We start from the raw sequence: 51,038 nt of genomic DNA on the forward strand, positions 1-51,038 counted from the left end.
AACAATCGTTGGAATAATCATTGCAAGATGATTAGTTGTGTATGAAAAACATGTATTGAAGGAGGAACTTCAAGATGAAATTAACTAAAATAGCCAGTATGGTAATGACAAGTGCCACAGTTTTATCGACTGTAGCTGCCGCTACCCCGGCCATTATTCAAGCTAAAACCCAAGAAGGCCTGAATGGCGCATCTAGAAACCAGGGTAGAGTCTTACCAGATACCAATCATAGTAAAGTAGGGATTACCTTTGGAAGCGGCAGTACCGGTGGCGGCGGTAATAATCCTGGCGGCGGCGGTAATAATCCTGGCGGCGGCGGTAATAATCCCGGCGGCGGTAATGAAAATAAACCAGATGATGGCAAGGGCTATTTACGTTTGCAACATGTACCAGAAGTACTCGACTTTGGTAGTCATGGTAAGTTTGACTCTACCTACCCTATCTTTGACGCAACTGGTACAAATGTAAATGATCTCAGCAATGATGCATATCCTGGATATGACGGGGGAGCTAATAAGACCCCGAAGCTTTCTACCACTGAGCCTGAGTTAATTAATGTTATTGGTAAGACTTGGGTGACAGTGGTTGATAAGCAACAGAACCGTTCAGGCGTAGAACCTGGTGACAAGAATGATGATCATGCAGGAGATTGGCAGTTAAGTGTTAAAGCCGATGGTCCGCTGACTACTGGCAGTGGTGCTAGTGCCAAAACAATTAGTGGCGCCACGCTAGGTTTTAACAATACTGTAGTTGGCCAAACACGAGATGCTATGCGATTAACAGGAAATATAGATGATGGAAATTATAATTCTCCCGCTGATCTGGTTGATCTCAATAGTGTGAATAAAAGTTTTACGGTTAATTTAGATACCAATAGTACTGCAGTTCAGGTTGGGAACGCACCATCAACTGCTACTGGTGTTGGAGCAGCCGTTTTTGCTTGGGATCCAAGTGATATCAAGTTGACTTTACCAACCACTGCCAGTGTTGATGCAGGAACTTATACGACTTCATTAACTTGGACTTTATCCACAGGACTTCAATAAACTTAAGATTTTGTCAAGATACTTACTAACTAACAATTAAGTGATATTTTTTCACTTATACCTGCAAGTTTTGCCTAATTTTCTTAAATTAAAGTTTAAGGAAATTCTGGTAGAAGTTTGTTGTTAGGCAACAATAATAATGATTTTATAAAAGGTGCTCAAGCATAAAGCTTGAGCACCTTTTTTGTTTAATTAGGATTATAAAAAGGCAGTAGACAACTCTAAGGTCTACTACCCGTTACTTATTGTTGCTAAAATAATTATCTCGCCAAGGCGCCCATTGGATCCCATGGCAAAAGTTGAATAGGATCTTTAGCCCCCTCAGCAAACTCGGTCTTTAAAGTATCAGAGAGAAACTTTTTGTTAATCACCGCTTGGTATACAAAAGCATCAAACCAAGCATCACTCATTACAAAGTAACCTTTAAAGCCCGGCTTTTCACCCCAAGAGTTTTCAATTTTCCATTTAGTTGGTTTTCCTTCAACTAAATCAACTCCAGTAATCACCATGGCATGATCCATCATGCTTTCGCCAGAATCAAGTTTGTCGCCCTTTGACATTGACATATCAATATCAAATAATTCATCGCGCTGGTAAATCTTGGTATCAAGCAAGCCTAGTTGTCTTTCGGAATCTTTGCCCACATTTGAGCCAAACCAAACAACTTCGCCACCCTTTAACTGTTGGATGATTAAATCTTTCATTTCAGAAATTTCTAAGTTCATGTGCCTTACTTGGCGACCGCCGACAATATTGCCAAGGTATTCAACAGAAAAGACTTTATGATATGGCTTATCAGCAGTTGGCGAATTAATAATTGATACGTGGTCTTCAAGATTCATACCGACATACTTATCGAAGAATTCTTTTGGTGTAAGATCTGCTTCGCGGTGATAGTTGCCATCATCATCTTTGTATTCAAAGTCAAATTTCTTTGGTGGTATTCCTAATGAAATAACAAGAACTCTGAAAATATCATTCAAAAATTCATTCTTGCGAGCAGTAACTTCATTTTCGGTTTTACCACTATTAATCATCGCGCGCAAAGCTAACCCATCTTTACGTAAAAGAGTATTCAAAGTGTCATTCAAGGCACTTGAACTAGTGGCATTAGCTGTTTCGGGATAAACTGCTTTAGGTACAATACCGTACTTTTCGATTAAACCGCATAGCATATCCCATTGCCCACCATCTTGTTGTGGAGTTGCAAACAAGAAGCTAACTTTCCGGTCTCCTAAAGGTTTATCGGCAGTAGCAATTACGTTTTCAAAGAACCAGTTAGACTTTTCGAATTTGTCCCAGAAGTTAGTGTAATTTTGGGATAATTCAAAGTCTTTAACTTTGTATTCTTTTTGTAAAGGGTGACGCATGGTATTTAAAGCTGAAAACATCCAGCAGCGACCTGATTGTTTTTGGTCAGCGGGTTTACCTGTGTCAATTTCGATAGAAAAAGTTGGCTCGAGGTCAATCTTTGATTGCAAATTTTGACTAGCCTTGTAAATGCCATTTTGTTGGGCAGCCCGGCTAGCAATGTTAATGCCAGGGTGCTTGTTTAAATCAGCAGCAAAATTAGCAATGGCTTCATTTGTGATTTCTTTTGTCATAAAATGTTTCCTCCTTAAAGTTAATTACTTCTATTTTAGCCTAATGCACGAGAGTAGTCTAATATAGAAAGTTTGATAATTATTTGCTATAAGGCTTGTGATACCAAATTTTGTCAAATTCTGAATGTTGGCTAAAATAGGCGATGACTTGCGGGTCAAGTGGCCACACTGGTATTTGGGACTTTTGAGCAATTTTCATTACTACTTTCATCTGATCGTGTAAAATTTGCTTACTATTTACATCGGGGTTAATAAATAAGTGATTCATTACCCAGATTGGTCCAGTTTGTCGGTTAATTTTGTCCATTGACCACCGGCAGATTAGGCGATTATTATCGTCGTTAACTTGAAAGGCTTGATGGGAATTATTAATATCGAACATAGTTTTTTCCTTTTAAAATAACTTATTTTTACGTATTTAATCATATAGAAGATTTCTGAATCTTCGTAATCTATTGTAAAATAAATATTAATGTTTTAAAGGAGATAAAATGAAGAAAAATCGTGGCTTTGAAGTCGTATCTAAATATCAAGATCAAAAAATCATGTTACCAAGACGGCAAACACTTGCAAGTGCAGGCTATGATTTAGAGGCGGCTAAAGATATGGTAGTTCCGAGTATTTGGCGTCTTAATTTTGTACGCATTTTTCGTTTATTGCGTAATGGTCATCAACTTTATGAATCTGATTATGAGCTTGCTGATGAAATTTTACGACCAATATTAATACCAACTGGAATCAAGGCGTATATGCCTGAAGATGAAGTTCTGATTTTGGCAAATCGCTCATCTAATACTTTTAAACGTAGCTTAAGTTTACCCAATGGAATTGGAGTCATTGACGCAGATTACTATAATAATGAGAAAAATGAGGGTGAAATTTTCGTTCAAATGCTTAATTACGGTATCAGACCGATTAAAATTCACAAGGGAGATCGCATTGCCCAAGGTATTTTTATTAAATACAACAAAGTTGATAATGATTTGCCAGTCGATCGTCAAAGATGTAATGGCTTTGGTTCAACAAATGAGAAGGAGGACTAATGGGAAAGATTAAAACTAAGTATAAATGTCGTTCATGTGGCTATATTTCTGCTAGTTATTTAGGGCGTTGTCCTAATTGTGGGGCATGGAATCAGTTTGAAAAAGAAACTGAAACATTGCAGACACGATCAAGTAAAGGAAGTCCCAGTAGACTCATTAAGCAAGCTGGTGGCAGTGAACCGATTAAAATGGATCAGGTAAAAGCAGAAAAAGAAGAACGTATTCAAACTAGCATGGGTGAATTAAATCGTGTCCTTGGAGGCGGGATTGTACCTGGATCACTTGTTTTGATCGGTGGAGATCCAGGGATTGGTAAATCAACATTAATGTTGCAAATCATGAGCGAACTATCGCATCAGCATAAAGTGCTTTATGTTTCAGGAGAAGAGTCTGCAAATCAGATTAAGTTGCGTGCTGATCGTTTAGGGTTAAAATCTAGCGAAATGTTACTATATCCTGAAACCGATATGGAGGATATTAGACGACAAATTGATACCATTCATCCCGATTTCGTAGTTATAGATTCAATTCAGACAATGAATGAGCCAAGTCTTGATTCAATGACGGGTTCAGCTTCACAAGTGCGAGAAGTAACAAGTGAATTAATGAAGGTTGCTAAAGTTGATGCAATTACGGTTTTTGTGATTGGTCATGTCACTAAAGAAGGCGCAATTGCTGGACCAAAAATTTTGGAGCACATGGTTGACACCGTTCTTTATTTTGAGGGTGATGAACACCATGCCTACCGCATTTTACATTCAGTAAAAAATCGTTTTGGCGCCGCAAATGAAATTGGAATGTTTGAAATGGTAAATAGGGGTCTCAAAGAGGTAACCAATCCGTCAGCAATATTTTTGGATGAGCGTTTACCTGAATCAACGGGCTCAGCAATTGTGGTTTCCTTAGAAGGAACAAGACCAATTCTGGCAGAGATTCAGGCACTAGTTACGCCAACGGCATTTGGTTATGCTAAGAGAACGACTTCAGGGGTTGATTTTAATCGAGCGGCTCTTTTATTAGCAGTCTTAGAGAAGCGGGGCAACTTAATGTTGCAAAATCAAGATGTCTACTTAACTGCAACGGGTGGTATTCGTTTGAATGAACCTGCCATTGATTTAGCAGTTGTAATGGCGATTGCGTCTAGTTATAAAAATCAGGAGATACTGCCGACCGATTGTTTTGTGGGTGAAGTTGGTTTAACGGGCGAGGTGCGCCGTGTTAATCAAATTGATGCCCGGATTAAGGAAGCCGCTAAGACTGGTTTTAAGCGTATCTTTATTCCAAAACATAATATGAGGAATAGCTTGAAGCAATTAGGAATTGAAGTAATTCCTGTTGCAAGTATTCCACAAGCATTAAAATTGGTTTTAGGATAAGGAAAGATTGAACTTTTAGCTTATTACGGGTAAACTAAAATTGTTTGAATTTACTATATTGAAAGAGGCATAATTTTGGCAAAACAAAAAATTCGAGTAAGATATGCCCCCAGTCCAACGGGGCATTTACACATCGGTAATGCACGTACCGCGCTTTTTAATTACTTATTTGCTCGGCACAATAAGGGCACTTTTGTTTTAAGAATTGAAGATACTGACACCAAGCGTAATGTCGAAGGTGGCTCTAAGTCACAAATGGAGAATCTTCATTGGCTCGGAATAGATTGGGATGAAGGTCCTGATAAAGGGGGAGACTTTGGTCCCTATCGTCAATCCGAACGTAAAGAAATTTACAATAAGTATATTCAGCAGCTACTTGATGAAGGTAAAGCTTACTATTCTTATAAAACTCAAGAAGAACTTGAAGAGCAACGAGAAGAGCAACGTGCTATGGGAATTGCGCCGCACTACACCTATGAGTATGAAGGCATGACTGCTGATGAAATTGCGCAGAGTCAGGCCAAAGCCCGAGCTCAAGGCTTAACCCCAGTTGTTCGTATTCATATTCCAGAAATGGAAACTTATGAGTGGGAAGATTTGGTTAAAGGGCATTTGAGCTTTGAATCGGATACCATTGGTGGTGATTTTGTTATTCAAAAACGTGATGGCATGCCAACTTATAACTTTGCGGTTGTGGTTGATGATCACCTAATGGAAATTACTCATGTTCTTCGCGGTGATGACCATGTTTCTAATACACCTAAGCAGTTAGCAGTGTATGAAGCATTAGGCTGGGAACCACCTAAATTTGGTCACATGACGTTAATCATTAACGCTGAAACTGGGAAAAAGCTATCTAAGCGTGATGAATCAGTTTTACAGTTTATTGAACAGTACCGTGATTTAGGGTATCTTCCTGATGCAATGTTTAATTTTATTACGCTACTTGGATGGTCGCCAGTTGGTGAAAGCGAAATTTATAATCAACGAGAACTGATCAAGCAGTTTGATCCTGAGCGTTTATCTAAATCTCCGGCTGCTTTTGACCAGAAAAAGCTGGAATGGATTAATAATCAGTACATTAAACAGGCAAATCGTGATACCTTACTTGATTTAGCTTTAAACAACTTACAAGAGGCTGGATTAGTTGAAGAAACCCCATCACCAGAAAAGCTAGAGTGGGTTCGACAATTAGTAAATATTTATTCTGTACAAATGTCTTACACTAAACAAATTGTTGATTTAGCTAAAATATTCTTTGCTGCACCAAAAAATTTGGATGACGAAGAAATTGCTGAAATTCGTAAGGATGAGGCACGACCGGTAATTGAAGAATTTAAGAAACAGCTTGAATTGATTCCTCGCTTTACTGCTACCCAAATAATGAAGGCAGTTCAAGCAACACGTAACGAAACAGGAATTAAGGGTAGGCGACTCTTTATGCCAATTAGAATAGCGACAACTAGATCAATGGTTGGTCCTGGAATTGGAGAAGCTATGGAGCTTTTGGGTAAAGAACGAGTATTGCAACACTTAGACTTAACTTTAAAACAAATGAGTGAAAACGGCTTATAATTGCTTATCAAAATAGCGTATAACGTTCTTAAAGCGTGATACGCTATTTTGTTTTGAAAATTGGTGTTGAATGTGTTCTTTCTGTTAAAATAAAAAGAAAAGTTTAAAGAAAGGCAAGTTAGCCGCTGTGAAAATTTATAATACTTTAACTAAGACTAAAGAAGAATTTCGACCGATTACGCCTGGACAAATTACGATGTATGTTTGTGGCCCGACTGTATATAATTATATTCATATTGGTAACGCACGCAGTGTGATCGCTTTTGATACAATTAGGCGCTATTTTGAATATAAGGGTTACCAAGTTAACTATGTCTCTAATTTTACTGATGTCGATGACAAGATGATTGATGAGGCACGAGCGGAAGAGATTACAGTTCCTGAACTAGCTGAACGCTATATTCAAGCTTATTGTGAAGATATTCAAGCATTAAACGTTGAAAAAGCGACCATGAATCCACGGGCAACAAATGAAATCCCAGCAATTATTGACTTTATTAAGAGATTAATTAAACGGGGTTATGCTTATGAATCTGGTGGAGATGTTTATTATCGAACACGCAAATTTAAGCATTACGGAGAATTGAGCAATCAAAATATTGCTGAACTTGAAGCTGGTGCTTCTGAACATGTGAATCAAGAAGAACAACAACGTAAGGAAGATCCAATTGATTTTGCTTTATGGAAAAAGCAAAAACTACCAGATGAAATTGCGTGGGAATCTCCTTGGGGCAAGGGACGTCCAGGGTGGCATATTGAGTGCTCAGTAATGTCAACTAAGTATTTAGGTGAAACAATTGATATTCATGGTGGAGGACAGGACTTAGAGTTTCCACACCATGAAAATGAGATTGCTCAGAGCGAAGCAGCCACGGGTAAGAAGTTTGTACACTATTGGATGCATAACGGTTTTGTCACAGTTGGGGCTGATCAAGAAAAAATGTCTAAATCTTTGCATAATTTTGTGACTGTGCATGATTTGTTAAAGACGACTAATCCGCAAGTTTTACGCTTTTTTATGGCTAGTGTACATTATCGCCGGCCAATTAATTATTCTGATAACAATTTAGCTCAGGCGAAAAATATTTTAAACCGGTTTAAAAATACACTAATTAACATTGCTTATCGTCTTAATGACCAGACTGACAGTATGGCTTCACCAATATTAGTGGCTAAAATAGCTCAGACTGAGGATCAATTTACTGAGGCAATGGACGATGATCTAAATGTCCAAAATGCCCTTGCAGCTATTTATGATTTACTACCAGAAATCAACGCTAATGTTGCATCTGCTTTTGCTGATAAGGATGCACTTAATAGGGCTCAACAATTGTTGATTACATGGTTAGGAATTTTCGGAATTGACGCTCAAAAATTGACTACTTCGGTTAGAAGAAAATCGGATGACGAAATCAGTAATTTGATTCAAGAGCGAGAAAAGGCACGAGCAAGTAAAGATTGGGCAAAAAGTGATGCTATCCGTGCACAATTAAAGAAAATGGGTGTTACGTTAGAAGATACCCCTCAAGGGACAAGGTGGATACGTGATTAAAAGAAAAATGACAGAAAGAAAAATCAATCCTGATACGTTAAATGGACAAACTTTAGCTTATTTGGGAGATGCAGTATACGAAATTGCTATTCGTGAACATTTAATTAAATGTCAGATTGTTAAACCGCAGGTTTTACAGCGTCAAGCTACGTACTATGTTTCGGCTAAGGCACAGGCAGCTTTGATTACAAAATTGCAAGCTGATAACCTTTTAACTGCTGATGAAGTAACAATCTTTCATCGTGGTCGTAACGCTAAGACACACACTAAAGCGAAGAATACAAGTCTGTCAACTTATCAATTGTCAACAGGTTTTGAAGCAGTATGGGGGTATTTGGAATTGTTAGGAGAAAAAGACCGTATTTTTGAACTAACCTCATGGTGCATAAAAGCAGTAGAAAATGGTGGGATAGATGAATATGAGTTCAATTAATAGTGATTTTATTTTCGGTAAGCATGCTGGACTAGATTTTTTAAAAACGCAGGATGCTGAACGGATTAATAAAGTTTTTCTTCAACAAGGCGTACAAGAAAATTTTGCCAACGAAGTTTTTGAATTAGCAAGAAATAAAGGTGTGATTGTTCAGACCGTACCTAAAAATAAGCTGGATCGGTTGGTAGCAGGCGAAAATCATCAGGGTCTAGTTTTAACGATTGCAAGTTTCGAATATGCAGATTTAGCTCGGTTATTAGACCAGTTAGATCAAGCAAAAGAAGATCCTTTTTTGTTAATGTTGGATTCAATTGAAGATCCGCACAATTTGGGTTCAATTCTGCGAACAGCTGATGCAACTGGAGTAGACGGAATAATAATTCCTAAACGTCATGCAACAGGGCTGACATCGGTTGTTGCTAAAACTTCTACCGGTGCAATTGACCATGTCCCAGTTGCCCGTGTTAATAATCTGGTTCAAACTAGTAAAATTTTAAAAAATAAAGGTTATTGGTTATTTGGAACAGATATGAATGGTATTGATTATCGTCGCTGGAACAGTAAAGGTAAGGCCGTGTTGGTAATTGGTAACGAAGGCAAAGGTATTTCACGGTTACTTAAAGAACAAATGGACCAAATGTTAACTTTGCCAATGGTTGGACACGTTCAATCGCTCAATGCAAGCGTGGCAACGGGTATAATGCTTTATCAGATGCTCAATAGTCGTAATCCGTTAAACTAAAGAATAAAAATACCCTGAAACTAAGTAATTAACAGTTTAATTATTTAGTTTCAGGGTATTTTTTGTTGATTAAGATTATTTTGGCAATTATATTAACGTTGAAAATAATGTGTTTTAATGTTTTGTTGCACCAAAAATAAATTGTAGTATATAAACGTTTGTTCGATATTTTAGTAAGAAAAAGTTGCGTATTCTTCACCTCAAATACTAAGAAAGTTTGAGGATAAGAAGAATGGTCAAAGAAAAATTATTTGATGTAAACGCAGATGAAACGAATTTAATCTCACAGATTAAGGAAGGAAAAGACGATGCACTTGTAAAACTTTATCAACTATATTATCCGTTAGTATATAGTGTGAAGCAAAAATATTACGTTCGATATTATGATGACCAAGATTGGAATCAGGACGCATTAATTATTTGTCATGCCTCGGCTATGAATTTTGATCAAAGTAAGGGAAGATTTGGCAGTTATTATAAAACTCGGCTCACTAATCATGCTAAAACATTGGTCAGATATGATTCTGCTTACAGAAGAAAGGCAATGAATCAATCAGTTTCATTAGACGCGGCAAAAGAAAAGGGATTAGACCCGATAGCAAAATCAGTTATAAGTCCAAGTGAAATTCCATTAAGTGAGTCATTAGCTAGTTTAATTGCCAGCTTATCTGATTTAGAAATTAGTGCCCTACTAATTGAGTTAGGGATCATTGATCTAGAAGATGCCCTGCAAAAGTTTAAAGTGGAGCGGGTTACAATTTTGCGTGCACGCTCACGCGTGTCACGAAAAATGCGCCATGTACTTTTAGATTAGTTATTTTAGTAGTCGGCACTAAAAAGGGGTATAATAAATAATTGTAGAATAATATTTAGGAGGTAATTAAGATGGCAGAAGAAGTTATAAAGACAGCATTGCTAGATCGTCACATGAAAGAAGTATTTGACTGGAGTGACTCTGATATTCCTGTTAGAGATGTACTTTGGGACTATTTTATGGAAAAAAATGGGAGAGATACTATCAAGACAGAAGAAGATATGCTTCCGTTTCTTGATGATGCTGACGACAAAATCGAATCCTTCGTAAATGAAAATCTTAAGAAGTAAGTCCGACTAATAAGATATTCTACGCTCAGTGGTCACGCTATATGTTGATCACCAATGGCCGCCCGCGATAGAGTGGCTATTTTTATTGAGACCATTTTACTAATTAAAGTGGCAAACTGTAATTAATTGCTTATAGAGATTTTTTTTGCTAAAATACAATAGTTTGGAAGTGAGATTATGGCAGTGAAAAAAGCATCCTTAGCCTGTAGCATTTGTGGCTCACGTAACTACTCGATCACCGCAAGTAAGAATCGCACTCAGCGGCTTGAGTTGAATAAATTTTGCAAGTATTGTGGTAAGATGACTTTACATAAAGAAACGAGGTAAGAGGATAATGATTAAATTTTTTAAGAGCGTTGTTGAAGAAATGCGATTAGTAACTTGGCCAAGTGCTAAGCAGAACCGTCATGACACGGGAATTGTTATCGGCTCCTCGATTTTGTTTGCATTATATTTGGGACTACTTGACTGGGCATTTAGCAGTCTAACTCAAATTGTTATGTGATAGCAAAACAAATTTATTTGTGTTACAATATATAATCATTTATAACCTCTGACCTAGAGGTTTTTTGTTTGCCTTAAAAAGGAGAATCTGTAGTAATGGTTGAAACAATAAAAAAGCAATGGTATGTACTTCATACATATTCTGGATATGAAGATAAAGTCAAGTCTGACTTGCTATCACGTGCACAAAGTATGGGAATGCAGGATTATATTTTCCGCGTGATGGTTCCTGAACAAGAAAAAATTGAAAAAGTCAACGATAAGAAAAAAGAGATTGAAGAAAAAATATTCCCTGGTTATGTGCTAGTTGAAATGGTAATGACAGACGAAAGCTGGTTTGTAGTTAGAAATACACCTAATGTTACCGGATTTGTTGGCTCCCATGGTGGTGGATCCAAGCCTTCACCTCTTCTTGATGAGGAGGTTAATCGGTTATTGCGTCAACAAGGTGAGCCAGTTAAGCGTCCACAAATTGATTATGAAATTGGCGAAACAGTCACAATCATTGATGGTGCATTTAACGGTGTTGAAGGTAAGATCACAGAAATTCAACCTGATAAATACAAATTATTTGTTTCAGTCGAAATGTTTGGTCGAGCAACAACAACCGAGCTTGACTATGATCAAGTAAAGAAAATTAATTAAATTTTCAAATATTGCAAATTTATTCAAACGATGGTACGCTATTAACGTAGTTTTATTATTGTGGGAGGAAGGGCAAGTTGTTTTTCCATTTTAACCACACACGGAATCAAGGAGGTTTTGACCGTGGCAAAGAAAGTTATTAACGTTGTCAAATTACAAATCCCAGCTGGTGCTGCAACACCTGCACCTCCAGTTGGTCCAGCTTTAGGTCAAGCCGGGATTAACATTGTTGGCTTTACCAAGGACTTCAATGCTAGAACAGCTGACCAAAAAGGCATGATTATTCCTGTAGTCATCACTGTTTACGAAGATCGTTCATTTGAATTCGTAACTAAGACTCCACCAGCTCCAGTGCTATTGAAGCAAGCTGCTAAGATTGACAAAGCATCTGGCGAACCTAACACCAAGAAAGTTGGTAAGGTTACCAAGGCTCAAGTTAAGGAAATTGCTGAAACAAAGATGCAAGACCTTAATGCTGCTGATGTCGAAGCTGCTATGCGGATGATCGAGGGTACTGCTAGAAGTATGGGCATCGAAGTCGAAGACTAATCCTGTTATTTATAACATTTTAGGTGGGAGAGCTTAACGCTTGTTTGACCACATATTAAGGAGGAAATCACATGCCAAAGCATGGTAAAAAATATTTAGAAGCTGCTAAAAAAGTAGATTCAAAGAAAATGTATTCGGTTGCCGAAGCAATTAAACTAGTTAAGGAAACCTCATATGCAGGTTTCGATGCTTCAGTTGAAGTTTCATACAACTTAAGTGTTGACCCTAAGCAAGCAGACCAACAAATTCGTGGTTCAATTGTTTTGCCAAATGGTACAGGTAAGACTCAAAAAGTTATAGTTTTTGCAGAAGGTGCTCAAGCTGAAGCAGCTAAAGCTGCCGGTGCTGATGAAGTTGGTTCAGACGACTTAGTTGAAAAAGTTCAAAATGGTTATTTAGACTTTGATGTTGTTGTCGCTACACCAACAATGATGGCTAAGGTAGGACGCTTGGGTCGAGTATTAGGACCTAAAGGCTTGATGCCAAACCCTAAGACTGGAACTGTTACAATGGATATTGAAAAAGCCGTTAAAAATGTAAAGGCTGGTCAAGTTGAATACCGTGTAGACCGTCAAGCTGCAATTCATGCTGCGATTGGTAAAGTTTCATTTACTGATGAGCAATTAGTTGAAAACTTTGATGCTTTACGTGATGTTATTTTACGTGCGCGTCCTTCGGCTGCTAAGGGTCAATATATTAAGAGTGTAGCTGTAGCTGCAACCTTTGGACCTGGAATTAAGCTTGATCCATTAAACCTAGACTAAAATCAAATAAGACAAAAGCAACTTTGCTGTAAACGCAAGTTGCTTTTTTTAAACCATTTTTCAAGTGAATATGATTGGTCAATCATCAATGTTTTGATAAACTAATAGTGAATTTAATTGAGGAAAATGTATAATGCGAAAAAGTAATTTAAGCAAAGTGCTGGTTGTATTTTTGATTATATCGATTTTTTTAGTTGGTTGTAGCAAAAATAATAAAAAAATTACGATTGTCGGCTCAAGTGCCTTGCAACCCTTAGTTGAACAGGCTGGAAATGATTATCATTTATCCCATCTTGATAGTAATATTGTTGTTCAAGGTGGAGGTTCTGGTACTGGTCTTAGTCAAGTTCAAGCAGGGGCAGTGGAAGTAGGAACTTCTGATGTTTTTGCAGATACTCAAAAGGGAATTGATGGTAAGAAGTTGGTAGACTTTCCTGTTGCAGTGGTTGGTATTGTTCCAATCGTTAATAAAGGCGTTGGAATAAAAAGTTTGTCACGCAAACAACTTGCCTCTATTTTTACAGGAAAGATTAAAAATTGGCGTCAAGTTGGGGGAAAAGACCTGCCAATAATTGTTATTAATCGTTCTCGCGGTAGTGGAACAAGGACAACCTTTGAGGATATTATCTTAAAAGGTCAAGAAGCCGTAAATTCACAGGAACAGGATTCTAACGGTAGTGTAAAGAAAATAGTTAATTCAACTCCTGGGACGATTTCGTACATTTCTTTTCCATATGCAAATGATTCTAACATTCAAAAGATTAATCTTGATCATGTAAAACCGATTAATGAGAATATTCGTACTAACAAGTGGCCATTATGGTCTTATGAGCACATGTATACTAAAGGAAAGCCTAATAAGGCAACTGCTGCTTTTATTAAGTATATTTTGAGTAAAAAAGTTCAGCAAGATTTAGTGCCAAAAATTGGTTATCTCAGTGTACACGAGATGGAAGTTACGCGTGACAGTCAAAATAGAGTTACGAAAATAGGTAATTAGCATGGCAAAAAAAGAACAAGATTTGCAAAAGGTTGTTGAAAAGGCAATTGCACAGCAGAAAGTACCACATGTCAAATTTAAGGGGATAGATCCTAAAAATATAGATATAGCACGTTTAACAAAACCATCTAAGGAAACAAAGCAAGAACGATGGGGCAAAGGTTTAACATTTTTGGCAATTGCTCTAATTGGTATTTTAATTGTGGCAATCATTGGTTTTGTAGGGATTCATGGACTTGCTACTTTTTTTGATAATAAAGTGAATATTTTTCACTTTTTATTTTCTTCTGACTGGAATCCAAGTGCTGGAAATAATCATGTTGGTGCAGCTGCAATGATTGTTACTTCATTTGCAGTAACACTACTGGCTGCATTAATTGCGACTCCATTTTCAATTGCTGTTGCTTTATTTATGACAGAATATGAATCTGGTAAAAGAGCGGGATTGTTACAATCAGTTATCGAACTCTTAGTAGGAATTCCTTCTGTTGTCTATGGCTTTTTAGGCTTAACAGTTGTCGTTCCGGCTATACGAACAATTTTTGGTGGGACCGGATTCGGAATTTTAACGGCAACCTTAGTATTATTTGTGATGGTTTTGCCAACAATTACTTCTTTGACAGTCGATGCTTTTAAGGCTGTTCCCAAGGAATTGCGAAAATCTTCAGCTGCACTTGGTGCTACTAAGTGGCAAACAATTTTTCATGTCGTTTTACGAGCCGCAAGAGCAAGAATAATGACCGCAATTATTTTTGGAATGGCACGTGCTTTTGGCGAAGCTCTGGCTGTACAAATGGCTATCGGCAATGCGGTGCTAATGCCTTCTAATTTGGTTAGTCCAGCTGCAACTCTGACTAGTCAATTAACTAGTCAAATGGGTAATACGGTCATGGGAACCTTACCAAATAATGCTTTATGGTCTTTGGCATTACTCCTATTATTAATGTCACTATTTTTCAATTTCTTGGTTCACTTAATTGGAAAGAAGAGTTAGCAGCATATGAATTCAAAAAGAAATAACCGAATTGCTACAGGCGTAATTTATTGTTTAGTCGGAATAGTAATTCTCCTATTAATCGGTATTATTGGCAATATCCTACTATCAGGTGTGACACACTTATCATGGCATTTCTTAACTTCAGCTTCATCTTCTTTTGAAGCAGGTGGAGGGATTAGAGATCAATTATTCAATTCACTGTATCTCTTAATATTGACCTTGCTTATTTCATTGCCAATTGCCCTTGGAGCCGCAATTTATTTAGCTGAATATGCTCCAGACAACTGGTTAACACAGATAATTAGAACAACAATTGAAATTTTAAGTTCATTACCCTCAATTGTAGTAGGTTTATTTGGATATTTAGTTTTTGTAGTCCAGTTTGGATTAGGTTTTTCAATTATTTCCGGTGCTTTAGCACTAACCTTTTTTAATTTACCAATATTAACTAGTAATATTGAAGAAGCGATTAAAGGGGTTCCCCAAACTCAGCGTGAAGCTGGTTGGGCTCTTGGCTTATCTAATTGGAAAACTATTCGTGGAATAGTTATTCCAGCTGCATTACCAGGAATTATTACAGGCGTTATTCTTAGTGCTGGTCGGGTATTTGGAGAAGCTGCAGCCTTAATTTATACTGCTGGTCAAAGTGGTTCAACGGTTGACTACACTAATTGGAATATGTTTAGTCCAACGAGCTTTTTAAATGTAATGAGACCTGCTGAGACCCTGGCTGTACATATTTGGAAAGTAAATACTGAAGGAATTATTCCTGATGTCAATATTGTGTCAGCTGCAACCTCGGCTTTATTAGTAATTGTAGTTATTATTTTCAATTTTGGGGCGCGAGCTTTAGGCAATTGGTTATATAAGCGGTTAACAGCTGCTAAGTTAAAATGAGGAAGTTTTATGGACAATTGGCAAGATCAACCAAAATATATCAAATCATTTGCTGAAGGTGATTGTGCAATTTCTACACAAAACTTAAGTGTTTTTTATGGCGGTACAATTCAGAAATTATTTGATGTTAGTTTGGGGTTTAAGAAAAATACAATTACGGCTCTAATTGGTGCTTCTGGTTCAGGTAAATCAACATTTTTGCGTTCGTTAAATCGAATGAATGATCAGGTAGCACGTGTGGATGGGAAAATTATGTTTCATAATTTGGATGTTAACCAAAAAAAGATTAACGTTTACGAATTACGTAAAACAATTGGAATGGTATTTCAAAAGCCTAATCCGTTCCCTAAGTCAATCAAAGAAAATATTATTTATGCGTTAAAAGCAAATGGTCAACAAGATAAAGTTAAGTTAAATCAAATTGTAGAAGAAAGTTTAAGGGCAGCTGCTTTATGGGATGAAGTTAAAGATAAACTTGATCAAAGTGCGCTCGCTCTTTCAGGTGGTCAACAGCAAAGACTTTGTATTGCCCGAGCAATTGCATTAAAACCTGAAATATTGTTATTGGATGAGCCGGCTAGCGCACTTGATCCGGTTTCAACTGCTAAACTTGAAGATACGCTGAAGCAGTTACGCAAAAAATATACGATGGTAATGGTAACACATAATATGCAGCAAGCGTCTAGAATTAGTGAATACACCGCTTTTTTCCATCTGGGACATGCGTTAGAATATGACACAACTACTAACATTTTCACTAATCCGCAGGGAGAAGTTACAGAAAAATATATTCAAGGTAGTTTTGGCTAAAGGGGTGCAAGTATGACTAATGTGATGGAAGCGCAAAACGTTAAACTGAATTATGGCAATTTTGAGGCTTTGCATGGTATTACCCTGGCTTTTCCTGCTCAGAAGTTGACCGCATTGATTGGACCATCGGGCTGTGGCAAATCAACATTTTTACGTTGTTTGAACCGGATGAATGATGATATCGATGATATTAAGATTAGCGGCAAAATCTTGTTAGAAGGTAAGGATATTTATCACTCGCATCTTGACCTAGTTGCATTACGAAAAAAAGTTGGAATGGTTTTTCAGCAGCCAACACCATTTCCTTTTTCCGTTTTTGATAATGTAGCATATGGGCTGCGTGTAGCGGGAGTGAAAGATAAGCAGTTAATTGAAGAGCGAGTTGAAGAGAGCTTAAAGCAAGCTGCAATCTGGACGGAAACTAAGGATAGTTTACAAAGAAATGCTCTAGCATTTTCTGGCGGACAGCAACAACGCATTTGTATTGCACGCGCACTGGCTGTTAGACCAGAAGTGGTTTTATTGGATGAGCCCACTTCAGCACTTGATCCTATATCTAGTGCTGAAATTGAAGAAACATTAATGGGATTAAAACAAAAGTACACTTTTATTATGGTGACGCATAACTTGCAGCAGGCAAGTCGAATTTCAGATCAAGTTGCTTTTTTAATGAATGGTGAACTAATAGAATCTGGTTCGACACAGGAGATGTTTTTAGCACCGCACAAAGAAATTACTAGTAATTATCTTAACGGTCGATTTGGTTAAACTGGAGTAAACAATTATGCATGAAATATTTTTAGATGAATTAAAAAAATTAAACGCCAGATTTATGGAAATGGGCGTCCTTGTCAATGATTTAATTGACAAGGGAACAAGATCATTTGTTGCCCATGATAAAAAAATGGCACAAGAAATGATTGAAGAAGATAAAGAAGTTGCCAAGGAAGCAGTTAAAATCGAAAAAAAGGCCCTAGATTTAATTGCGCTACAACAGCCCGTTGCAACGGATTTTAGAGTAGTAATTAGCATTTTGAAGGCGACCACTGATTTGGAAAGAATTGGTGAAAACGCCAATAGTATTGCTGTTGAAACTGTTCGGGTAAAGGGAAACCCACGAATTGAAGAAGTAGAAAAAGTCATTTCAGGCATGACTCATCAAGTACGAACTATGTTAATTCAAGTTTTAACTGCATATGTTCAAGAAGATGAAAAGACTGCACGTGAAATGGTTGAGGGTCATGAAGAAATTTATGATGATTATAAAAAAGCTAGAAAAATGATTATTGATGGTGTTGAACAAGACCAGAACGTAGCGGTTGCATCTGCTAGTTACTTTGTTATTATCAGATTACTTGAAAGAATTAGTGACCATATTGTGAACATAGCAAACTGGGTAATTTATAAAGTGTCTGGTGAATTATACGAATTGCTTGAGGTAAATTCGAAATAACTTGCATTAGATAGTCGTTCCTGCTATACTTAACAAAGTAAATTCTACCTAAGACTCGGGTGGTTCAATACCTTAATTTCCCGCCGAGGCCAGAAGATAATGAAGATGATAAAGCTCCATGTCTTGCTTGGCATGGAGCTTTTTGGCCTTATGGAATTTATTAATAAATTTGATGGAGGTGAATTTGATTGAGTAAAGCTGCTATTGCTGAAAAAGAAAAGTTTGTTGAAGCGTTTGCTGAAGAACTTAAGGCTGCAAAGGCGATCTTGGTAATTAATTATCTTGGCTTAACTGTTGAAGAAGTTACTAACATGCGTCAAGAACTTCGTGATAACGATGTTAAGATGAAAGTCATTAAAAACACTTACTTAAGACGTGCGGCTGCTAAGGCTGGCATTGAAGGTCTTGATGATACTTTTGTTGGCCCAACTGCTGTTATTTATACTGATAATGCAGATGACATTACTGAACCAGCTCGTATTGTTTCTAAGTACGAAAAGGATTTTGACGTTATCGACATTAAGGGTGGTGTGCTTGAAGGTAAATTGACTTCTAAAGAAGAAATCAAGGAACTTGCTGCTATCCCTGGTCGTGAAGGTTTATTGTCAATGCTTGTTTCTGTATTACAAGCACCTGTTCGTAACGTTGCTTACGCCGTTAAGGCTGTTGCTGATTCAAAGGATGAATCTGCAGAATAATTAAATTGATTTTTAACTAATACTAAATTTCGGAGGATACATAAGTATGGCTTTAGATACTGAAAAGATTATTGAAGACTTGAAAAATGCTTCAATTCTTGAATTAAATGACCTTGTAAAGGCTATTGAAGATGAATTTGGCGTTTCAGCAGCTGCTCCAGTTGCTGCAGCTGCTGCTGGTGGTGAAGCTGAAGCTAAGTCAAGCTACGATGTAGAATTGACTGCCGCTGGCCAAGAAAAGGTTAAGGTTATTAAGGTTGTCCGTGACATTACTGGACTTGGCCTTAAGGACTCAAAGGATCTTGTTGATGGCGCTCCTAAGAACGTTAAGGAAGGCGTTTCAGAGGATGAAGCTAACGACATTAAGGCTAAACTTGAAGAAGTTGGCGCTTCTGTAACTTTAAAATAGTTACAATCCAACTGGACAAGTTAATAAAAAACGCGTGTTTGCAATTTGCAAGTGCGCGTTTTTTGTTGACAATTAATATTTAAGCAAATAAAGTTTGCAAATATTGCTGTGTCCGCTAAAATTATTTAGATATAGACTATTTTAGAATCGAGTAAATTATGACTGATCCAAAAAATCAAATGTATTATGCGGCAAATCCAATGGCTGACCATGATGAACGCTTGATTGATTATCATGTAGACGGAATTGACTTGAAATTTACCACGGATGCAGGAGTTTTTTCAAAAAAACGAGTAGACTATGGGTCTGGCGTTTTAATTAAGGAAATGGTAGAAATAGTATTTCCTATCGCTAACATTTTAGATGTTGGAACTGGTTATGGACCATTGGGATTATTTGCAGCAAAGTTATGGCCAGAACAAATTGTTGAAATGGTCGATGTTAATGAGCGTGGATTGAAATTGGCACAAAAAAATGCTGCTTTAAATGGAATTAGTAATGTGAAGATTTATTCTTCTGATGTTTATAATCAAGTTGAACCAACAAAGAAGTTTGGTCTTATACTGACTAATCCACCAATTCGCGCTGGTAAGAATGTTGTATCTGATATTTTAACGGGAGCTAAAGAGCATTTGGTTGAAAATGGTATTATTTTAGTGGTAATCCAAAAAAAACAAGGTGAACCAAGTGCTCGTCACTTGCTTCAAACTACATTTGGCAATTGCACGATTTTAAAACGCGATAAAGGTTACTATGTGTTACAGGCGGTGAATCACTAATGGAATTTACGAAAGCTGATAAGGAAAAATACATGCAGTTGGCGTTTGTGCAAGCAAAAAAAGCACAGGAATTGGGTGAAGTACCGATTGGAGCAATCGTAATTAGTCCAGACGGTCAAGTTATTGGAAAGGGTTATAATCGGCGTGAAGTAGAGCAAGATGCAACGCAGCATGCCGAAATGATTGCTATTAGAAATGCTTGTACTGTAATAAATACATGGCGTCTAATTGATTGTAGCTTATTTGTAACGCTTGAGCCTTGTCCGATGTGTGCAGGCGCGATTATTAATTCACGTCTAAAAAATGTTTTTTACGGTGCATTGGATCCCAAGGCTGGGGCCGCAGGTAGTGTAGTTAACTTATTTGATATTGCTAAATTTAATCACCATCCTAATGTAATCCGTGGATTGTATCGAAAAGAAGCAAGTCAGATGATGAAAGATTTTTTTAAAGAAATTAGAATTAGGCAAAAGCATGCTAAAGATAATGAAAAAAGCAAAATTTTAGCAAAATAGTGGAAAAGTTAACAAAAATACGGTATCATACTTTGTGGGCAATGTTCGACCTCTGAAGCGTGTCAGGACCGGAAGGTAGCAGCACTAAGGTTGCTTGAACATGTGCCTTTTATTAGACATTTACAAACTCTTAACTCTTTCAAAGAGTTAAGAGTTTTTTACTAGGAAAGAATATCAATGGCTTATCAGGCATTATACCGCAAATGGCGACCCCGCACTTTTGATAGTGTCGTTGGTCAAGAAGATATTACGAATACTTTAAAGCATGCAATAAAGCGCGGCACAATTTCACATGCATTTTTGTTTGCTGGTCCACGCGGTACTGGAAAGACTTCGTGCGCCAAAATTTTTGCCAAGGCATTAAATTGTACTAATCTTAAGGACGGTGAGCCATGTAACAGTTGTGTTAACTGTCTTGCAGCCGATAAAGGAGCAATGGCTGATATTATAGAAATTGATGCCGCTTCTAATAATGGCGTTGATGAGATTCGTGAGATTAGAGATAAGGTTAAGTATGCACCTACGCAAGGAAAATATAAGGTGTATATTATTGATGAGGTTCATATGTTGTCAATGGGTGCATTTAATGCGCTATTAAAGACATTGGAAGAGCCACCAGAACATGTCGTTTTTATTTTGGCAACAACAGAATTGCAAAAAGTTCCTGCAACGATTATTTCCAGAACACAGCGCTACAATTTTAAGCGAATTTCACAAAAAGACCTTGAAAAGAGAATGAAGTACATTCTTGATCAAGAAAAAATTAAATATGATGACCGGGCTTTGACTGTTATTGCTCAAGTTGCTGACGGTGGAATGAGGGATGCTTTAAGCATTTTAGATCAACTACTTAGTTATGAAAAAGAAACGGTTGAATATGAGGCTGCCCTTGAAATTACTGGATTCGCGGCTAAGGAGGATGTTGAAAAACTCTTTTTATCAATCTTACAAAAGAATGTTGACAAGGCATTGGAACTGGCACAATCTGAACTGCAAAAAGGAGCAAGTTCTAAAAATATTTTGAATGAATTAATTGATCTTGCTACGAATGCTTTGATGGTTGTTAAAACTAATGGAAATAGTCAAGGAAATTTTTTAACAGCAGACTTTACGAAAAAAATTAAAGATATTCCATTAGAAAATTATTTTAAATTAATATCCTCTGCTAATACAGCATTGAACAATTTGCGTTATACTAATCAGCAGCAGATTCCGCTTGAAGTTTTTCTGGTTGAAAGTACCAATATTTCTGCGACCATAGTTTCTCCACCTAGAACAGAAATGGTAAGTAACAAGAATAATAATTTACAATCTGAAGTTTCGGCCTTAAAAAAACAGGTTGTATCATTAACAGAACAAGTAGCAAGAATTAGTCAACATCACACTAATAGTAGTCAGATTTTTCATATTGATGATGGTGATAATCGTATTTCAAAAAAGGTAAGTGCGCCTGTTAAAGAACAAAAACCGTCGAAAAAGCTGATTAAAAATAAGCAGCATAACCAGAAAAATCGTGAACAGGTCTATCAAGTCTTAGAAAATGCAACTAAACATGACTTGCAAGCAATTAAAGATATTTGGCCCGATTTGCAATCCGTTCTGCAAGTTTCGCAACGAGCGCTGCTAGATGTTTTGGAGCCAGTTGCAGCAAGTTCAAGTCAAGTTGTGATGAAATGCAAGTATACCCTCTGGTTTGAAAAAGCAAGTTCTGATGATGATTTGCTGACTATTCTGACCGAACAGATTGCTAAATTTGCTAAACATGAATATCAAATTGTTCTTGTTCCGGATGAAGATTGGTTTACGGTTCGGAAGGACTTTTTACAAGCACATGGAACTGAACTGCTAAAGCGCAAGAAGCAGGTAAATAATGAGAATCAACAAGAAGAAGTAAAAGCTGAAAAAGAAATTGTGGAAAAAGCCAAAGAAATATTTGGCGATGCAGTTAAGGTAAAAGATTAAAGGAGATAATTATGAGTAAAAGACCTAACTTTGGTGCAATGGGTGGCATGAATATGCAACAAATGATGAAGCAGGCGAAGAAGTTACAAGAACAAATGGCTCAGGAACAACAAAATATCACTGCTCAAGAATTTTTAGGTAAATCTGCTGATGATTTAGTTGTTGCTACTTTTAGTGGTGATCGCAAATTGAAGAAAATTTCTATTAATAAAGATGCTATTGATCCTGATGATCCGGACATGTTGCAAGATCTTATTATTGATGCGGTTAACAAAGGGTTAACAGAAATTGATCATGCAACGCAAGCAAGCATAGGAAAATATACGAAGGGTATGATTTAATTGCAATATCCAGCGCCGATTGCACATTTAATTGATGCATATTTGAAATTACCAGGTATTGGAGAAAAAACGGCAACAAGGCTAGCATTTTATACTCTAGATATGCCTGATAATGATATCCATAGTTTTAGTGTAGCTTTAAATGAAGTTAAGGAAAAGTTACATCGTTGCTCGATTTGCGGTAATATAACTGAAAAAGATCCTTGCGCAATTTGTAGTAATCCTGAACGTGATCAGTCAACAATCATGGTTGTTGAACAACCTAAAGATGTCATGGCTTTTGAAGATATGGGCGAATATAATGGTCTGTATCATGTTTTGCATGGCGTCTTGTCGCCAATGGATGGAATCGGACCCGAAGAAGTTAATATTAAATCACTTATAGTTCGTTTACAAAAGCAGGATAGCATTAACGAAGTTATTTTGGCATTAAACTCAACCCCTGAAGGTGAATCAACCGCGATGTATATTAGTAAGCTAATTAGACCAGCAGGAATTAAGGTGACACGTTTGGCTGCTGGATTAGCAGTTGGTAGTGATATTGAATATGCAAATTCAATTACGCTGAAACGGGCAGTACAAGGGAGAACATCAATCGAATGAAACAAAATAAAGTAAAAAAAATGGGGGATGATAGACTAGTTGCATCTATCGAAAAATTGCAAGAAGAGATTGTGATTCAAAAAAATCTAGACCCCACTACCTTAGATATGTCGGAAAATAATATTGTTGCTAATAAAATTTTGCTAGCTAAGTACGCATTTTTATATAATGAAGCCCGACATCGACACACAAGATTTAGTGGTTTCACTAATGCAATATCGGAGTAAAAGTTCTCTTATATGAGGACTTTTTATTTTTCCTAAAATTAAAAGTTCTTTAGGGTGTTCATATAGAACAAACTCTTGTAAAATAGAGACATGGAGAGTTTTATGAAAAGTTTTTTTATTAGTTTTGAGGGACCTGATGGGTCCGGTAAGAGTACGGTTTTGGAACAAGTTGTAGCCCAAATTGCTCCTCGCTTGCAAACACAATATCTAGTAACGCGTGAACCAGGTGGTTCAGAAATTGCCGAAAAAATTAGACGATTCATTTTGGATCCAGCTAATGAAAGGATGAGTGCTCAGACAGAGGCACTGCTTTATGCAGCTGCACGAAGTCAACATATGGCTGAGACAATTTTTCCAGCGTTAAAAGCTGGTAAGGTTATTTTTTCTGATCGTTTCGTTGATAGTTCTTTAGCTTACCAAGGAATTGGACGTGACTTAGGAATAAGCGCAGTCAAGCAAATTAATGACTTTGCAACGAATGGAACAGAGCCGAATTTAACGCTGTTTTTGGATATTCCACCTCAAGTGGGATTAGCACGAATTGCTAAAGAACGTGCTGGTGAAGAAGATCGCTTAGAACAAGAAAAACTAGCTTTTCACCAAAAAGTTTACCATGGTTATCAACAAGTTGTTCGGGAGAATCCCGATCGTATTAAGGTAGTTGATGCACAACAGTCAATCAACGAAGTTGTTGCTATCTGTCTAAAAATAATCGTAAACGCATTACCAAAAAAATTGCTAAAGGACTGATTCAAATGAAATTAATAATCGCAATTGTACAAAAAGAAGATGCCACTAGATTACAACGTGCTTTTGTTAAAGCAAATGTTCCTGCCACTAAGTTATCAACAACGGGTAGCTTTTTAAGCGAGGGCAATACAACTTTTATGATTGGAATTGATGATCAGCACGTTAAGCAGGTTTTACGTATCGTTAAAGAAGAGTCGAAGGCACGCGAAGAGTATATGAACCCTAATATGATGATGACCGGGTTTGATGTTAGTCGGCAGCCTGTTCAAATTACGGTAGGAGGGGCTACATGCTTTGTCATACCGGTAGAAGAGTTTAAGAAATTCTGATGGAAGTTGATATTACAAATAAGGATGAACAGCGGGCTATATTTTTAAAAAAAGCAACTGAACAAAAGAAATTAGCTCATAGTTATTTGTTTTTTGATATAAATGAACAACAGGCACTAAATACTTCATATTGGTTGGCATGTCTTTATAATTGTACTGGGAAAAATAAACCAGACGGAACTTGTCGTAATTGTCGACAAATTATTTCAGGTAATCACCCAGATGTTCTGTTGGTTACTCCAGAAAATAAGCAAAGCCTTGGAATTGACCAAATTAGATATTTAAAGGATGAGTTAGCAAAGAGTCCGGTTCAAAGTGACACCCGCTTCTTTTTTATTAATGAAGCAGAAAAGCTTACGTTATCTGCGTCTAATGCATTGCTTAACTTATTAGAAGAACCAATTGCTCCGGTCGTTACAATTTTAATTACTAATAACTCGGCACAAATTTTGCCAACTATTCGTTCAAGAACACAAATTGTTAATTTTTCAAGTGATGAACATGATTTAGGTTTAAACGAACGTTTACTGGAAAATGGTTTTAGTCATGAAGAAATTTCTGAATTAGGTAATACCCAAGCATTAGATCAAGCTTGTAAATATTTTTATCAAGAACTGTTGGAACATAATTCTTTAGCAATGATAAGCGCGCATCAGTTAGCCGATATGGCTAAAACTAATGTGCAACAAAATTATTTGCTATTTTTATTAAAGGAAATGGCTCAGAATGATTTAATTAATAATAAACAGCAGATGGGAGCAAGATTTTTAAAGTATTTACTTGAGGTTGATAAAATGCGCTACAGTAATGTTGGTTTTCGGAACTTACTGGATTATCTTGCTCTGCAATGAAAAAGGTAGGTGTTTAGATGGTGGATTCATACTCAAAATTACAAGAACTGCATGATTCAATGGTTAATATGACTAAAACAATTGAAAGCCTTGAAAACAGTATCTTGGATACTCTTAAAGAAAATACAGAATTAAAAGTAGAAAATCAACTTCTTCGAGAAAAAATGGATAAATTAAATAATGCTAATACGGGTTCAATTAAAACTCAAAGCGGGTTGGAATCTTTAAGGCAGATATATACATCTGGTTATCATATATGTAACATGTATTATGGTTCCCATCGAGATCCTAGCTCGGATTGCATGTTTTGTTTAGACATTCTCGATAATTTTGGCGAGAAAAAGAAAACACACTAAAGGACTGATAAAATGCAGCAACAAAAAAGTTATGATCAAGAACGGGGCAAGCTTTATTTGGTTCCAACGCCAATTGGTAATTTGGAAGATATCACAATTCGGGCCAAAAAAATTTTACAAATGGCTGATTACATTGCGGCTGAAGATACGAGGACAAGTGGGATTTTACTTGAAAAAATCGGTATTCATAATCATATGTTGTCTTTTCACAAATATAATTCAAAGGCTCGGGCTCCAGAATTGATTAAACTGATGCAGGAAGGGGCAGTAATTGCTGAAATTAGTGATGCAGGGATGCCCGTTATTTCAGATCCTGGTTATGTTTTAGTTCAAAAATGCGTTGAAAATAATATTCCAGTTGTTCCCCTTCCTGGCGCTTCGGCCTTTACAACTGCTTTGATTGCTTCTGGTTTTGATGCACAGCCGTTTACCTATTATGGCTTTTTGCCACGTAAAATTAGTGAACAGTTGCCCTACTTTAAGCAGATGGCGGCCGCTCATGCGACATCAATATTTTATGAAGCTCCTCACCGCTTATGTAAAACACTTGTTAATATGGCAGTCGAAATTTCTTCAGACCGAAAAATTGTTGCAGCAAGGGAATTAACCAAAATACACGAAGAATTTGTTCGTGGTACATTGGCTGAATTGACAGAATATTTTACCGAGAATAGTCCGAGAGGAGAATTTGTCGTTTTAGTTTCTCCTAATGATGAGGTTTCAGTGCAACTGTCATGGCCGCAATTAATTGCGCAGGTTAATGACTTAGTATCTCAAGGAATGAGTAAAAAATCGGCGATTAAGGAAGTTGCCCAAGAGAACGAAATTTCTAAAAATGAATTATATGAACGATATCATCAGAAATAAGGTAGCAAAATGAAGTATAGTGAAAAACATCAAGTTAATTTTTATGAATGTGACGAAAATGAAAATTTGAAATTGCAGGCAATGATCGACTTAATGATGAGTACGTCAGAACATCAATTAAATGGTGATGCTGCCGATACAATTGCATTAAATGAGCGAGGTCTTGGTTGGGTGGTGACACAATATCATGCCGAAATTATTGATTTGCCTCACCCTAATGAACAGATAACGATTATTACTAATCCGGTTGGCTATAACCGTTTCTTAGAATATCGAGATTTTGCGATAAATAATGCTTCTGGAAAAGAAATCGTTAAGATGAAAAGTGAATGGGTTTTATTTGATTTACATAAACGTAGATTGGTATCTACTGATAGTGACCTAATGGATAAAATTGGTGTTCCTCTTTTGAAAAAAATGCCGCGGTTTCCAAGAATTCGTGTGCAACAAAAGTATCAGGAGCATCGTAATTACCGTGTTCGCTATGATGATTTAGATACAAATCATCATATGACTAATAGTCATTATTTTAATTGGTTTATTGATTCGCTTGATCGGGATTTTTTAAAACAGAATATGATTCAAACAATCGATATTAAATTCAACCAAGAAGTACGCTACGGACAAAACCCACAAGTGTTGGCAAGTTTGGTTAATGATGAGAATAATCTCAAGTCATATCATGCAATTGCTGATGAGGAGCGCAAAGATAAAGCCGTTTGTGAACTAATTTGGCGCAAATTATAATATAATTAGGCACGGTTATAGGCCGAGTTTAATTAAAGAAAGAAAGTGCTGCAAATGACGACGAAGGAAATATTCAAAGTTGAATTGCGTGACTTAATTTTATTAGGATTTATTGTGGCAATCAAAGTAATCCTTGGGCGCTTTACAATAGGTACAAATATAGCACATATTGGTTTGGGATTCATTGGCAGTGTTTTATTAGGATACTTGTTTGGTCCAATATGGGGAGCTGCTGGTGGTGGAATTGCAGATATTATTTCTTCAGCATTATTTGGCAATCAAGGTGGCTTTTTTATTGGCTTCACATTAAGTGCAATGATAGGTCCTTTTATCTACGGACTGTTTTTTTATAAAACTCGAGTAAGTATTTGGCGAATTATTGTGGCAACTTTATTAGTTACTATTATTGTAAATATTGCGATGAATACCCTTTGGCTTCATTTTTTATATGGTATTGATTTTAAGGTTGCACTTATTCAGCGAATTCCGCTTGAAGCTATTTCACCTTGGATTCAAATGGTTGTCACGTATTTTGTATTGCGGGCAATTTCGCGTGTTAAAATAAAAAAGTAATTGTTAAGTAAAGGTAAAAATAATTAAAGATGAAAATTTTAAGTGTGTCAACAGCAACTAGTCAGCTTAGTGTGGCTCTTAATGAAAATCAAATGGTTGTTGCCGAAAAAGATGAGCAAGATGAGCGCAATCATAGTGAGCATCTTGATCCCTTGATTAATGAGATTTTAGTAAGTAATCATCTTAAACTGAAAGATATTGATCGTTTTGCAGTTGCTATTGGTCCAGGATCATATACTGGTTTACGCATCGGTGTGACTACTATGAAAATGTTTGCGAGCATTTTGCATAAAGAAGTTGTAGGAGTTTCTACTCTAAAAGCTTTGGCAGCAAGTTGTACTGATAGTGATACACTAATTGTTACAGGTATTGACGCACGCAATGATAATTATTTTGCTGGTGCTTATTTAAATCAAAATGGTCATTTGGTGAACATTTTGGCAGATGGACATTATTACATTACGACTTTTTTGGATCAAGTTAATCAATATTTAAAAGCTCAAAAAATACCGAAGGTAATTTTTCTCGGTTCGGGGTTTGAAAAGCAAGAAGAATTAATTAACAAATTGACTGTACCTTTTAGTTATGGAACAAGTATTCAAAATCAAATTCATGCAGGGTTAATTGGCAAATTGGCTATGGATGAAGAGCCAGTTTCGCCTGATCAACTTTTACCACGCTACTTGCGGCGAACGCAAGCCGAAGTAGATTGGCAAAAGAAAACCGGAAAAGCTTTTGGCTCGGATAATAGTTATGTGGAAGAAGTTTGATTCTTTAATCAATTTTTCGCGGCTAATACCGCCAAAAACAAAACTTTATTTTGATGATAGTATTTTTATGTTAAATAATCATCGATTACAAGCTAGGCAGGCAAGGCTTGACGATATTTTTGCAATACTAGAACTTGAAATTAAGGTTTATGGTTATTTACCTTGGAGTAAAGAGCATTTTCAAAGTGAATTACAGAAAAAAACTGCGCTATATATAGTTGTCTATGACGTGACAAATCTAATTGCGGTAGTTGGAATTCATTTAAATGGGGAAAATGGTCACATTACCTATTTAGCAGTTTCTCCTGTTTGGCAAAAGCAGGGTTTAGGTACATATTTATTACGGTTAATTATTAATTTAGCGCAAAAATGGCATTGTGTACGATTAAGTTTGGAAGTTAGAAAAGATAATAAGATAGCTCAAGAATTGTATTGCCGATTCGGTTTTGTTACTAATTTCGTTCGACCAGGTTATTATCAGGACGTACACCAGGATGGTTTGAATATGATATTAGATCTGCCAATAAAGCAAAAGAAAGGGAAAAATTTTGGATAGTAAAAATGATATCCGTATTTTGGCTTATGAAAGTTCATGTGATGAGACATCAACCGCTGTTGTCAAAAACGGTCGAGAAGTTGAAAGTATGATTATAGCAACGCAAATCAAAAGCCACCAGCGGTTTGGTGGGGTTGTCCCTGAGGTTGCTAGTCGGCATCACATTGAGGTAATTAGTCAGATAACTGCTAAAGCCTTAACTCAAGCAAACGTGACTTGGCAAGATATTGATGCAATTGCCGTTACTTATGGTCCTGGACTTGTTGGTGCGCTATTAATAGGGGTTAATGCCGCTAAGGCTGCTTCAATGGCAACAGGGATTCCCTTGATTGGCGTCGATCATATAATGGGACATATAATGGCCGCACAATTAACTTCTGAAATTAACTATCCTGCTCTTGCTTTGCAGGTTTCTGGTGGTCATACAGAAATTGTTTTACTTCAAGATCCAACTCATTTTGAAATTGTTGGAGATACACGCGATGATGCTGCTGGTGAAGCTTATGATAAAATTGGGCGTGTTCTAGGAGTGAATTATCCAGCTGGAAAGACAATTGATAAATGGGCACATGAAGGACAAGATACATTTAACTTTCCACGGGCTATGATGGAAGATGATAACTATGACTTTTCTTTTTCTGGTCTGAAAAGTGCGTTTATCAATACCTGTCATCATGCTGATCAAATTCATCAAGAATTGAATAAGTATGATTTGGCGGCTAGTTTTCAAGCAGCTGTGGTGGATGTTTTAGCTACTAAAACAATTAGAGCAATTAAAGAATATCAACCCAAGACCTTTATTATGGGTGGCGGAGTAGCCGCTAACCAAGGCTTGCGTGAGCGAATGGAACAAGAAATTGAAAATTTATCTATAGGTTTGAAACCCAAAGTTATTTTGCCAGAATTAAAATTATGTGGTGATAATGCTGCAATGATTGGTGCTGCAGCTTATAATTTGTATAATGAAGGTAAGTTTGCTGACTTATCGCTGAATGCTGATCCTTCACTTGAATTACCTTATGCTGATTAGATTTTGAATTAAAAAAGTTGACCTCTTTATTAAAGAAGTCAACTTTTTTAATATTCACGATAAAAGGCTACTAATGATCCTTGATCGCAGGACATAAAACCACATTTTTGATAAAAGGAACGAGTGTTAGGTTCATCAAGGGTTAATAATAATTTTTGTCTTACATTTTTGTATTTTTTTAAGACTAGTGTTACTAGATGAGAACCGATTCCTTTATGCTGATATTTAGGTTGAATTAATAAATCTTGAATATAAATAATAGAAATACCATCACCGACAACTCGAATTAAGCCAACTAATTGTTGATTATCAAAGGCTGCGATAACATCTAGGGAATTTTCAAGAGCAATTTTTAAAGAGGGCATGTCTACGGTGTATGAAGTCCAACCGACACTTTCATATAAAGATTTTAATGCTACCAAACTTATATTTTTAGTTACTTGATACTCCATTGAGGCTCCTTTCTAACATTAAAGTTAATATTAAATTAAATTAAATTAAATTAAATTATATTGTTAACATTAAAAATTTTCAAGCTCGATCATGATATTTTCCCATTTCTCATTCGTTTTAGTTAGTTCAGTTTGAATTGCTGATAAGTCTTCTTGTAAAGGCTCAAGTTTACTAAAATCAGTTGCAATTAGCGGATCAGCCATTTCGCTCTGGATTTTTTTCTGTTGTTTTTCTAAATTATCAATTTTAACTTCAATTTTTTCAACTTGTCGCTGTAGTTTGCGCTTTTGTGAGTCTTTCATTTTTTGTTCCTGATAAGATAATTTAGAGGTTTTTTGCGCGCTTTCATTGTCTAGCTTAGGCACAATTTTGGTGGTGGTAAGTTGCTTATTTTTTTTATCTAAATAATAAGTGTAATCTCCTTCATAGACTGTTACTTGTTGAGGATTAACTTCAACAATCTTATTGGCTAATTGATTAATAAAGTAGCGGTCGTGAGAGACAAATAGTAGGGTACCATCGAACTTTTGTAAAGCCTGCTCAAGTACTTCTTTGGCTTCTAAATCTAAATGGTTAGTTGGCTCATCCATCAATAAAAAATTATTATGTTCTAGAGACAAAACGGTTAGTGTTAATCTTGCTTTTTGCCCACCAGAGAGTTGCCCCACAGTTTTATCAATATCTTTTGCTGTAAACAGAAAACTAGCTAATACTGATCTAACATCCCGTTCTGGCATCATTTTGTGACGATCCCAAATAGTATCAAGCACAGTTTTACTAGAATCAAGTAATTGTAATTCTTGATCATAATAACCGATATCAAGCGATGCACCATATTTAATAGAACCCATTTTAGGTTGTAATTTTTTCATAATAGTTTTAAGTAAAGTAGATTTACCAATGCCGTTAGGTCCGATAACAGCAACTCGATCCCCTTTGTTAACTTGCAGATTAATATTATTTACCATAATTTTATCAGGATAACCAATTGTTAAATCGCGTAAAATCAAAACCTCTTTACCAGAGGGATGATCACTTTTGAAATTAATTTTGACTTTATTTTTATGTTTTGGTGGAGTAATGCGATCAATTTTTTCGAGTTGCTTACGCCTGCTCTGGGCTCTTTTAGTAGTTGTAGCCCTGACGATATTTTTTTGGATAAATTCTTCGTCTTTTTTGATTTTTTCTTGTTGTTTTTCGTATGCTTCTTCTTGCTGACGATCCCTTAATTGACGCTGCTTTACGTAATCAGAGTAATTACCTTTGAAGGTTGTTAATTTTCCAAATTGTAATTCAAAGATTTGATTGGTCAAATGATCCAGAAAGTACTGGTCATGTGAAACCACTAAAATTGCACCATTGTATCCTTTAAGAAATGCTTCTAGCCAATCTAGCGTGTTTAGGTCTAAATAGTTAGTTGGCTCATCGAGTAGTAATAGTGGTGGCTTATGTAAGAGTAATTTAACTAAAGCTAAACGGGTTTTTTCACCCCCAGAAAGACTGCCGATAATTTTGGTCCATGTTGCTTGTGGGAAATTGAACCCATTTAAAACAGTTTTGATCTCTGCTTGAAAGGTATAGCCACCTTGTTGTTCAAAATCAAATTGCAGCTGATCATAATTTTTTAGCAATTTTTTATCTTGCGGATGTTCAGCAATTTTTTGCTGTAATTTTTGAATTTGAGTTTCCATATTAATTAATGGAGTAAAAACGCTAAGCATTTCATCCCAGATGGTTTTATCTTCGTTTAAACTATTTTCTTGTGCAATGTAGCCAACTTCAATCTCCTTATTAATGATAAATTCGCCATGAGTTGGTTCTTCTTTGCCCATCATTATTTTAAGAAGGGTGGTTTTTCCCACACCATTTGGGCCTACTAAACCAATTCGCGCATTTGCGTCAATTGAAAAATTAACATTGCTAAATAAAGTATTGGCACCAAATTGTTTTTCTAAATTGTGTCCTTGTGCTATTATCATATTTTTCACCTGAAGTCTATTTTAGCATATGAAAAGCAGATACAGTGGACTGCAAAAATGACTTTAAAAATTTACAACTTTTTTATAAGTAATAAAACAAAAATAACAGAAAATTGTGTTAATTACTTATATTCGCATAGTAAAGTTGTCTTTGTTGTGTTAAAATTTGGTACATTGTGAAAAAAATATTTGCAACTTAAGCAACTTTATAGGTAAAATAATATTGATTGATAATTAATTCACAAATTAGGTGCAAGAAATAATAAAGTTGGAGGCTTTTTTATGGAAAAGATCAAAATTCCCACAGCGACAGCTAAAAGACTGCCGCTTTACTATCGATATTTAATAATTTTAAATGAAGCGGGGAAAGAAAAAGTTTCATCAACTGAGTTATCCGAAGCGGTTCAAGTTGATAGTGCATCAATTAGACGCGATTTTTCGTATTTTGGTGCTCTAGGTAAACGTGGTTATGGTTATGATGTGAAAAGCTTACTATCTTTTTTTAAGAAAATTTTGAATCAAGATACGTTAACCAATGTAGCCTTGGTTGGAGTGGGTAATCTTGGTCATGCTTTACTTAACTACAATTTTAAACGTAGTAATAATATCCGAATTTCGTGCGCTTTTGATATTGATGAAAAAATCACAGGTAAGATATTAAGTGGAGTACCAGTGTATCGAATGGATGAATTACAGAAGCAATTAAGTGACCAACAAATAACGATCGCTATTTTAACGGTTCCTTCCACAACTGCACAAAAAACAGCTGATGAAATGGTTGAAGCAGGTATTAAGGGAATTATGAATTTTACTCCAATTCGTTTGTCTGCTCCAAGTGGAATTAGAATCCAAAATGTTGATTTAGCAACAGAGTTACAAACTTTAATTTATTTCCTTGATAGCGATAAGAATAGGCAAGCAAATTAAAAGTTAGAGAGTTACTCTAATCTATAAGAAATTAGCACTTTTTTACGTAAAGTGCTAATTTTTTCTTGCAATTTATTTGTAAAGGAGTTATTATCATATTTGTAAGTTAGCACTTGGTTGATAAGAGTGCTAACGGCTAATAATGATTTTAATTAAAATTTAGGAGGGACAAACGTGTTACAACCAATAGGTGATCGCGTGATCGTAAAAGTTAAAGAAGAAGAAGAAAAAACTGTAGGCGGAATCGTCCTTGCTTCTAACGCTAAACAAAAACCAACTGAAGGCGAAGTTGTTGCCGTAGGCGAAGGTAGTTATGCCGAAAATGGTAACAAGATTCCAATGACTGTAACTAAAGGTAACATTGTTTTATACGACAAGTATTCTGGAACTGACGTTAAGTATGAAGGTGAAAAATACTTAGTCCTTCATGAAAAAGATATTTTAGCAATTGTTAAGTAATTAAGGGGTGGATAAAATGGCAAAAGATATTAAATTTTCAGAAAATGCAAGACGTTCCTTATTAAAGGGTGTTGATAAATTAGCTGATACAGTTAAGGCAACGATTGGTCCAAAAGGAAGAAACATTGTTTTAGAGCAATCATATGGTAACCCTGACATTACTAATGATGGAGTAACAATTGCAAAGGCAATTGAACTCAAAGATCACTATGAAAACATGGGTGCAAAATTGGTAGCAGAAGCTGCTCAAAAGACCAATGATATTGCTGGTGATGGTACTACAACTGCAGTTGTTTTGACTCAAGCCATTATTCGTGAAGGAATGAAGAACGTAACTGCTGGTGCAAATCCAGTTGGAGTTCGTCGAGGAATTGAAAAAGCTACTAAAGCAGTTGTTGACGAATTACATAAGATTAGTCATACTGTTTCTTCTAAAGAACAGATCGCTCAAGTTGCTGCCGTTTCATCTGCCTCAAAAGAAGTAGGTGATTTAATTGCTGACGCTATGGAAAAAGTTGGTAATGATGGTGTTATTACTATTGAAGATTCTCGTGGAATTGAAACCGAATTATCAGTAGTTGAAGGAATGCAATTCGACCGTGGATATTTGTCACAATACATGGTAACTGACAACGATAAGATGGAAGCTGATTTAGATAATCCTTACGTTTTAATTACCGATAAGAAGATTTCTAACATTCAAGACATTTTGCCGCTATTACAAGAAATCGTTCAACAAGGTAAGTCATTATTGATTATTGCTGATGATGTTTCCGGAGAAGCTTTACCAACGCTTGTTTTGAACAAGATTCGTGGTACTTTCAATGTTGTTGCTGTTAAGGCTCCTGGCTTCGGTGATCGTCGTAAAGAACAATTGCAAGACATCGCAGCTTTAACTGGCGGTACAGTGATTACAGAAGACCTTGGTCTTGAATTAAAGGACACTAAGCTTGAACAATTAGGTCAAGCCCGTCGGATTACAATTACAAAAGATTCAACTACTATTGTTGATGGTTCTGGTTCAGATGAGGCAATTAAGGATCGTGAAGATTCAATTAGAAAGCAAATTGCTGAAACAACTTCTGACTTTGACAAACAAAAATTACAAGAACGCCTTGCTAAATTAACTGGTGGTGTAGCTGTCATTCACGTTGGTGCTGCTACTGAAACCGAATTAAAGGAACGCAGATACCGAATTGAAGATGCCTTGAACTCAACACGTGCTGCTGTTGACGAAGGCTATGTTGCCGGTGGTGGTACTGCTTTAGTAGATGTTAAGGGTGCAGTTAAAGATTTGAAAGGTGATAATGCTGACGAACAAACTGGTATTAATATTGTTCTTCGTGCTTTGACTGCTCCAGTTCGTCAAATTGCTGAAAATGCTGGTGAAGATGGTTCTGTCATTTTGAACAAACTTGAAAGTCAAGAGATGGAAGTAGGCTATAATGCAGCTGACGGTAACTGGGAAAACATGGTTGAGGCCGGAATTATTGACCCAACTAAGGTAACTCGTACTGCTTTACAAAATGCAGCTTCAATTGCTGCTTTACTGTTGACTACTGAAGCTGTAGTAGCCGAGATTCCTGAAGATAAGCCAGCAGTTGATCCAAATGCCGCAGCTGGTGCTGGTGCTCCTGGTATGATGTAATTTAAATATGCTTATCTTTAAAAAGACTGTTCATTTGAAGTGAGCAGTTCTTTTTTTTGAAGTAGCTAAATGATAATCAGAATAAGACCTAATTTGACAAAAAATAATAATATTAGTATTTTAAATTAATATTATTTTTTAATGAAAGGGAATTTGATGGAATTTTTAAATTTAATTGGTGTTCTAGTAATTGTACTGGGATTTGCTATTGGACTAGATACAGTGGGCGTGGTCGTAATCGCTGCTCTAGTAACTGCCCTGGTTTCCGGAATTGATTTTGTTTCATTCTTGCGAATTTTAGGAAAAGGGTTTATGGATAACCGTATGGTCTCACTCTTTTTCTTAACATTGCCAACAATTGGTATATTGGAAAGACATGGTCTTAAGAAAGCAGCTGTCAATTTAATTCAAAAAATGAAAAATTTAACCCCAGGTCGAATATTCGATATTTATTTGGCAATAAGAGAAATTGCATGCATCTTTGGTATCACATTGCAAGGACATGTTCAGTTTATTGCACCTTTGATTAATCCTATGGCACAAGCTGCTGGTAAAGTAAATCACGAATTAACAGAACTAGAGATTGATCAGATTAAGGCAAGAGCTGCAGCTAATGAAAATTTTGGTAACTTTTTTGCTCAAAACTTATTTGTGGCGTCTTCAAGTGTTCTCTTGATTTCAAGTACAATGAAATCGTTGGGGCATCCGATTACGCCATCGGGAGTTGTATTATATACAATTCCTGTTGCTGTAATTTGTTATCTCTTGTGCTTATTCTATAATCACATGTTTGATCAAAAAATAAAGAAGGAGAAATAAATGGTAACATTGATTAACAATCTTTTATTGGCTTTCTATATTTTAATTGGTCTGTTCTTTTTGGCAGCAGCAATAGAATCGTGGCGTGATCAAACAAATCAAGTGCGCTGGGGCACAGGCTTATTTTGGTTTTTGTTTGCTGTTCTCTTTTGCCTTGGTCAATGGTTACCAAGTGAAGTGAGTGGTGGATTAATTATCTTCATCGCTTTGCTTTCATTATTTAAGCAAGTTCGTGTTGGTCATATTAAAGAGCTTAACGAAAAAGTTGCGGCTGATACTGTAAAACGAATCGGCAATTGGATTTTTCTGCCAAGCATTTTGCTTGCGATCTTAGCCTTAGCAATTGCACAATATACAAACTTAGGAGGTCAAGTTGGCATTGGAATCGCTGCAATTGTGTCATTAATTGTGGCAATGATACTAACTAAGTCAGATGTTAAAACTGCTTATGAGGATTCTCAGCGAATGGTTCGTTCAGTAGGCTCTGCTGGGATTTTGCCACAATTATTAGCAACACTTGGAGTTGTCTTTACCGCTTCAGGAGTGGGCGAAACTACTGCTAAAGCGATCTCAGGTTTATTCCCAATTGGTAATCATTTGTTAGGAGTTTGTCTTTACTGCGTGGCAATGGCTATATTTACAGCAATAATGGGTAATGCATTTGCTGCATTCGCTGTGATTACGGCTGGAATTGGAATTCCTTTTGTTGTTGCTCAAGGTGGTTCGCCAGTAGTGGTTGCGGCTTTAGGGATGACTTCTGGCTATTGTGGAACTTTGGTAACTCCAATGGCGGCTAATTTTAACACTTTACCAGTTGCTTTAATGGAAATGAAAGATCAATTAGGAGTAATTAAGCAGCAATTGCCAATTGCAATTAGTATGTTAATCATTCAAATTATTTTGATGTATTTTCTAGCATTTTAGTGATTAATTGAGGAGAGAACAATGAAAATTTTAGTTACAGGTTTTGATCCATTTGGTACTGATAAAATCAATCCTGCTATTGAAGCTGTTAAACGTTTGGATGATAAAATTGCTGATGCGAAAATTGTAAAACTTGAGATACCGACAATCTTTAATGAATGTGCTAAAGTCGTGCATGACGCAATTGTTGAAGAAGATCCAGATTATGTTTTGAATATTGGTCAGGCAGGAGGACGATACGGCTTAACTCCTGAGCGGGTTGCTATTAATTTTGATGACGGTCGAATTGCTGATAATAAAGGCTATCAACCAATTGCTATGCCAATTCAGGCAAACGGTAAAAATGCCTACTTTACCCAATTACCTGTTAAAGCTATGGTACGTGAAATTCGGAGTGTTGGTATTCCAAGTTATGTTTCTACAACAGCTGGTACTTTTGTTTGCAATCATATTATGTATCAAGTTCAGTACATGATTGATAAGGAATTTCCACAGCTTAAAGCTGGCTTTATGCATATTCCCTATTTACCAGAGCAGGTTGTGGCTTTACCAGAAACCCCAAGTTTAAGTTTAAAAGATGATGTTCGCGGAATCACAGCAGCAATTAAGGCAATTGTTCAAATGGATGGTAAAGAGGATATTAGGACAATTGAAGGACATATTGCCTGATTAAGCTAAGCATTGTACATGGAGGCTAAGCTTAAAATTATAAAAAGATCGTTTACTTACGGTCTTTTTTCTTTTGTATTCTCGATTAGCGTATAATAGGTAACAGTAATGAAACAGAAGAAGAGGTATAGATGGCTAACGCAAATACCACTCCGATGATGGAGCAATATTATGAAATCAAGAAGCAATATCCCGATGCTTTTCTATTTTATCGCGTCGGTGATTTTTATGAATTGTTTGAAGATGATGCTGTTAAGGGGGCTCAAATCTTAGAATTAACTCTGACTCATCGTTCCAATAAGTCAGCTCATCCAATTCCTATGGCTGGTGTGCCACATGTGGCAGTGAATTCGTATGTTGATACGCTTGTGGAAAAAGGTTACAAGGTAGCCCTTTGTGAGCAGCTAGAAGATCCCAAACAAGCTAAGGGAATGGTAAAACGGGGAATCATTCAGTTGGTGACTCCAGGAACATTGATGAACGACAAACCAAGTGATGCTAAGGATGCTAATTATTTAACGTCTCTTGTCAGTACCCAAAATTCTTTTGGGTTGGCCTACAGTGATTTATCTACAGGTGAAATTTTTGCTACACACTTAAAAAGTTTTGCTGCAGTTTCAAATGAGTTATTAACTTTAAGGACTAAGGAAATGGTATATGCTGGCCATTTAAATAGTCAAACTAGTGACTTTTTGCACAAGGCAAATATTACTGTCTCTGAGCCAGCACAAGTAAAAGAACAACATGCCGAAGTCTCATTTGCGGAGCAGAAACTAACAGATCCTGCTGAAAAAGCAGCAGTTGAGCAATTAGTGAAATACTTATTGCAAACCCAACGCCGTAGTTTATCGCATTTGCAGGTAGCTCAAAGCTATGAAGTGAGCCAATATTTGCAAATGTCACACACTGTACGCGATAATCTTGAATTAACTGTTTCTGCTAAAACTGGTAAAAAAATGGGTTCATTATTCTGGGTACTTGATAAAACCCATACAGCAATGGGTGGACGGTTACTCAAACAGTGGTTAGCAAGACCACTTCTTTCAGTTGAACAGCTTAATAAGCGTCAAGAAATGGTGCAGTCGCTATTAGATGAATATTTTATTCGAGAAAACGTGATTGACGCGTTAAAGGGAGTATATGACTTAGAACGCTTGAGTGGACGTATTGCCTTTGGTAATGTAAATGCGCGAGAACTTCTGCAATTAGCCCATTCACTTGAAGCAGTACCAACTATTCTTACTACTTTGGCTAAGTCTAATAGCAAATTTTTACAACAATTTGCCCAAAAAATTGATCCATTAAAGGGAGTAGCGAAATTAATTACCGCGACTTTAGTCGATCAGCCACCAGTACTAACAACAGAAGGTGGTTTGATTAAATCAGGTGTTGATCAACAGCTGGATCGCTATCGTGATGCAATGAATAACGGTAAAAAGTGGCTAACTGAAATGGAAAAAAGTGAGCGTAAGAAAACTGGAATTGAAAATCTTAAGGTGGGGTATAATAAGGTTTTTGGATATTATATACAAATCACTAACTCTAATAAAAATAAGGTACCGCTTGATCGCTATACACGTAAACAAACGTTGGCGAATGCTGAACGCTACATCACACCTGAACTAAAAGAGCATGAAAATTTGATTCTTGAGGCACAGACTAAGTCTACCGATTTGGAATACGACTTGTTTGTCAAATTACGTGAGGAAGTTAAGAAATATATTTCGGCATTACAGTCATTAGCAAGCCAAATTGCTGCTTTAGATGTTTTTTGTTCTTTTGCTCAGATTGCTGAAGAAAATAATTATTGTCGGCCACACTTTCATAGTAATTCTCAAGATGTTGAAATTAAATTAGGACGTCATCCAGTTGTTGAAAAGGTAATGAGAACGGATGCTTACATTCCTAATGATGTTAAATTAGATAAAGGAACCGATATCTTTTTGATTACTGGTCCTAATATGTCTGGTAAAAGCACTTATATGAGACAGATGGCATTAATTGCGGTGATGGCACAAATAGGTTCTTTTGTTCCAGCTGAAAAAGCAGAATTGCCAATATTTGATCAAATTTTCACTCGCATTGGTGCTGCAGATGATTTGATTTCAGGACAAAGTACGTTTATGGTTGAAATGACTGAAGCCAACGATGCACTTCAGCATGCAACTAAACGTAGTCTTGTTTTATTTGATGAAATTGGACGAGGAACAGCAACCTATGATGGAATGGCCTTAGCGGGTGCAATTGTACAGTACTTACATGATGAAGTAGGAGCAAAAGTTTTATTTGCGACACATTTTCATGAGTTAACTGCTATGGCACAAACATTGCCACACTTAAAAAATATCCATGTTGGTGCAACTCAAGAAAATGGTAAATTGATTTTTCTTCATCAAATTTTACCCGGACCTGCTGATCAAAGTTATGGAATTCACGTTGCTCAACTTGCAGGATTACCACATAAAGTTTTGCATAAAGCACAAGAATTGTTACAACATTTAGAAAAACAGGGTAGTGGCTTGGATTCTAGTGCAAAGCAGTTGGAATTATTTAAAATCACCCCAACTGATCCATCTTTAAATTGTGATTCGGATATATCTAGCAGTGAAAAACAATTGCCTAATAAAAAACAAGAAATTTTACATGAAATTGCTAATCTTTATTTGAATGATAAAACACCGCTAGAAGTAATGCAACTTGTTAAAAATTGGCAGGAAGACTTGAAGGATGAAGACTAATTATGGCAGAAATTCATGAGTTATCTGAGAATTTAGCTAATCAAATTGCCGCTGGTGAAGTTATTGAGAGACCAGCAAGTGTTGTTAAGGAATTAGTTGAAAATTCGATTGATGCTGGTAGTGATCGTATTCAAATAGAATTTTTAGATGCTGGACTAAAGAAGATTGTAGTTCAAGATAATGGAACAGGAATTGCTGGTAACCAACTTGATTTGGCATTTACAAGGCATGCAACAAGTAAAATTGAAAATGAACATGATCTGTTTAATGTTGATACACTTGGTTTTCGTGGAGAAGCCTTAGCTTCGATTGCAGCAGTTAGCCATATTGAAGTATTAACAAAAACCGAAAATATGGTGGGCAAACGGGCTATATTTGATGCGGGTATTAAAAAAACTCAAGAAGATGCTGCAGCACCTTTAGGTACCCGAATTACTGTTAGCGATTTATTTTATAACACACCGGCTCGGTTAAAATACTTACGTAGTCCTAGAACTGAAATCATGAAAATTGTTGATATTATTAATCGAATTGCTCTAGGTTATCCTCAAATAGCTCTAACATTAAAAAACGAAAAACGTATTTTACTTAAAACTGCGGGTAACAAGGTTCTTAAACAAACTGTTGCAAGTGTTTATGGTCGAGAAATTGCTGAAAAGATGTTGTTAATCAAGGGGAGTGACCAAGATTTTACAATTTCTGGACTTATTTCTAAACCAGAATTAACCCGTTCGACGCGTAATTTCATTTCGATTTTACTTAATGGTCGGTATATTAATAATTATCAATTAGCTAAGGCGGTAATGAGTGGCTATGGTGCTAACTTGACAGATAGGCACTATCCAATTGCAGTAATTAAAATAGTGGTTGATCCATTTCTAGTAGATGTGAATGTTCATCCAACAAAGCGAGAAGTGCGGTTATCAAAAGAGACACAATTAAGTCGACTAATTACAAGTACTATTAGTAAAGTGCTTTTGCAAAAAGATGCTCAAGCAGATGGGCTTGGTAATTTATCTTCTGTTAAAACTGAAACTTTAATTGATCAATTAAAGTTTGATTTAAATAAAGATGTAGTTGAAACTAAGCGTAGGTCCCAAATTGAGGATGAGGTGCAAGAAAGTCAGCCACTAACAATTAAATCTCCACAAGTGATGCACTATGTTGATCTAAGTATTCCACGTGAAGATGATTATTATGTAATTTCTAAAAGCTGGTCCCAAAATGTGGCTATTCAAAAACGGTTACGACCCTTTTCTAAGCGAGTGATTACTGAAAAACTTACCTCAACTGGAGATGACGTTCTGACTAATAGTCTACCTAACTTAGAATTCGTAGGAAAAGCTGGCACCTATCTTATTGCCAGTAACGAGGGAGATTTATATTTGATTGACCAGGTGGCAGCAAGGCGATTGTTATGCTTTGAGAAAATTAAGAGTGCACTTGTAAAACAAAAGATTGCTCAACAAACTTTGCTGACACCATTAATTCTAAATTTTGGTAATTTGGAATTTATTCAAATAAGTTCTAAACTAACAGAAATAAAAAAAATAGGAATTTTTTTAGAAGATTTTGGTCAAGATACTTTTATTTTGCGTACAACTCCGACCTGGTTACAGGATGATTCGGAAAAAGAAATACGCACAATTCTTGATTACTACTTAAATGTTGATCAAAATAATTCAACTAAATTAATCGACCGAATTGCAGCAAATCAAGCTCAACAAGTTGTTGTAGGCAAAGAGCAGTTAAGTAATCTAGAATGTAAGGATATTTTGACTAAATTACGGAAAATAGAGAATCCGTACCACGATGCTAAAGGTAATGTTGTTCTTATTCGTTTACGAAAAAATGAATTACGCAAAATGTTTAAAAAGGATGAATAATTAATGTATGAGTATTTAATAGGCATCATTACTGTTACTAAGCCTAACTACCTTGTCATTGAAGTTAATGGTATTGGGTATAAAGTATATAGTCCGACACCTCTTGAATATCAAGAAGGTCAAAAAGCTAAAATCTTCATTGAACAAAGTGTGCGTGATACGGCTATAACGCTTTATGGCTTTCGAACAGAAGAAGACAAGGGTTTATTTTTGAAATTATTGAGTGTTAGTGGTATTGGTCCCAAATCAGCTTTAGCAATTATGGCGGCAGAGGATAGTAATTCTTTAGCAGAAGCAATTGAGCAAGGAGAAGTCAAATATTTGACACGCTTTCCAGGTGTGGGTAAAAAAACCGCTTCTCAAATCGTCCTTGATTTAAAAGGAAAATTAGGTGATTATGTACAGCAGGTCAATAAACCTATAGGTCAAAATGTTTCACCAGAGTTAAATGATGCGCTGCTAGCATTATTAGCTTTAGGCTACACGAAAAAGGAAGTTGATCGAATTGCGCCAAAATTAGATGATTTAGCTGAGACAACTGCTGATCAATATATCAAAAAAGGCTTGGCGCTTCTATTAAAGCGTTGATTATTGCTATAATAAAAAGTGTGTTAAAAAGGAAGTGAAACCGGTGGCAGATAAGGAAGATCAAATTGTTTCGGGTAAAATTCAAGGAACGCAGGAGCAGCAGACAGAATTTTCGCTAAGACCGCAAAAGTTGAGTGAATATTTGGGACAACAGCGAGTTAAAAAGGAATTGGCGGTTTATATTGAAGCGGCTAAAAAGCGGGATGAATCGCTCGACCATGTTCTGCTTTATGGTCCACCAGGTCTTGGGAAAACGACATTAGCTTTCGTTATTGCTAATGAGTTAGGAGTTCATCTTAAAAGTACAAGTGGTCCTGCAATTGAAAAGGCTGGTGACTTGGTTGCCTTGCTGACTGATCTTAATCCGGGCGATATCTTATTTATTGATGAAATTCATCGGTTAGCAAAGCCGATCGAGGAAGTTTTGTACTCAGCAATGGAAGACTATTATGTAGATATTGTGATTGGTGAAGGTCAAACTACCCATGCGGTTCATGTTCCCTTGCCACCGTTTACTTTAGTAGGTGCAACGACACTAGCAGGGCAATTATCTGCACCTTTACGTGATCGTTTTGGAATTGTTGAACATTTGCAGTACTATAGCGCTGATGAATTGCAAAAAATTGTTTTGCGTTCTAGTAATGTCTTTAATATTAAAATTGAACCAGAAGCAGCACATGAACTAGCTCGTCGTTCACGAGGAACACCGCGGATAGCTAATCGACTACTTAAACGAGTGCGAGATTTTGCTCAGGTCAAGGGAGAAAAAATAATTTCTTTCGCAACAACTAAAAACACATTGCAGCAACTTCAAGTAGATGATGAAGGTCTTGACCAGACAGATCGGAAGATTTTACGGGTAATTATTGAAAATTATCAAGGTGGTCCGGTAGGCATTCGGACATTGGCTGCTAATACAGGAGAAGATTTTGAGACAATACAGTCATTATACGAGCCATATCTGTTGCAACATGGCTTTTTAATAATGACGCCGCGCGGTCGAATGGTTACGGAAAAGGCATATTTGCAGTTGGGATTGCCAATCCCACATGAATAGTGCAAATCTGACTTATTTTCTGTATAATTAAGTGATTGTTAATTTGAAAATGATGGGGTGTAAACATGAATACTTTATTTTTAGCAGCTAATAATGGTGGTAGTAATAATATGATGATTATTATTACGTTTGTTTTAATTATTGCTTTAACTTATTTTATGATGATTAAGCCGCAAAAAAAGCAACAACAGAAAAAAGCCGAAATGATGAATCAGTTGAAAAAAGGGGATAATGTTATCCTGATTGATGGTTTGCATGGTAAGATTGATTCTGTTAATACTGAGGATAAGACTGTAATAGTTGATGCCGATGGAATTTATTTAACCTTTAGTCGAATGGCTGTTCAACAGATTATACCAATGAAAGATAATGGTACAACTACTAAGACACTTGAGAAACCGGCAGAAGATGCTACCGAAAATCAACCGGTTAAAACAGCAAAAGAAGAAAATTCTAGTGAAAATAATGATTCGACTTCGGAAAAATAATAATAAATAAAGTGCCTATCGGGCACTTTTTCTTTTAAGAGAATTTAATAACCAATTGCTAAAAACTAAAGTTTGCAAATAAATTATTATAGAATAAAGTTAATACAAAGTAAGTAATTGAGAGGAACTCTTATGAAAAACATTCCAGTTGTTATGATTATTTTTGGTGGTAGTGGTGATTTAGCACATAGGAAACTCTATCCAGCATTATTTAATTTATATGAGCAGAATTTGATCCACGACAATTTTGCGGTGATCGGAACGGCTCGGCGACCGTGGTCGCATAAATATTTACAAGAACAAGTTGTTGATGCTATTCATGAAACACATGACAGTGTAGATGAAAATGATTTGGCCGCTTTCGCTAGTCATTTTTATTATCAATCTCATGATGTAACTAATATTGAGCATTATGAAATTTTGAAAAATTTGGCTGAGGACCTTGATGCACGTTATAGTGCTCAGGGTAACCGGATATTTTACATGGCAATGGCACCACACTTTTTTGGAACAATCGCCGAACACATTAATGATCAAAATTTAACGAGTACTGGGTTTAATCGAATTGTGGTGGAAAAGCCTTTTGGTCATGATTTGGTTTCTGCTGAAGAACTTAACCGGCAAATCACCGCTTCATTTGATGAAGATGATATTTTTAGAATTGATCATTATCTTGGTAAAGAAATGATTCAGAATATTTTGCCAATGCGCTTAACCAATCCGTTAATTAAAAATGTCTGGAATAAAGACACGATTAAGAATATTCAAATAACTTTGTCAGAACGTCTTGGAGTTGAAGCACGAGGCGGTTATTATGATACTTCAGGAGCTCTTCGTGATATGGTTCAAAATCATATTTTTCAAATTATCACGCTTTTGGCTATGCCTGAACCTAAAGATTTAACTGCTCAAAGTATTCATGCGGCAAAACAAAAGCTTCTTGAAAGTTTGATTGTTCCTTCTAAAGAAGAGATTGATCGGCATTTTGTACGTGGCCAGTATCTTGGTAGTGATATGACTTTCGGCTATCGTGAAGAGCCTAATGTTGACACCAACTCAAAGACTGAAACTTTTGTTGCTGGCGAAGTAAAATTTGAACAAGGACCTTTAGCAGGAATGCCAATTTACTTTAGGACTGGTAAAGAAATGCGTGAAAAGAAAACACAAATTGATATTGTTTTAAAGCATATGTCCAATTTATACGGGCAGGCTCATTCTAATAATATTTCGATTGTTGTTGATCCTGATATGAAAATTTATATTACGATTAATGGTAAAAAAATTAGCCAGCCGGGAATTCGGCGTGAAAACTTAAGTTATCTATTTTCTCAAGAAGAGCAAGACAAAATACCAGATGGTTATGAGCGGTTGTTGCACGATGTCTTTGTTAATGATTCAACCAATTTTACTCATTGGAGTGAATTGAAAAATTATTGGAAATTTATTGATGCTATCGAGGCAGCTTGGCAAAAAGATAATGATAATGGGCAAACTCCGGTCCAATATATACCGTACAGAATGGGGCCAAAAGAAGCAGACCAGATCTTTGAATCGGCTATCGAACATTGGATTTATGAATAGTCATGACCTACTTCCGCGTAATGATACGAGTCGAAAAATTATTCATATTGATATGGATGCTTTTTACGCTGCAGTTGAGACCCGTGATAATCCGGATTTAAAAAACAAAGCCTTAATAATTGGACAGGATCCACGTCAAAATAATGGCCATGGGGTAGTGGCAACTGCTAATTATTGCGCACGTAAATTTGGTGTTCATTCTGCGATGTCTTCAATTAAGGCATTACGATTAATCCCTGCAGAAAAAATAGTCTTTTTACCGCCAAATTTTGCTAAATATCGCCAAGTTTCATCCGAAATTCATGAAATAATGCATGATATTACAGATACTGTTCAATCAATTGCCTTAGATGAGGCGTATTTAGATGTTACAACAAATAAATTAGGAATAACTTCTGGTGTAAAAATTGCGCTTCAGTTACAGACCCGAATTTATCAAGAAGTTGGGCTCAATTGTTCATTTGGGGTAAGTTATAATAAATTTTTAGCCAAAATGGGTTCAGAATATGCTAAACCTTTTGGTAGGACTGCTATTTTGCCAAATGAAGCCCTAGAATTTATTGCTCAACAAAAGATAAATAAATTTCATGGTATTGGTCCAAAAACACAACTTAAACTTGCAAAATTGGGTGTGTATACAGGAAGAGAATTACAACAAATGAGCGTTCGTAGCCTACTCAAGCATTTTAACCGGATGGGTTATATTATGGCTGAGCATGCTAATGGAATAGATTTATCTCGTGTTATTCCAGATGATGAGCATATGCGTAAGTCAATTGGAATTGAACGAACTTATGAGCCTTGTGTTTACGATGAACAATTGGCTTTAACCAATATCCGCAAATACGTAAGTATGTTAGCTGATAAACTACAAGAGCATAACTTATTTGCCAAAACAATTGTTATCAAGATTCGTAATAATGCTTTTGAAACGATCACTAAAAGACGAAAATTAAGCCATGCAACTAACTCTTCGCTTGAAATTTATGAGGCTGCAAGATATTTGTTTGAAACAGTTTCTGCTCAATTTTTGAGCGATGGTATTAGGCTACTGGGAGTAACTGCAACCGATTTTTCAGAAGCCGAATTTACTAATATAGATCTGAAGCTCTTTTCTGATTGAAGCTCTTTTTTGTTAAACTAATAAAGAATTTTAAAAAATTTGAAGGAGAAAATTAATGAATACCTTTTCGCAAATATACGAAAAAATAGAACAATATTCAACAATCATTTTTCATCGCCATACAAGTCCAGATCCTGATGCATTGGGTTCTCAAGCGGGACTAGCTCGGTCATTACGTCTCCAATTTCCTGAGAAACGTATCCTGTGTGCTGGTGAAAATGACGAAGGTGATTTGGAATGGATTAATCAGATGGATCAAGTCAAGCCATCAGATTATCAAGGTGCATTGGTTATTACAACTGATACGGCCAATACATCACGAATTGCAAATAAACTATATAATCAAGGGGATTTTTTAATTAAAATTGATCATCATCCAGATGTTGAGCCATATGCTGATTTAAGCTATGTTGATGATGAGGCACCAGCGGCTTCGCAAATTGTTGCAGATTTTATCATTGAAAAGCATCTTCCATTAACTAAGGAAATAGCATACCCATTATATGCTGGCATTGTGGGAGATACGGGACGCTTTATGTATCCTGAAACCTCTAAGCATACTTTTTTTGTAGCGGCTAAATTGGCGCAAACTGGAATCAATATTAATGAAATTGCCCGCAATATTAGTGATGTTACTTTTGCTCAAGCAAAGCTGCAGGCAGAAGTCTTGGAATATATGAAAGTCGATCCAAGTGGAGCAGCATATGCAATCTTAACACAAGAAAAGTTGTCAAAACTTGGGGTTGATTCTGAAGAAGCATCGTGCACTGTATCAACCCCAGGTCGAATTAAAGACATTCTTGCTTGGAATGTTTTTGTTGAAAAGTCAGACGGAACGTTTAGAGTGCATTATCGTTCAAAGGGTCCAATAATTAATGGACTTGCCGCTAAACATAATGGTGGTGGCCATGCTCTTGCCAGTGGCGCCAATGCAAAAAATTTAGTAGAAGTTGAACAAATCTTTGCTGAATTGGTACAAGTAACTAAGGAATATCGAAAATCGCATGAATAATATTTTTAAAGATGAACAACTTAAACCAGCTATAAGAACTGGCTTAACCAAAATTGATTTTACTGAACCAACTAAAGTACAGGAAAAAGTAATTCCCATTCTTTTAGCTCATAAAAATGCTGTCGTTCAAGCTGTGACTGGTTCAGGAAAGACGCATTCTTTTCTAATACCTGTTTTAAATGATATTGCTTCTGAAACACCCTATACTCAAGCTATTTTGACAGCACCGAGTCGAGAATTAGCGGAGCAATTGTATCAAGTAGCACGTCAGTTGCGGGATGCTGCTAATTTACAGATTTCAATTGCTAACTTGGTAGGTGGCAGTGACCGAGAACGGCAACTTAAAAAGTTGAATAACCAAAAGCCACAAGTTGTAATTGCTACCCCAGGTCGTTTGCACGATTTTGTTGAGAAAAAGATTTTATACTTAGATTATGTCAAAGATTTAATCATTGACGAAGCTGATATGACTCTGGATATGGGTTTTCTAAGTGATATTGACTTTATTATTCAAAGGCTTCCTAAAAATACGACACTAGCCGCCTTTTCTGCTACAATTCCAGTTAAATTATCTAATTTTTTGCGCAAGTACATGGCGAAACCAGAACAAATTGTAATAGACAATCCGTTAGTTATTTCGCCTACGGTTAAAAATGACTTAATTGATATTGGTAGTAAAAGTCGCAAGCGGCTTTTATATCAATTATTGACTATGGGACAACCATATTTGGCCTTAATATTTGCTAATACGAAACAGAACGTTGATGAATTAACACAGTATTTACAAGAAGAAGGATTAAAGGTTGCTAAAATTCACGGTGGAATAACTGAACGTGAACGTAAGCGAACTTTACGTGAAGTAGAAAATGGCCAGTATCAATACGTTGTTGCAACAGATTTAGCCGCTCGCGGATTAGATATTGATGGGGTTAGTCTGGTTGTTAACTATGAGATTCCACGAAATTTGGAATTTGTAGTTCATCGCATTGGCAGAACTGGACGTAATAAAATGTCAGGTCATGCTGTGACACTAATTCGTGAAGAAGAAATGACACGGATTACTTCGTTAGAACAAATGGGAGTCCACTTTGATTTTGTTGAAATCAAAAACGAAGAATTGGTTTCGCGTAAACATTATCACCGTCGAGATACTGTCAAATTTTCTAGTCATACCCTTGATCCGAATATGAAAGGTTTTGTTAAAAAAACAAAAAAGAAACGTAAGCCAGGATATAAAAAGAAGATAAAGCGGGCAATTCAGCAGGATAAAGCGCAGAAAAACAAAATTGAGCAACGTCATAAAATGCGTAAAGAAAAAGCGCAACGAAAAAAGCGGCGTGATCGAAAATAAATAGTTAAAACAAAACTGAAATCTTCAGTTTTGTTTTTTTCTTATAAATTTATAACCTTATATTTATATATTGTGAATTAAAATAATTGTTTTTTTGGTATTTTTTATTGTTTGAAAGCGATATAACTGTTATATTTTATTTATCAGAATTTAATTAAGAGGTGAATTAAAATTGTTGACAATTAGGGCGGAAAAAATTCTAAAGCAGTGTTTATCAGAGCAAATCGTGCATAAATATACCGTATTAGAATTCTGTCAAGCTGCAAGTATTAATCGGGGAGTATTTTATCAGTACTATCGAAATATTAGTGATCTATTTTTATCGGTAATGATAATCGAGATAAGGAGAACTTTGCGTTCTACCAAAAACGAAAGTATTGGAAAGATGTTTTATAGAATGCTCATAAAAATTCGCGAGAATAAATTTTTCTACTTAAACATGCTAACAATTGCAAAAGATTTGCGAGAATTTTATCAGGTTTTAAATAAAGAATTGGCGCATGCAATTGAACTTTATATGCGACCAAGAGGAGCATTTTCAGTTAGAAAAATCGAATTGATTTCAAATGGCATTTATGCAATTGTTTTGAACTGGGTCTTAAATGAATGTAAAAATGATATTCGTGATATTTATCAGTGTATATATCTGCTGCTAAAACAGGTTGAAGAGCCAACAAAACAGTTCTAAGTTCAATACTCATTTAAACTAGAATTGAATAAAAAAATTTTTCAAAAAAAGCTTGCAAAAGAAAAAAAAGGTTGCTAATATAAATAACTGTCGTCGGGCGAAAGTCAAAGAGACAGAAGCGAAGAGGACAAAAAACATTTGAAAGAAAAGCTTGACAAAGGAAAGCTGATTTAGTAAGATGATAAACGTTG

58 protein-coding genes, 1 other RNA gene and 1 other annotated feature are annotated in these 51,038 nt (G+C 36.2%); of the genes, 55 read left to right on the forward strand and 4 right to left on the reverse strand.

The window, feature by feature from the left end; all coding sequences use genetic code 11:
- Window positions 1–74: 74 nt before the first annotated feature.
- Window positions 75–1,046 (forward strand): WxL domain-containing protein, encoded by a 972-nt coding sequence (locus tag ACYIAQ_RS07445; RefSeq protein ID WP_483563200.1) that lies wholly within the window; start codon window positions 75–77, stop codon window positions 1,044–1,046.
- A 260-nt stretch (window positions 1,047–1,306) separates the two neighbouring features.
- On the opposite strand, the gene pepC is transcribed toward ACYIAQ_RS07445, so the two are convergent.
- Together pepC and ACYIAQ_RS07455 are read right to left on the reverse strand one after the other, a co-directional pair.
- Window positions 1,307–2,650: an aminopeptidase C gene (pepC, locus tag ACYIAQ_RS07450; protein ID WP_483563201.1), complete on the reverse strand. Its 1,344-nt coding sequence runs from the start codon at window positions 2,648–2,650 to the stop codon at window positions 1,307–1,309.
- Window positions 2,651–2,729: 79 nt separating this feature from the next.
- Entirely contained in the window at window positions 2,730–3,032 is a 303-nt protein-coding gene (locus tag ACYIAQ_RS07455; protein ID WP_483563202.1) for a hypothetical protein, read from the reverse strand.
- Between the two features lie 109 nt (window positions 3,033–3,141).
- Between ACYIAQ_RS07455 and ACYIAQ_RS07460 the strand changes: the two genes are divergently transcribed.
- The 38 genes from ACYIAQ_RS07460 (at window position 3,142) to tsaD (ending at window position 30,457) form a co-directional block, all read left to right on the forward strand.
- On the forward strand, window positions 3,142–3,693 hold the full coding sequence (locus ACYIAQ_RS07460) for a dCTP deaminase/dUTPase family protein (RefSeq protein ID WP_122023239.1): 552 nt from the start codon (window positions 3,142–3,144) through the stop codon (window positions 3,691–3,693).
- Window positions 3,693–5,069 (forward strand): DNA repair protein RadA, encoded by a 1,377-nt coding sequence (gene radA / locus ACYIAQ_RS07465; protein ID WP_483563203.1) that lies wholly within the window; start codon window positions 3,693–3,695, stop codon window positions 5,067–5,069. Before ACYIAQ_RS07460 ends, radA begins: the two co-directional genes overlap by 1 nt.
- Window positions 5,070–5,144: 75 nt before the next feature.
- Window positions 5,145–6,644, forward strand: coding sequence for a glutamate--tRNA ligase (gene gltX, locus ACYIAQ_RS07470; RefSeq protein WP_122018710.1), 1,500 nt, complete (start codon window positions 5,145–5,147; stop codon window positions 6,642–6,644).
- Between the two features lie 127 nt (window positions 6,645–6,771).
- The gene (cysS, locus tag ACYIAQ_RS07475; protein ID WP_483563204.1) at window positions 6,772–8,196 is read left to right on the forward strand and encodes a cysteine--tRNA ligase; all 1,425 of its coding nucleotides are present in this window, start codon (window positions 6,772–6,774) and stop codon (window positions 8,194–8,196) included.
- Window positions 8,197–8,203: 7 nt separating this feature from the next.
- On the forward strand, window positions 8,204–8,629 hold the full coding sequence (locus tag ACYIAQ_RS07480; RefSeq protein ID WP_369916858.1) for a Mini-ribonuclease 3: 426 nt from the start codon (window positions 8,204–8,206) through the stop codon (window positions 8,627–8,629).
- Window positions 8,616–9,371 carry a 23S rRNA (guanosine(2251)-2'-O)-methyltransferase RlmB gene (rlmB, locus tag ACYIAQ_RS07485; RefSeq protein WP_122018759.1) on the forward strand — a complete coding sequence of 252 codons (756 nt, stop codon included), beginning with the start codon at window positions 8,616–8,618 and terminating at the stop codon, window positions 9,369–9,371. The genes ACYIAQ_RS07480 and rlmB overlap by 14 nt, the downstream gene beginning before the upstream one ends.
- A 232-nt stretch (window positions 9,372–9,603) precedes the next feature.
- Window positions 9,604–10,185, forward strand: coding sequence for a sigma factor (locus ACYIAQ_RS07490; protein WP_483563205.1), 582 nt, complete (start codon window positions 9,604–9,606; stop codon window positions 10,183–10,185).
- 71 nt (window positions 10,186–10,256) lie between these two features.
- Entirely contained in the window at window positions 10,257–10,475 is a 219-nt protein-coding gene (locus ACYIAQ_RS07495; protein WP_483563206.1) for a P8 family protein, read from the forward strand.
- A gap of 177 nt (window positions 10,476–10,652) precedes the next feature.
- Window positions 10,653–10,802 (forward strand): 50S ribosomal protein L33, encoded by a 150-nt coding sequence (gene rpmG, locus ACYIAQ_RS07500; protein ID WP_122023234.1) that lies wholly within the window; start codon window positions 10,653–10,655, stop codon window positions 10,800–10,802.
- A 7-nt stretch (window positions 10,803–10,809) separates the two neighbouring features.
- A complete protein-coding gene (secE, locus tag ACYIAQ_RS07505) occupies window positions 10,810–10,980 on the forward strand; it encodes a preprotein translocase subunit SecE (protein ID WP_122018696.1) in 171 nt (56 codons plus the stop codon).
- A gap of 95 nt (window positions 10,981–11,075) precedes the next feature.
- Window positions 11,076–11,624 carry a transcription termination/antitermination protein NusG gene (gene nusG / locus ACYIAQ_RS07510; RefSeq protein ID WP_122018694.1) on the forward strand — a complete coding sequence of 183 codons (549 nt, stop codon included), beginning with the start codon at window positions 11,076–11,078 and terminating at the stop codon, window positions 11,622–11,624.
- Between the two features lie 123 nt (window positions 11,625–11,747).
- Window positions 11,748–12,173, forward strand: a complete 426-nt coding sequence (gene rplK, locus ACYIAQ_RS07515) for a 50S ribosomal protein L11 (protein ID WP_122018692.1) — start codon at window positions 11,748–11,750, stop codon at window positions 12,171–12,173.
- 71 nt (window positions 12,174–12,244) lie between these two features.
- On the forward strand, window positions 12,245–12,937 hold the full coding sequence (gene rplA, locus ACYIAQ_RS07520) for a 50S ribosomal protein L1 (RefSeq protein WP_122018690.1): 693 nt from the start codon (window positions 12,245–12,247) through the stop codon (window positions 12,935–12,937).
- A gap of 133 nt (window positions 12,938–13,070) precedes the next feature.
- Entirely contained in the window at window positions 13,071–13,937 is an 867-nt protein-coding gene (locus ACYIAQ_RS07525; protein WP_483563207.1) for a phosphate ABC transporter substrate-binding protein, read from the forward strand.
- 1 nt (window position 13,938) lies between these two features.
- Complete coding sequence (pstC, locus tag ACYIAQ_RS07530) at window positions 13,939–14,931, forward strand: phosphate ABC transporter permease subunit PstC (RefSeq protein ID WP_483563208.1); 993 nt, start codon at window positions 13,939–13,941, stop codon at window positions 14,929–14,931.
- Between the two features lie 6 nt (window positions 14,932–14,937).
- A complete protein-coding gene (gene pstA / locus ACYIAQ_RS07535; RefSeq protein ID WP_122018683.1) occupies window positions 14,938–15,831 on the forward strand; it encodes a phosphate ABC transporter permease PstA in 894 nt (297 codons plus the stop codon).
- 9 nt (window positions 15,832–15,840) lie between these two features.
- On the forward strand, window positions 15,841–16,641 hold the full coding sequence (pstB, locus tag ACYIAQ_RS07540; RefSeq protein ID WP_483563209.1) for a phosphate ABC transporter ATP-binding protein PstB: 801 nt from the start codon (window positions 15,841–15,843) through the stop codon (window positions 16,639–16,641).
- A gap of 12 nt (window positions 16,642–16,653) precedes the next feature.
- The gene (gene pstB, locus ACYIAQ_RS07545) at window positions 16,654–17,409 is read left to right on the forward strand and encodes a phosphate ABC transporter ATP-binding protein PstB (RefSeq protein WP_122018678.1); all 756 of its coding nucleotides are present in this window, start codon (window positions 16,654–16,656) and stop codon (window positions 17,407–17,409) included.
- Window positions 17,410–17,425: 16 nt separating this feature from the next.
- Window positions 17,426–18,094, forward strand: coding sequence for a phosphate signaling complex protein PhoU (gene phoU, locus ACYIAQ_RS07550; RefSeq protein ID WP_122018676.1), 669 nt, complete (start codon window positions 17,426–17,428; stop codon window positions 18,092–18,094).
- Window positions 18,095–18,123: 29 nt separating this feature from the next.
- Window positions 18,124–18,248: a sequence feature (ribosomal protein L10 leader region), on the forward strand.
- A gap of 34 nt (window positions 18,249–18,282) precedes the next feature.
- Window positions 18,283–18,792: a 50S ribosomal protein L10 gene (rplJ, locus tag ACYIAQ_RS07555; RefSeq protein ID WP_122018674.1), complete on the forward strand. Its 510-nt coding sequence runs from the start codon at window positions 18,283–18,285 to the stop codon at window positions 18,790–18,792.
- Window positions 18,793–18,838: 46 nt separating this feature from the next.
- Complete coding sequence (gene rplL / locus ACYIAQ_RS07560; protein ID WP_122018672.1) at window positions 18,839–19,201, forward strand: 50S ribosomal protein L7/L12; 363 nt, start codon at window positions 18,839–18,841, stop codon at window positions 19,199–19,201.
- A 158-nt stretch (window positions 19,202–19,359) separates the two neighbouring features.
- The gene (locus ACYIAQ_RS07565) at window positions 19,360–19,980 is read left to right on the forward strand and encodes a class I SAM-dependent methyltransferase (protein WP_483563210.1); all 621 of its coding nucleotides are present in this window, start codon (window positions 19,360–19,362) and stop codon (window positions 19,978–19,980) included.
- Window positions 19,980–20,495: a tRNA adenosine(34) deaminase TadA gene (gene tadA / locus ACYIAQ_RS07570; protein WP_233551602.1), complete on the forward strand. Its 516-nt coding sequence runs from the start codon at window positions 19,980–19,982 to the stop codon at window positions 20,493–20,495. Before ACYIAQ_RS07565 ends, tadA begins: the two co-directional genes overlap by 1 nt.
- A 28-nt stretch (window positions 20,496–20,523) precedes the next feature.
- An RNA gene (gene ffs / locus ACYIAQ_RS07575) (signal recognition particle sRNA small type) lies at window positions 20,524–20,617 on the forward strand.
- Between the two features lie 55 nt (window positions 20,618–20,672).
- Entirely contained in the window at window positions 20,673–22,457 is a 1,785-nt protein-coding gene (gene dnaX / locus ACYIAQ_RS07580; RefSeq protein ID WP_483563211.1) for a DNA polymerase III subunit gamma/tau, read from the forward strand.
- 11 nt (window positions 22,458–22,468) lie between these two features.
- Window positions 22,469–22,798, forward strand: a complete 330-nt coding sequence (locus ACYIAQ_RS07585) for a YbaB/EbfC family nucleoid-associated protein (RefSeq protein WP_483563212.1) — start codon at window positions 22,469–22,471, stop codon at window positions 22,796–22,798.
- Window positions 22,799–23,401: a recombination mediator RecR gene (gene recR, locus ACYIAQ_RS07590; RefSeq protein WP_122018664.1), complete on the forward strand. Its 603-nt coding sequence runs from the start codon at window positions 22,799–22,801 to the stop codon at window positions 23,399–23,401.
- A complete protein-coding gene (locus ACYIAQ_RS07595) occupies window positions 23,398–23,628 on the forward strand; it encodes a YaaL family protein (protein ID WP_369916857.1) in 231 nt (76 codons plus the stop codon). Before recR ends, ACYIAQ_RS07595 begins: the two co-directional genes overlap by 4 nt.
- Window positions 23,629–23,730: 102 nt before the next feature.
- Complete coding sequence (gene tmk, locus ACYIAQ_RS07600; RefSeq protein ID WP_483563213.1) at window positions 23,731–24,378, forward strand: dTMP kinase; 648 nt, start codon at window positions 23,731–23,733, stop codon at window positions 24,376–24,378.
- Window positions 24,379–24,383: 5 nt separating this feature from the next.
- Window positions 24,384–24,707, forward strand: a complete 324-nt coding sequence (locus ACYIAQ_RS07605) for a cyclic-di-AMP receptor (protein ID WP_122018657.1) — start codon at window positions 24,384–24,386, stop codon at window positions 24,705–24,707.
- Window positions 24,707–25,558, forward strand: coding sequence for a DNA polymerase III subunit delta (locus ACYIAQ_RS07610; protein ID WP_483563214.1), 852 nt, complete (start codon window positions 24,707–24,709; stop codon window positions 25,556–25,558). Before ACYIAQ_RS07605 ends, ACYIAQ_RS07610 begins: the two co-directional genes overlap by 1 nt.
- 20 nt (window positions 25,559–25,578) lie before the next feature.
- A complete protein-coding gene (yabA, locus tag ACYIAQ_RS07615; protein WP_122018755.1) occupies window positions 25,579–25,914 on the forward strand; it encodes a DNA replication initiation control protein YabA in 336 nt (111 codons plus the stop codon).
- Window positions 25,915–25,926: 12 nt separating this feature from the next.
- Window positions 25,927–26,781, forward strand: coding sequence for a 16S rRNA (cytidine(1402)-2'-O)-methyltransferase (gene rsmI / locus ACYIAQ_RS07620; RefSeq protein ID WP_483563215.1), 855 nt, complete (start codon window positions 25,927–25,929; stop codon window positions 26,779–26,781).
- Window positions 26,782–26,790: 9 nt separating this feature from the next.
- Window positions 26,791–27,528, forward strand: coding sequence for an acyl-[acyl-carrier-protein] thioesterase (locus ACYIAQ_RS07625; RefSeq protein WP_483563216.1), 738 nt, complete (start codon window positions 26,791–26,793; stop codon window positions 27,526–27,528).
- A 54-nt stretch (window positions 27,529–27,582) separates the two neighbouring features.
- Window positions 27,583–28,101: a folate family ECF transporter S component gene (locus ACYIAQ_RS07630; RefSeq protein WP_483563217.1), complete on the forward strand. Its 519-nt coding sequence runs from the start codon at window positions 27,583–27,585 to the stop codon at window positions 28,099–28,101.
- A 29-nt stretch (window positions 28,102–28,130) separates the two neighbouring features.
- Window positions 28,131–28,871: a tRNA (adenosine(37)-N6)-threonylcarbamoyltransferase complex dimerization subunit type 1 TsaB gene (gene tsaB, locus ACYIAQ_RS07635; RefSeq protein ID WP_483563218.1), complete on the forward strand. Its 741-nt coding sequence runs from the start codon at window positions 28,131–28,133 to the stop codon at window positions 28,869–28,871.
- A 67-nt stretch (window positions 28,872–28,938) separates the two neighbouring features.
- Window positions 28,939–29,427, forward strand: coding sequence for a ribosomal protein S18-alanine N-acetyltransferase (gene rimI, locus ACYIAQ_RS07640; RefSeq protein WP_483563219.1), 489 nt, complete (start codon window positions 28,939–28,941; stop codon window positions 29,425–29,427).
- Window positions 29,420–30,457 (forward strand): tRNA (adenosine(37)-N6)-threonylcarbamoyltransferase complex transferase subunit TsaD, encoded by a 1,038-nt coding sequence (tsaD, locus tag ACYIAQ_RS07645; RefSeq protein ID WP_483563220.1) that lies wholly within the window; start codon window positions 29,420–29,422, stop codon window positions 30,455–30,457. The genes rimI and tsaD overlap by 8 nt, the downstream gene beginning before the upstream one ends.
- 47 nt (window positions 30,458–30,504) lie before the next feature.
- Here tsaD and ACYIAQ_RS07650 read toward each other — a convergent pair whose 3' ends face one another.
- Window positions 30,505–30,909: a GNAT family N-acetyltransferase gene (locus ACYIAQ_RS07650; RefSeq protein WP_483563221.1), complete on the reverse strand. Its 405-nt coding sequence runs from the start codon at window positions 30,907–30,909 to the stop codon at window positions 30,505–30,507.
- Between the two features lie 69 nt (window positions 30,910–30,978).
- Window positions 30,979–32,889 (reverse strand): ABC-F family ATP-binding cassette domain-containing protein, encoded by a 1,911-nt coding sequence (locus ACYIAQ_RS07655; protein WP_483563222.1) that lies wholly within the window; start codon window positions 32,887–32,889, stop codon window positions 30,979–30,981.
- 282 nt (window positions 32,890–33,171) lie between these two features.
- Between ACYIAQ_RS07655 and ACYIAQ_RS07660 the strand changes: the two genes are divergently transcribed.
- The 16 genes from ACYIAQ_RS07660 (at window position 33,172) to ACYIAQ_RS07735 (ending at window position 50,847) form a co-directional block, all read left to right on the forward strand.
- Window positions 33,172–33,816: a redox-sensing transcriptional repressor Rex gene (locus ACYIAQ_RS07660; RefSeq protein WP_483563223.1), complete on the forward strand. Its 645-nt coding sequence runs from the start codon at window positions 33,172–33,174 to the stop codon at window positions 33,814–33,816.
- Between the two features lie 174 nt (window positions 33,817–33,990).
- Window positions 33,991–34,275: a co-chaperone GroES gene (gene groES / locus ACYIAQ_RS07665; RefSeq protein ID WP_122018634.1), complete on the forward strand. Its 285-nt coding sequence runs from the start codon at window positions 33,991–33,993 to the stop codon at window positions 34,273–34,275.
- Window positions 34,276–34,291: 16 nt separating this feature from the next.
- Complete coding sequence (groL, locus tag ACYIAQ_RS07670) at window positions 34,292–35,923, forward strand: chaperonin GroEL (protein WP_122018632.1); 1,632 nt, start codon at window positions 34,292–34,294, stop codon at window positions 35,921–35,923.
- Window positions 35,924–36,079: 156 nt separating this feature from the next.
- Complete coding sequence (locus tag ACYIAQ_RS07675) at window positions 36,080–36,742, forward strand: DUF969 domain-containing protein (RefSeq protein WP_122018630.1); 663 nt, start codon at window positions 36,080–36,082, stop codon at window positions 36,740–36,742.
- Window positions 36,743–37,666 (forward strand): DUF979 domain-containing protein, encoded by a 924-nt coding sequence (locus ACYIAQ_RS07680; RefSeq protein WP_122018627.1) that lies wholly within the window; start codon window positions 36,743–36,745, stop codon window positions 37,664–37,666.
- Between the two features lie 21 nt (window positions 37,667–37,687).
- Window positions 37,688–38,335, forward strand: coding sequence for a pyroglutamyl-peptidase I (pcp, locus tag ACYIAQ_RS07685; protein WP_122018625.1), 648 nt, complete (start codon window positions 37,688–37,690; stop codon window positions 38,333–38,335).
- A 155-nt stretch (window positions 38,336–38,490) separates the two neighbouring features.
- A complete protein-coding gene (mutS, locus tag ACYIAQ_RS07690) occupies window positions 38,491–41,073 on the forward strand; it encodes a DNA mismatch repair protein MutS (RefSeq protein ID WP_483563229.1) in 2,583 nt (860 codons plus the stop codon).
- 2 nt (window positions 41,074–41,075) lie between these two features.
- A complete protein-coding gene (mutL, locus tag ACYIAQ_RS07695) occupies window positions 41,076–42,959 on the forward strand; it encodes a DNA mismatch repair endonuclease MutL (protein ID WP_483563224.1) in 1,884 nt (627 codons plus the stop codon).
- A gap of 3 nt (window positions 42,960–42,962) precedes the next feature.
- Complete coding sequence (gene ruvA, locus ACYIAQ_RS07700; RefSeq protein ID WP_122018621.1) at window positions 42,963–43,547, forward strand: Holliday junction branch migration protein RuvA; 585 nt, start codon at window positions 42,963–42,965, stop codon at window positions 43,545–43,547.
- A gap of 43 nt (window positions 43,548–43,590) precedes the next feature.
- Window positions 43,591–44,604, forward strand: coding sequence for a Holliday junction branch migration DNA helicase RuvB (ruvB, locus tag ACYIAQ_RS07705; protein ID WP_122018619.1), 1,014 nt, complete (start codon window positions 43,591–43,593; stop codon window positions 44,602–44,604).
- Between the two features lie 65 nt (window positions 44,605–44,669).
- Window positions 44,670–45,092 carry a preprotein translocase subunit YajC gene (yajC, locus tag ACYIAQ_RS07710; protein WP_122018617.1) on the forward strand — a complete coding sequence of 141 codons (423 nt, stop codon included), beginning with the start codon at window positions 44,670–44,672 and terminating at the stop codon, window positions 45,090–45,092.
- A gap of 132 nt (window positions 45,093–45,224) precedes the next feature.
- On the forward strand, window positions 45,225–46,673 hold the full coding sequence (gene zwf, locus ACYIAQ_RS07715) for a glucose-6-phosphate dehydrogenase (RefSeq protein WP_483563225.1): 1,449 nt from the start codon (window positions 45,225–45,227) through the stop codon (window positions 46,671–46,673).
- Window positions 46,666–47,796 (forward strand): DNA polymerase IV, encoded by a 1,131-nt coding sequence (dinB, locus tag ACYIAQ_RS07720; protein WP_483563230.1) that lies wholly within the window; start codon window positions 46,666–46,668, stop codon window positions 47,794–47,796. Before zwf ends, dinB begins: the two co-directional genes overlap by 8 nt.
- A gap of 55 nt (window positions 47,797–47,851) precedes the next feature.
- Entirely contained in the window at window positions 47,852–48,808 is a 957-nt protein-coding gene (locus tag ACYIAQ_RS07725) for a DHH family phosphoesterase (RefSeq protein ID WP_483563226.1), read from the forward strand.
- Window positions 48,801–50,159, forward strand: a complete 1,359-nt coding sequence (locus ACYIAQ_RS07730) for a DEAD/DEAH box helicase (RefSeq protein WP_483563227.1) — start codon at window positions 48,801–48,803, stop codon at window positions 50,157–50,159. Before ACYIAQ_RS07725 ends, ACYIAQ_RS07730 begins: the two co-directional genes overlap by 8 nt.
- A gap of 175 nt (window positions 50,160–50,334) precedes the next feature.
- Window positions 50,335–50,847, forward strand: coding sequence for a TetR/AcrR family transcriptional regulator (locus ACYIAQ_RS07735; protein WP_483563228.1), 513 nt, complete (start codon window positions 50,335–50,337; stop codon window positions 50,845–50,847).
- The last annotated feature ends 191 nt before the right edge of the window (window positions 50,848–51,038 follow it).

This window comes from Lactobacillus sp. X-49 (assembly GCF_057063645.1).

Coding starts and splice junctions, on each gene's coding strand:
- ACYIAQ_RS07445 (WP_483563200.1), top strand. CDS start 75: ATGAAATTAACTAAAATAGCCAGTATGGTAATGACAAGTGCCACAGTT.
- pepC (WP_483563201.1), bottom strand. CDS start 2,650: ATGACAAAAGAAATCACAAATGAAGCCATTGCTAATTTTGCTGCTGAT.
- ACYIAQ_RS07455 (WP_483563202.1), bottom strand. CDS start 3,032: ATGTTCGATATTAATAATTCCCATCAAGCCTTTCAAGTTAACGACGAT.
- ACYIAQ_RS07460 (WP_122023239.1), top strand. CDS start 3,142: ATGAAGAAAAATCGTGGCTTTGAAGTCGTATCTAAATATCAAGATCAA.
- radA (WP_483563203.1), top strand. CDS start 3,693: ATGGGAAAGATTAAAACTAAGTATAAATGTCGTTCATGTGGCTATATT.
- ACYIAQ_RS07480 (WP_369916858.1), top strand. CDS start 8,204: ATGACAGAAAGAAAAATCAATCCTGATACGTTAAATGGACAAACTTTA.
- rlmB (WP_122018759.1), top strand. CDS start 8,616: ATGAGTTCAATTAATAGTGATTTTATTTTCGGTAAGCATGCTGGACTA.
- ACYIAQ_RS07490 (WP_483563205.1), top strand. CDS start 9,604: ATGGTCAAAGAAAAATTATTTGATGTAAACGCAGATGAAACGAATTTA.
- ACYIAQ_RS07495 (WP_483563206.1), top strand. CDS start 10,257: ATGGCAGAAGAAGTTATAAAGACAGCATTGCTAGATCGTCACATGAAA.
- rpmG (WP_122023234.1), top strand. CDS start 10,653: ATGGCAGTGAAAAAAGCATCCTTAGCCTGTAGCATTTGTGGCTCACGT.
- secE (WP_122018696.1), top strand. CDS start 10,810: ATGATTAAATTTTTTAAGAGCGTTGTTGAAGAAATGCGATTAGTAACT.
- nusG (WP_122018694.1), top strand. CDS start 11,076: ATGGTTGAAACAATAAAAAAGCAATGGTATGTACTTCATACATATTCT.
- rplA (WP_122018690.1), top strand. CDS start 12,245: ATGCCAAAGCATGGTAAAAAATATTTAGAAGCTGCTAAAAAAGTAGAT.
- ACYIAQ_RS07525 (WP_483563207.1), top strand. CDS start 13,071: ATGCGAAAAAGTAATTTAAGCAAAGTGCTGGTTGTATTTTTGATTATA.
- pstC (WP_483563208.1), top strand. CDS start 13,939: ATGGCAAAAAAAGAACAAGATTTGCAAAAGGTTGTTGAAAAGGCAATT.
- pstA (WP_122018683.1), top strand. CDS start 14,938: ATGAATTCAAAAAGAAATAACCGAATTGCTACAGGCGTAATTTATTGT.
- pstB (WP_483563209.1), top strand. CDS start 15,841: ATGGACAATTGGCAAGATCAACCAAAATATATCAAATCATTTGCTGAA.
- pstB (WP_122018678.1), top strand. CDS start 16,654: ATGACTAATGTGATGGAAGCGCAAAACGTTAAACTGAATTATGGCAAT.
- phoU (WP_122018676.1), top strand. CDS start 17,426: ATGCATGAAATATTTTTAGATGAATTAAAAAAATTAAACGCCAGATTT.
- rplL (WP_122018672.1), top strand. CDS start 18,839: ATGGCTTTAGATACTGAAAAGATTATTGAAGACTTGAAAAATGCTTCA.
- ACYIAQ_RS07565 (WP_483563210.1), top strand. CDS start 19,360: ATGACTGATCCAAAAAATCAAATGTATTATGCGGCAAATCCAATGGCT.
- tadA (WP_233551602.1), top strand. CDS start 19,980: ATGGAATTTACGAAAGCTGATAAGGAAAAATACATGCAGTTGGCGTTT.
- dnaX (WP_483563211.1), top strand. CDS start 20,673: ATGGCTTATCAGGCATTATACCGCAAATGGCGACCCCGCACTTTTGAT.
- ACYIAQ_RS07585 (WP_483563212.1), top strand. CDS start 22,469: ATGAGTAAAAGACCTAACTTTGGTGCAATGGGTGGCATGAATATGCAA.
- ACYIAQ_RS07595 (WP_369916857.1), top strand. CDS start 23,398: ATGAAACAAAATAAAGTAAAAAAAATGGGGGATGATAGACTAGTTGCA.
- tmk (WP_483563213.1), top strand. CDS start 23,731: ATGAAAAGTTTTTTTATTAGTTTTGAGGGACCTGATGGGTCCGGTAAG.
- ACYIAQ_RS07605 (WP_122018657.1), top strand. CDS start 24,384: ATGAAATTAATAATCGCAATTGTACAAAAAGAAGATGCCACTAGATTA.
- ACYIAQ_RS07610 (WP_483563214.1), top strand. CDS start 24,707: ATGGAAGTTGATATTACAAATAAGGATGAACAGCGGGCTATATTTTTA.
- rsmI (WP_483563215.1), top strand. CDS start 25,927: ATGCAGCAACAAAAAAGTTATGATCAAGAACGGGGCAAGCTTTATTTG.
- ACYIAQ_RS07625 (WP_483563216.1), top strand. CDS start 26,791: ATGAAGTATAGTGAAAAACATCAAGTTAATTTTTATGAATGTGACGAA.
- ACYIAQ_RS07630 (WP_483563217.1), top strand. CDS start 27,583: ATGACGACGAAGGAAATATTCAAAGTTGAATTGCGTGACTTAATTTTA.
- tsaB (WP_483563218.1), top strand. CDS start 28,131: ATGAAAATTTTAAGTGTGTCAACAGCAACTAGTCAGCTTAGTGTGGCT.
- rimI (WP_483563219.1), top strand. CDS start 28,939: ATGTTAAATAATCATCGATTACAAGCTAGGCAGGCAAGGCTTGACGAT.
- ACYIAQ_RS07650 (WP_483563221.1), bottom strand. CDS start 30,909: ATGGAGTATCAAGTAACTAAAAATATAAGTTTGGTAGCATTAAAATCT.
- ACYIAQ_RS07655 (WP_483563222.1), bottom strand. CDS start 32,889: ATGATAATAGCACAAGGACACAATTTAGAAAAACAATTTGGTGCCAAT.
- ACYIAQ_RS07660 (WP_483563223.1), top strand. CDS start 33,172: ATGGAAAAGATCAAAATTCCCACAGCGACAGCTAAAAGACTGCCGCTT.
- groL (WP_122018632.1), top strand. CDS start 34,292: ATGGCAAAAGATATTAAATTTTCAGAAAATGCAAGACGTTCCTTATTA.
- ACYIAQ_RS07675 (WP_122018630.1), top strand. CDS start 36,080: ATGGAATTTTTAAATTTAATTGGTGTTCTAGTAATTGTACTGGGATTT.
- ACYIAQ_RS07680 (WP_122018627.1), top strand. CDS start 36,743: ATGGTAACATTGATTAACAATCTTTTATTGGCTTTCTATATTTTAATT.
- pcp (WP_122018625.1), top strand. CDS start 37,688: ATGAAAATTTTAGTTACAGGTTTTGATCCATTTGGTACTGATAAAATC.
- mutS (WP_483563229.1), top strand. CDS start 38,491: ATGATGGAGCAATATTATGAAATCAAGAAGCAATATCCCGATGCTTTT.
- mutL (WP_483563224.1), top strand. CDS start 41,076: ATGGCAGAAATTCATGAGTTATCTGAGAATTTAGCTAATCAAATTGCC.
- ruvA (WP_122018621.1), top strand. CDS start 42,963: ATGTATGAGTATTTAATAGGCATCATTACTGTTACTAAGCCTAACTAC.
- yajC (WP_122018617.1), top strand. CDS start 44,670: ATGAATACTTTATTTTTAGCAGCTAATAATGGTGGTAGTAATAATATG.
- zwf (WP_483563225.1), top strand. CDS start 45,225: ATGAAAAACATTCCAGTTGTTATGATTATTTTTGGTGGTAGTGGTGAT.
- dinB (WP_483563230.1), top strand. CDS start 46,666: ATGAATAGTCATGACCTACTTCCGCGTAATGATACGAGTCGAAAAATT.
- ACYIAQ_RS07725 (WP_483563226.1), top strand. CDS start 47,852: ATGAATACCTTTTCGCAAATATACGAAAAAATAGAACAATATTCAACA.
- ACYIAQ_RS07730 (WP_483563227.1), top strand. CDS start 48,801: ATGAATAATATTTTTAAAGATGAACAACTTAAACCAGCTATAAGAACT.